The 57671-nt window shown below is 41.2% G+C and carries 49 protein-coding genes (1 of these 49 running past the window's edge); 23 read left to right on the top strand and 26 right to left on the bottom strand.

Annotated elements, in window-relative coordinates; all coding sequences use genetic code 11:
* Positions 1-598 precede the first annotated feature (598 nt).
* The 7 genes from AAEZ02_RS10115 to prmB form a co-directional block, all read right to left on the bottom strand.
* The gene (locus tag AAEZ02_RS10115; RefSeq protein WP_124013615.1) at positions 599-970 is read right to left on the bottom strand and encodes a rhodanese-like domain-containing protein; all 372 of its coding nucleotides are present in this window, start codon (positions 968-970) and stop codon (positions 599-601) included.
* 424 nt (positions 971-1394) lie between these two features.
* On the bottom strand, positions 1395-1934 hold the full coding sequence (locus tag AAEZ02_RS10120) for an RNA methyltransferase (RefSeq protein WP_124013616.1): 540 nt from the start codon (positions 1932-1934) through the stop codon (positions 1395-1397).
* Positions 1935-1956: 22 nt separating this feature from the next.
* The gene (locus tag AAEZ02_RS10125) at positions 1957-2235 is read right to left on the bottom strand and encodes a YfcL family protein (protein WP_101030253.1); all 279 of its coding nucleotides are present in this window, start codon (positions 2233-2235) and stop codon (positions 1957-1959) included.
* Positions 2236-2238: 3 nt separating this feature from the next.
* On the bottom strand, positions 2239-3375 hold the full coding sequence (locus AAEZ02_RS10130) for an ATP-NAD kinase family protein (RefSeq protein WP_124013617.1): 1137 nt from the start codon (positions 3373-3375) through the stop codon (positions 2239-2241).
* A gap of 36 nt (positions 3376-3411) precedes the next feature.
* Positions 3412-4593 carry an MFS transporter gene (locus AAEZ02_RS10135; protein WP_124013618.1) on the bottom strand — a complete coding sequence of 394 codons (1182 nt, stop codon included), beginning with the start codon at positions 4591-4593 and terminating at the stop codon, positions 3412-3414.
* On the bottom strand, positions 4593-5687 hold the full coding sequence (gene aroC / locus AAEZ02_RS10140) for a chorismate synthase (protein WP_124013619.1): 1095 nt from the start codon (positions 5685-5687) through the stop codon (positions 4593-4595). Before aroC ends, AAEZ02_RS10135 begins: the two co-directional genes overlap by 1 nt.
* 68 nt (positions 5688-5755) lie before the next feature.
* Positions 5756-6700 carry a 50S ribosomal protein L3 N(5)-glutamine methyltransferase gene (gene prmB, locus AAEZ02_RS10145; protein WP_124013620.1) on the bottom strand — a complete coding sequence of 315 codons (945 nt, stop codon included), beginning with the start codon at positions 6698-6700 and terminating at the stop codon, positions 5756-5758.
* Between the two features lie 79 nt (positions 6701-6779).
* On the opposite strand from prmB, the gene smrB reads away from it, so the two are divergent.
* Complete coding sequence (gene smrB, locus AAEZ02_RS10150) at positions 6780-7307, top strand: endonuclease SmrB (RefSeq protein ID WP_101030248.1); 528 nt, start codon at positions 6780-6782, stop codon at positions 7305-7307.
* 88 nt (positions 7308-7395) lie between these two features.
* Here smrB and sixA read toward each other — a convergent pair whose 3' ends face one another.
* The gene (gene sixA, locus AAEZ02_RS10155; protein ID WP_101030247.1) at positions 7396-7869 is read right to left on the bottom strand and encodes a phosphohistidine phosphatase SixA; all 474 of its coding nucleotides are present in this window, start codon (positions 7867-7869) and stop codon (positions 7396-7398) included.
* A gap of 188 nt (positions 7870-8057) precedes the next feature.
* Here sixA and AAEZ02_RS10160 point away from each other — a divergent pair, with 188 nt between their 5' ends.
* The 3 genes from AAEZ02_RS10160 to AAEZ02_RS10170 all read left to right on the top strand — a co-directional run bounded on the left by AAEZ02_RS10160 (position 8058) and on the right by AAEZ02_RS10170 (position 15994).
* A complete protein-coding gene (locus AAEZ02_RS10160; protein WP_351122945.1) occupies positions 8058-10847 on the top strand; it encodes an insulinase family protein in 2790 nt (929 codons plus the stop codon).
* A 280-nt stretch (positions 10848-11127) separates the two neighbouring features.
* Positions 11128-15441: an EAL domain-containing protein gene (locus AAEZ02_RS10165; RefSeq protein ID WP_351122948.1), complete on the top strand. Its 4314-nt coding sequence runs from the start codon at positions 11128-11130 to the stop codon at positions 15439-15441.
* A gap of 109 nt (positions 15442-15550) precedes the next feature.
* Complete coding sequence (locus tag AAEZ02_RS10170) at positions 15551-15994, top strand: hypothetical protein (protein WP_351122951.1); 444 nt, start codon at positions 15551-15553, stop codon at positions 15992-15994.
* Between the two features lie 725 nt (positions 15995-16719).
* Here the strand turns inward: AAEZ02_RS10170 and fadJ are convergent.
* Together fadJ and fadI are read right to left on the bottom strand one after the other, a co-directional pair.
* Positions 16720-18846 carry a fatty acid oxidation complex subunit alpha FadJ gene (fadJ, locus tag AAEZ02_RS10175; protein ID WP_351122954.1) on the bottom strand — a complete coding sequence of 709 codons (2127 nt, stop codon included), beginning with the start codon at positions 18844-18846 and terminating at the stop codon, positions 16720-16722.
* 5 nt (positions 18847-18851) lie between these two features.
* Entirely contained in the window at positions 18852-20162 is a 1311-nt protein-coding gene (fadI, locus tag AAEZ02_RS10180) for an acetyl-CoA C-acyltransferase FadI (RefSeq protein ID WP_124013625.1), read from the bottom strand.
* Positions 20163-20410: 248 nt separating this feature from the next.
* On the opposite strand from fadI, the gene AAEZ02_RS10185 reads away from it, so the two are divergent.
* The 15 genes from AAEZ02_RS10185 to AAEZ02_RS10255 all read left to right on the top strand — a co-directional run bounded on the left by AAEZ02_RS10185 (position 20411) and on the right by AAEZ02_RS10255 (position 40384).
* Entirely contained in the window at positions 20411-21367 is a 957-nt protein-coding gene (locus tag AAEZ02_RS10185) for an AAA family ATPase (protein WP_124013626.1), read from the top strand.
* Between the two features lie 41 nt (positions 21368-21408).
* Complete coding sequence (locus AAEZ02_RS10190) at positions 21409-22344, top strand: DUF58 domain-containing protein (protein WP_124013627.1); 936 nt, start codon at positions 21409-21411, stop codon at positions 22342-22344.
* A complete protein-coding gene (locus AAEZ02_RS10195) occupies positions 22345-22887 on the top strand; it encodes a DUF4381 domain-containing protein (RefSeq protein WP_351122957.1) in 543 nt (180 codons plus the stop codon). It abuts the gene before it with no gap.
* The gene (locus AAEZ02_RS10200) at positions 22887-23891 is read left to right on the top strand and encodes a vWA domain-containing protein (RefSeq protein WP_124013629.1); all 1005 of its coding nucleotides are present in this window, start codon (positions 22887-22889) and stop codon (positions 23889-23891) included. Before AAEZ02_RS10195 ends, AAEZ02_RS10200 begins: the two co-directional genes overlap by 1 nt.
* Complete coding sequence (locus AAEZ02_RS10205) at positions 23891-25945, top strand: VWA domain-containing protein (RefSeq protein WP_124013630.1); 2055 nt, start codon at positions 23891-23893, stop codon at positions 25943-25945. The genes AAEZ02_RS10200 and AAEZ02_RS10205 overlap by 1 nt, the downstream gene beginning before the upstream one ends.
* Positions 25939-27567: a BatD family protein gene (locus AAEZ02_RS10210; protein ID WP_124013631.1), complete on the top strand. Its 1629-nt coding sequence runs from the start codon at positions 25939-25941 to the stop codon at positions 27565-27567. The genes AAEZ02_RS10205 and AAEZ02_RS10210 overlap by 7 nt, the downstream gene beginning before the upstream one ends.
* 101 nt (positions 27568-27668) lie before the next feature.
* A complete protein-coding gene (locus tag AAEZ02_RS10215) occupies positions 27669-28232 on the top strand; it encodes a sigma-70 family RNA polymerase sigma factor (RefSeq protein WP_101030234.1) in 564 nt (187 codons plus the stop codon).
* The gene (locus AAEZ02_RS10220; RefSeq protein WP_124013632.1) at positions 28225-28932 is read left to right on the top strand and encodes a DUF3379 domain-containing protein; all 708 of its coding nucleotides are present in this window, start codon (positions 28225-28227) and stop codon (positions 28930-28932) included. Before AAEZ02_RS10215 ends, AAEZ02_RS10220 begins: the two co-directional genes overlap by 8 nt.
* Before the next feature lie 134 nt (positions 28933-29066).
* The gene (putP, locus tag AAEZ02_RS10225; RefSeq protein WP_124013633.1) at positions 29067-30524 is read left to right on the top strand and encodes a sodium/proline symporter PutP; all 1458 of its coding nucleotides are present in this window, start codon (positions 29067-29069) and stop codon (positions 30522-30524) included.
* A gap of 428 nt (positions 30525-30952) precedes the next feature.
* Positions 30953-32236 carry an OmpP1/FadL family transporter gene (locus tag AAEZ02_RS10230; protein WP_124013634.1) on the top strand — a complete coding sequence of 428 codons (1284 nt, stop codon included), beginning with the start codon at positions 30953-30955 and terminating at the stop codon, positions 32234-32236.
* A gap of 241 nt (positions 32237-32477) precedes the next feature.
* A complete protein-coding gene (locus tag AAEZ02_RS10235; RefSeq protein ID WP_124013635.1) occupies positions 32478-33527 on the top strand; it encodes an efflux RND transporter periplasmic adaptor subunit in 1050 nt (349 codons plus the stop codon).
* A 5-nt stretch (positions 33528-33532) separates the two neighbouring features.
* Positions 33533-36805, top strand: coding sequence for an efflux RND transporter permease subunit (locus AAEZ02_RS10240; protein ID WP_124013636.1), 3273 nt, complete (start codon positions 33533-33535; stop codon positions 36803-36805).
* 45 nt (positions 36806-36850) lie between these two features.
* Positions 36851-37063 (top strand): YgaP family membrane protein, encoded by a 213-nt coding sequence (locus AAEZ02_RS10245; RefSeq protein ID WP_124013637.1) that lies wholly within the window; start codon positions 36851-36853, stop codon positions 37061-37063.
* A 13-nt stretch (positions 37064-37076) separates the two neighbouring features.
* Positions 37077-37454 (top strand): rhodanese-like domain-containing protein, encoded by a 378-nt coding sequence (locus AAEZ02_RS10250; RefSeq protein WP_124013638.1) that lies wholly within the window; start codon positions 37077-37079, stop codon positions 37452-37454.
* Between the two features lie 482 nt (positions 37455-37936).
* Positions 37937-40384, top strand: a complete 2448-nt coding sequence (locus AAEZ02_RS10255) for a S8 family serine peptidase (RefSeq protein WP_124013639.1) — start codon at positions 37937-37939, stop codon at positions 40382-40384.
* A 58-nt stretch (positions 40385-40442) separates the two neighbouring features.
* Here the strand turns inward: AAEZ02_RS10255 and AAEZ02_RS10260 are convergent, their stop codons facing one another.
* From AAEZ02_RS10260 to AAEZ02_RS10280, 5 genes are all read right to left on the bottom strand, one after another.
* A complete protein-coding gene (locus AAEZ02_RS10260) occupies positions 40443-41045 on the bottom strand; it encodes a CBS domain-containing protein (protein ID WP_101030225.1) in 603 nt (200 codons plus the stop codon).
* 218 nt (positions 41046-41263) lie between these two features.
* Positions 41264-41800: a YaeQ family protein gene (locus AAEZ02_RS10265; RefSeq protein WP_101030224.1), complete on the bottom strand. Its 537-nt coding sequence runs from the start codon at positions 41798-41800 to the stop codon at positions 41264-41266.
* A 78-nt stretch (positions 41801-41878) separates the two neighbouring features.
* Positions 41879-42790: a precorrin-2 dehydrogenase/sirohydrochlorin ferrochelatase family protein gene (locus tag AAEZ02_RS10270; RefSeq protein WP_124013640.1), complete on the bottom strand. Its 912-nt coding sequence runs from the start codon at positions 42788-42790 to the stop codon at positions 41879-41881.
* A gap of 8 nt (positions 42791-42798) precedes the next feature.
* Positions 42799-43158: a rhodanese-like domain-containing protein gene (locus AAEZ02_RS10275; protein WP_351122965.1), complete on the bottom strand. Its 360-nt coding sequence runs from the start codon at positions 43156-43158 to the stop codon at positions 42799-42801.
* A gap of 117 nt (positions 43159-43275) precedes the next feature.
* Positions 43276-43596 carry a putative signal transducing protein gene (locus AAEZ02_RS10280; RefSeq protein WP_101030221.1) on the bottom strand — a complete coding sequence of 107 codons (321 nt, stop codon included), beginning with the start codon at positions 43594-43596 and terminating at the stop codon, positions 43276-43278.
* A gap of 165 nt (positions 43597-43761) precedes the next feature.
* On the opposite strand from AAEZ02_RS10280, the gene AAEZ02_RS10285 reads away from it, so the two are divergent.
* On the top strand, positions 43762-44163 hold the full coding sequence (locus AAEZ02_RS10285) for a DUF3224 domain-containing protein (protein WP_124013641.1): 402 nt from the start codon (positions 43762-43764) through the stop codon (positions 44161-44163).
* A 268-nt stretch (positions 44164-44431) separates the two neighbouring features.
* Here AAEZ02_RS10285 and secF read toward each other — a convergent pair whose 3' ends face one another.
* The 6 genes from secF to AAEZ02_RS10315 form a co-directional block, all read right to left on the bottom strand.
* Positions 44432-45379 (bottom strand): protein translocase subunit SecF, encoded by a 948-nt coding sequence (gene secF, locus AAEZ02_RS10290; protein WP_124013642.1) that lies wholly within the window; start codon positions 45377-45379, stop codon positions 44432-44434.
* 14 nt (positions 45380-45393) lie between these two features.
* Complete coding sequence (gene secD / locus AAEZ02_RS10295) at positions 45394-47244, bottom strand: protein translocase subunit SecD (RefSeq protein ID WP_124013643.1); 1851 nt, start codon at positions 47242-47244, stop codon at positions 45394-45396.
* Positions 47245-47261: 17 nt separating this feature from the next.
* Positions 47262-47594, bottom strand: a complete 333-nt coding sequence (gene yajC / locus AAEZ02_RS10300; RefSeq protein WP_101030216.1) for a preprotein translocase subunit YajC — start codon at positions 47592-47594, stop codon at positions 47262-47264.
* 25 nt (positions 47595-47619) lie between these two features.
* Positions 47620-48744 (bottom strand): tRNA guanosine(34) transglycosylase Tgt, encoded by a 1125-nt coding sequence (tgt, locus tag AAEZ02_RS10305; protein ID WP_124013644.1) that lies wholly within the window; start codon positions 48742-48744, stop codon positions 47620-47622.
* Between the two features lie 142 nt (positions 48745-48886).
* The gene (gene queA / locus AAEZ02_RS10310) at positions 48887-49927 is read right to left on the bottom strand and encodes a tRNA preQ1(34) S-adenosylmethionine ribosyltransferase-isomerase QueA (protein ID WP_101030214.1); all 1041 of its coding nucleotides are present in this window, start codon (positions 49925-49927) and stop codon (positions 48887-48889) included.
* Positions 49928-49995: 68 nt separating this feature from the next.
* Positions 49996-50184, bottom strand: a complete 189-nt coding sequence (locus tag AAEZ02_RS10315; protein WP_124013645.1) for a hypothetical protein — start codon at positions 50182-50184, stop codon at positions 49996-49998.
* 193 nt (positions 50185-50377) lie between these two features.
* On the opposite strand from AAEZ02_RS10315, the gene AAEZ02_RS10320 reads away from it, so the two are divergent.
* The 3 genes from AAEZ02_RS10320 to AAEZ02_RS10330 all read left to right on the top strand — a co-directional run bounded on the left by AAEZ02_RS10320 (position 50378) and on the right by AAEZ02_RS10330 (position 52399).
* Entirely contained in the window at positions 50378-50974 is a 597-nt protein-coding gene (locus AAEZ02_RS10320) for an acyl carrier protein phosphodiesterase (protein ID WP_101030212.1), read from the top strand.
* A 28-nt stretch (positions 50975-51002) separates the two neighbouring features.
* Positions 51003-51608 carry a protein disulfide oxidoreductase gene (locus tag AAEZ02_RS10325; RefSeq protein WP_124013646.1) on the top strand — a complete coding sequence of 202 codons (606 nt, stop codon included), beginning with the start codon at positions 51003-51005 and terminating at the stop codon, positions 51606-51608.
* A 137-nt stretch (positions 51609-51745) separates the two neighbouring features.
* The gene (locus AAEZ02_RS10330; RefSeq protein WP_124013647.1) at positions 51746-52399 is read left to right on the top strand and encodes an RluA family pseudouridine synthase; all 654 of its coding nucleotides are present in this window, start codon (positions 51746-51748) and stop codon (positions 52397-52399) included.
* A gap of 75 nt (positions 52400-52474) precedes the next feature.
* On the opposite strand, the gene sstT is transcribed toward AAEZ02_RS10330, so the two are convergent.
* From sstT to AAEZ02_RS10355, 5 genes are all read right to left on the bottom strand, one after another.
* Positions 52475-53707 (bottom strand): serine/threonine transporter SstT, encoded by a 1233-nt coding sequence (gene sstT, locus AAEZ02_RS10335; protein WP_124013648.1) that lies wholly within the window; start codon positions 53705-53707, stop codon positions 52475-52477.
* A 501-nt stretch (positions 53708-54208) separates the two neighbouring features.
* The gene (locus AAEZ02_RS10340; RefSeq protein WP_351088963.1) at positions 54209-55111 is read right to left on the bottom strand and encodes a chemotaxis protein; all 903 of its coding nucleotides are present in this window, start codon (positions 55109-55111) and stop codon (positions 54209-54211) included.
* A 509-nt stretch (positions 55112-55620) separates the two neighbouring features.
* Positions 55621-56100 carry a dual specificity protein phosphatase family protein gene (locus tag AAEZ02_RS10345; protein WP_351122970.1) on the bottom strand — a complete coding sequence of 160 codons (480 nt, stop codon included), beginning with the start codon at positions 56098-56100 and terminating at the stop codon, positions 55621-55623.
* Positions 56101-56111: 11 nt separating this feature from the next.
* Positions 56112-57398, bottom strand: a complete 1287-nt coding sequence (locus AAEZ02_RS10350) for a DEAD/DEAH box helicase (RefSeq protein ID WP_124013650.1) — start codon at positions 57396-57398, stop codon at positions 56112-56114.
* Positions 57399-57469: 71 nt separating this feature from the next.
* Positions 57470-57671 carry the 3' end of a methylated-DNA--[protein]-cysteine S-methyltransferase gene (locus tag AAEZ02_RS10355; protein ID WP_124013651.1) on the bottom strand. It continues 350 nt past the right edge of the window, so 202 of the gene's 552 nt are visible here — the last part of the coding sequence; its start codon lies off the right edge, out of view — the gene reads right to left on this strand; its stop codon occupies positions 57470-57472.

Genomic DNA, 57671 nt, shown 5'->3' on the forward strand with positions numbered 1-57671 from the left:
TGGAGCAGTTGGTAGCTCGTCGGGCTCATAACCCGAAGGTCGTAGGTTCAAGTCCTACTCCCGCAACCATTTCTTTAGTCAATAGAATTAAAATAATTTATAGCGTTGTCAGATGCATAATGGAACAATTGCTAGATCGTCGGGCTCAGCTTTTATAAATAAAGAGTCGAAGGTTGTAGTTTTTTATCAAGTCCTACTCCCGCAACCATTTTTATTGTTATTCCTCTCTTTAAAACTTCCTAGTGTTACCCCATCAAACTTAAATTAATGCATTTACCCATGTCCATTGCTAAATAAAGCAGTCACTCGCTGGGCTCAGCTATTCATAACCTCTGGCAAGGACAATTATCCGAACAATAGTTTCACTTTCCGCCTCCTATAGCACAACTGAAAGTGCTTCAAGCATATCAATCGATCTGGGTGACACTATGAAGGACGGTTGAGTGCAATTAAACGAACCTGATTATTAGTTTGTTACAAAATCATCAGCTGAATTTTTCGATCGCATTCATACGCCTTAAAGACTCGTTAGAACCAGACAACACGAGTACAGCCTGAACAATGCAAAAATATTAACGTCATACTTAGTCTCTCTGCCCTAATGTGTCATAGTTGATGTTGGCAACTTTGACTGCCACCAGCTAAGCATTCCTCCCTCAAGTTGATAAACATCCTCAAACCCGAACTGGTTAAGTTTTCTAACGCCTGGGATGCTACGATGGGCTGATAGACATATCACGACGGTGGTTATCTCTTGTGATAGATCAAGCTGTTTTATAGTGTCAATTGAAAGCTTTGTTATGGGCAGATTTAACGAGCCTTCGATATGTGACTTATTCCATTCCATTTTCGTTCGAACATCTACAATCTGAATATCATTTGTCTTAAGACGCTTATACACCTCTTCGGCGTTCATTTCTGGCATATTTCCAAACGGTAACCACTGAGATAAACTCGTTAATATCGACATCTATATATTCCTAAAAAGGCTTCATTCTGAACCATTAAGTCTTACGAAGTCATCAATCTAATGACGGTTACTTGACCTTTAACACAAACCTCACTATTCGCATTTAAGGGCACTTCGACGCTTGTCTTCCTACACAACTTCTACCACTTAAGTTCATAATTCAAGCTTTTATCAATGAATGTTCCACATTTAAACCACGTCTAAAAAACTAACATTAGCAAATAACCTCATTCTCAAGCTTCTATTTGGCATGTTTATGCTATTGCGCTTAATATCATGACAATTAATTAACAAGGCCAATTAACACCGCCGCTTTGTCTATGTGACTTGGTAGCCCTCAGTGTCAGTGAATTTTTACCTTAAAACGCTTAAATAAAAATGCCGGATGATTTCTCATCCGGCATTTATTGTATTCTCAGGAAAATTACTTTAACCAATGCTTCACTTTGGTACGATTGTTATTATCCCGGCTTTGTCTAATCAGCTCATCACCAGCATCCATTTGGGTCATTTTTGCAAGGCGATCATAAAGCAGTACATTCACTGATGCAGCTAAATTCATGCAGCCAACGGTTGGTACGTAAACTACCGCTGTTGCTGCATCAATCAATTGCTGAGGAATAGTGCCATCTTCTGGACCAAAAATATAAAATGCATTTTCGGGATGAGTAAATAAAGGCAATGGCGTTGCCCCAACGACGAGATCAACACACACAATCGTTGCTCCGTCAGGCACGCTATCGAGTAATGACTCGACGCCGACCAAAGGAATGCGCTTTGCAGCATCTTTAGTGTCCACATCGTATTGAGCATCACCCGACTTAGCGGCCAATTCGTAACGTTTACCGGTATAGCAAACATTATCGACCCGATAACAGCCTGCAGCACGCATGATGCCACCGACATTGACTGGGGTTTTAGGATTAACTAATCCAATTGTCACTCTCGTTTGAATATTTTCCATAAAGCAGATTAATCTTTTCCGGTTATGCCGCTTGAACCACAATACGTTGACGTAATTGCAGCCATGCAGCTTCTACTAATGAAAAATCGTGTTCTTCTAACTCTTCATTTGCCAAGGCTAAGCATTTAACCAACTTGAGATCCAGAGCTGGTAGATCTTGTTCTGTTTCCACTTCTAATTCGGCTAATACTACCGCTATGTGACCTTGTAAATAACCACACGCAAATAATGCATCATCGTCGCTATTGCTAACACTGTCTTCCATCCAAGACTCTAATGCGGCATCGTACAGTTCTAACATGGTTTAGTTCTCCACTAAATCTGGGTTGGCAACCTGGTACATCACGTAATCATTGTAGCCAGTGACTATTTTGTAATAGCCTGTGAGTGCTTTGTCTAATTCAGGGTCGCCACTATCCACAATTAATGGCCTGCCTTCAAGTGCTTTAAGCTTAGTTTTTGTGGCTAAGATTAAAATATTGTCTTTTCCTATGCGTTTTATTAATTCTGGCGATAATTGTTGGTTACCGCGGCCCAATATGTGACCTTGACCACCAATTAAGGTTATCACCAATTTAGCAGGACAAGATTCTGTATCATTTGTGAGTTCAAGTAATTGCTTAGCAGTAACATCGCTGGCAATTAGCGCTTTATGTTGAATGACATCGACACCCAACAAGGTATTATCAATGCCTAAGTCTTCCATAACCGCCGCAACGGTACTACCTGAACCCATGATATAAAGCTCATCTTCCATAGACTCGATAATGTCAGCGGCAATATCAGCTAACACGAGTTCATCGACTTCTTTGCCACCCATTTTTACCGCTTGAATATATCTAGGCTCAGCAGGAACCATCATTTCGCCAAAGCGTTTGGCTCTGACAGTGCCTTGCCTAAACGCAACTTCATCAATATCCATTACATCGGCTGACATTAAACTGACTAACTCACCTTTTAACAACATGCTCACCACGAGCCCTGAAGCATGAGGCGTAATGCCATAAACACCTGAATGAATTTTGACTCCGGCAGGAACGCCTAATACAGGTAGCTTGTCTTCAACCACGGCAGAAATATCGCGAGCAGTGCCATCCCCCCCCGCAAAAAGCAGTAAATCCAACTGTTGTTCAAGTAAATAAGTTACCGCTTGCTGAGTATCTAGCGAAGATGTCGTTGCACTACAGGTATACACCGCATTTGTTTGAAACCCCATTTGACGACACAAATCTGCACCCATGTCGCCCGATGCAGTGATAATATCAATCGTGTCAGCAAAAGGTAACACTACCGCTAAGGCTTGTTGCATCCGCTGCTGCGCTTTAGGTATGGCTCCTTTGGCAATGGCATCATTAGCAACACCATCAGAGCCTTTTAAACCGACACTCCCACCTAATCCTGCCAGTGGATTAATAATTACCCCTAAACGAAAACGTTTCACGTCGACTCCTTGCTGTTGCGACAACACTATTTTAGATTAACTTTGTGGTGCGTTTGCGGATGCTTCGCCATTGATATTTGGGATCATCATAACCGCAAGCATTGATAAAAAAGCACAACTTGCTGCAAATATCCAAACCCACATAATTTGACTACCATCCCCCCAAATCATGCCACTTATCCATGTGCCTAATGCACCGCCCACACCAAAACTGACACTGGCATATAATGCTTGCCCTGTGCTCCGGTGACTGACATTAAAGTGTCGATGAATAAAATGGATTGAGGCCGCATGCACTAAACCAAAGGTAAATGCATGCAATAATTGGCTGATTATCAATAATGAAGCGTATTCAACGCCAAAGGCTAACAGTAACCAACGAATAACCGTCAGTAAAATACTCACCACGAGTAATACTCGGATACCGTATTGGCGAATAAGGCGAGATGAATAAAAAAAGATAACGATTTCGGCTAGAACGCCTAAGGCAACCAGCAAACCAGCGATGGTCTCAGAGTAGCCAACCTGTTTTAGATACAATACAAAAAAGCCATAAAATGGTCCGACACTCATCTGGAGTAACATTGCAGACAACATAAACCACACTAATGAGGCATCAAGCTTAAGCTTAGGTCGTTCGGACTTATTGACGACAACGCTGCGGTTAGCAGGCAAAGGTAACGAACACGCAAACAAACCTAAAAACAATATCATGCCCATATAAGGCAACACTTCAGGGCCCCAATAATCAATGGCAAGACCACCACTGATCACCAACACGATATAACCCACACTGCCCCAACTGCGAATAGCGCCATAACGCTCAGCTTTGTCACCTAGCGTTTCTAAGGTAATCACTTCTAGCTGAGCTAAAATCGCATTCCAAAAAAACGTGTATATCGCCAGACTAATCGCTAAATAGACAAAGCTGCCATCAAAGAAAAAACTGATATAGGTGATCGCCGCGGCACAAGAACCTAATTTAATCAGTTCTGAACGCATGCCAGTTCGATCAGCAACCGCCGCCCACACATTAGGTGCGACAATGCGAGTAGCCATTAATATCGCCAACAAAAAACCTATCTCTTGGGCATTGAAGCCTCGACTGTCAAAGAAAACCCCCAAATAGGGGACCATGATGCCAAGAATAGAAAAGAAAAAGAAATAACAAGCCCTGAGCCAGCGTAAATCCGGCTCAGGGCATTTAACTGAGGACATTAGCGCATTCCGATAACGGGCGTTTGTCTGGTCACATCGTGGTTTTGAGCACGATGTCTTAATAAGTGATCCATTAACACGATAGCAAGCATCGCTTCAGCAATGGGTACGGCACGAATTCCGACACAAGGATCATGACGACCTTTGGTGATCATCTCAATCGTTTCACCTTGTACTGTCATGCTTTGACCAGGCACACTAATGCTTGAGGTCGGCTTTAGCGCAATATGAGCCACAACAGGTTGACCGGATGAAATCCCCCCCAGAACTCCGCCAGCATGGTTCGACGCAAATCCTTGTGGTGACATTAAGTCGCGACCTTCAGAGCCTTTTTGAGTGACAACCCCAAAGCCATCACCCACTTCAACGCCCTTCACTGCATTAATGCCCATTAGTGCATGGGCAATGTCAGCATCGAGGCGATCAAATACTGGTTCACCTAACCCCACAGGTACGCCAGTTGCCACCACAGTTATCTTGGCACCAATCGAATCACCAGATTTACGTAAACCACGCATATACTCGTCCAATGCTTCTAATTTACTGGCATCAGGAAAGAAAAATGCATTTTGTTCAATTTGAGTTAAATCGATGGTCTCGGCGCAAATTGGCCCTAATTGAGCAAGATAGCCGTGGATTTCAATGCCATGAACTTGTTTAAGGTATTTTTTAGCAACCGCACCGGCAGCAACGCGCATTGCGGTTTCACGCGCAGACGAGCGACCACCGCCACGGTAATCACGCATGCCATACTTTTGCTGATAGGTATAATCAGCATGACCAGGACGAAAAGTGTCTTTTATGTCGGAATAGTCTTGGCTGCGTTGATCGGTATTCTCAATCAACAAACCAATAGAGGTGCCAGTCGTTTTACCTTCAAAGACGCCTGACAGAATTCTCACTTCATCAGCTTCACGCCGGGCAGTAGTGTAGCGTGACGTGCCAGGACGACGACGGTCTAAATCATGTTGCATATCTTCAACAGTTAACTCAAGCCCTGGAGGACAACCATCAATGATACAACCTAGAGCAACACCATGGCTTTCACCAAATGTTGTCACAACAAAGTTTTGGCCAATACTATTTCCTGACATGCGCGTTAACTACCTCTATTAATTATTCACTTTATTGAGTGCTATTCTTGTCGCTAATGTTATCGCGATTATTCACCATCTTTGTAGATGGCGAAAAGTGTTTCATTTTCAACTAGCTGATCACGAGTTAATACAAACACACCATCACCGCCAAATTCAAAATCAACCCAAGTAAACGGCATATCAGGATATTGCTCAATCAAATGCACCATTGAATTACCCACCTCAACCACAAGTAAACCGGTTTCGGTCAAATAATCTGCCGCATTCGCCAAAATGCGTTTGGTTAAATCTAAGCCATCATTACCAGACGCTAACCCTATCGCGGGTTCGTGATGATACTCTTGAGGCATATCGCCAATATCTTCAGCATCAACATATGGAGGGTTAGATACAATTAAATCGTAATGAGGACCTTTAGGGATCGCCGAAAATAAATCGGATTGAATCGGGAAAACACGTTCTAACACACCCAAAGACTCAACATTAATCTGGGCCACTTCAAGTGCATCTTCACTAATATCTAAGGCGTCAACTTCAGCATCTTCAAACGCATAGGCACAAGCAATGGCAATACAAGCACTGCCGGTACATAAATCCATAATGCGATTAACAGGTTTATTATATAACCAAGGGCTAAATTTATAATTGATCATTTCTGCTATCGGTGAGCGTGGTACAAGTACGCGCTCATCAACATAAAATTCGAGTCCGGCAAAATTGGCTTTATTGGTCAAATACGGAACCGGTAAACGTTCACGTACACGGCGAATAATCAATTCAACGATTTTGTGTTTTTCGCTACTGGTTAAATTACTTAAAATAACCTGCTGGCCGATTTCTTCGGGTAAATGTAAAGCATCAAAAACCAATGCAATCGCTTCGTCCCAGGCATTATCCGTTCCGTGGCCATAATAAATGTTAGCATCATTAAAACGACTGACAGCCCAACGCAACATATCAGCTATGGTACGTAACTCAGTGACAGCTTCATCTACAAAGATCTTATCCAAAACACACTCCTTAAAAATTCTTCTCAGCTATTGTAACTGATGTCTATTAAGATGACCTAAAATTCAATACAATACGCCGATGAAAGACAATAATTATGTAGACTTATCGCTGTTTAGTACATTAATCGATGGTATCAAACCACTAAAACAAGATACCCACTACTTTAAACAGCCTGTCAAACCCAAACAACAGTTCGAAATAAAAGAACGTCAGATCCATGTTGACAGTTATTTTTCGGATACATATCAGCCGCTTCTGCCGATTAATGGTCCTATGCGTTGGATTAATGCCAACACAGATAAGCTTGAATTAAAACGTTTAAGACGTGGTGACTATTCACCTGACCTACTGCTTGATTTACACGGGATGCGTCAAGCTGAAGCCAAACTTGAATTAGCAGCACTTATCCAGGCATGCGTTAAGCAAAGCACAATATGTTGTTGTGTCATGCACGGCTATGGTATGGGGATTTTAAAGCAGCAAACACCAATGTGGTTAGCGCAACATCCAAACGTAAAAGCATTCCATCAAGCACCAAAAGAATGGGGTGGCGATGCAGCGTTATTGGTATTAATTGATATTGGTGAGCAACCTCACCGACGTTAATTCGAGGTAATAAGCGCAAAAAGTGTTAGTAAAGGTAAGTGCTGACTTACCTTTTTATGAGTACACATGATTACAACCAATATTGCCATTACACAATAACTTGATGTGGTGCAGTCATAGCCACAAAACTAGAGTGCTGGCCATGCATGTCAATGTGAGCCACCGCAGACGTAGCAAACAACGGTGGCTCAATACCTGCCACAAGTTCACTAACCATAAAGCCTAAAATAGGCATATGTGCAATAACCAATACATTATCCGCTTTATATTGCTCTGCATAAGCAAGCACAATATCAACAGTCATTTTGGCATCTCCAGAGGGGGTGACATCATCAAGCACTAACCACTTACGGGGATCGGATAGGTGTTTACTGACTTCTTGCCACGTTTGTTGTGCACGTAAATAAGGACTCACAATAACCAAATCAAAATGGCTAACCTGTTTTGCTAACCAATTAGCCATAAAACCTGTGTGAATACGGCCAATATCAGTTAACTTTCGTTCCCTGTCTGACGGTGCATCAAAACCCGCTTCACCATGGCGCATCAAAAATAGCTGCATACTTCTCTCGTGATGTTTTTATTATCATTCTTAGCCAATTGTAGCGTTAATCAGCGCAACAACAAACCTAGAATTGAGCTTATTTTGATAAACTTTAGTCGATAATCGAATAAAACAAGCCAAGGTAATTTGCTAAAAAGTAATAACAAGATCAATATATAACAAGTTATCTTTTCTGGAGTCTCCTTTTGCCTGAATTTCCAGCAGTTTATAAAAGCCAAAATGATCATCGTCAGTACCAATATCGAGTGTTAGACAATCAACTTCGAGTATTATTGGTTGAAGATATGCAATCGAATCAAGCTGCAGCGTCAATGGCTGTCAGTGTTGGTCATTTTGACGATCCCGTTGAACGGCCTGGTATGGCGCATTTTCTTGAGCATATGTTGTTTTTAGGCACAGAAAAATATCCAGACTCAGGTGAATACCATGCTTATATTAATCAACATGGTGGAAACAATAATGCGTGGACAGGCACAGAACAAACTAACTTTTTTTATAGCATTAATGCAGAAGCTTTAGAAGGTTCGTTAGACCGATTTAGTCAATTTTTCATTGCTCCCAAGTTTGATTTAGAGTTAGTTGATAGAGAAAGGCAGGCAATAGAATCGGAGTTTAGTTTAAAATTAAAAGATGACATTCGTCGAGTCTACCAAGTTCAAAAAGAAACCGTTAACCCAAAACATCCGTTTTCAAAATTCTCTGTGGGTAACCAAGCGACATTAGCAGGTAAACAAGCAGACATTCGGGATGAACTGCTGGCTTTTTATCAGCAACATTACAGTGCTAATATTATGACGTTGTGCGTTGTAGCGCCTCGTCCTATCGCAGAACTCGACACCATCGTTAGACAATATTTTTCAAAAATACTCAATAGAAATGTAAGTAAACACTATCCTTCTGAAGCACTGATAACCGAGGCTCAGCAACAAACACATATACAAATTGTACCGTTGAAAGATCAAAAACGACTCAGTATTTGCTTTTCACTCCCAGAGATAGACCAATTTTATAAACGTAAACCCCTCACCTTTATTAGCCACTTACTCGGTAATGAAAGTCCGGGGAGTTTATTGTCTTATTTAAAAGGACACGGATTAGCCAACCATTTATCTGCTGGCGGTGGCATAAATGGCTACAATTTCAAAGATTATTCGATCAGCATACAGCTAACCGACAAGGGATTTACTGAACTAAATGAAGTGGTCTCTTGTGTCTTTGAATATATCGAACTGATAAAGCAACAAGGTGTTCAAGCATGGCGTTACCAAGAACGAGCCAATCTGCTTGATACTGCCTTTCGTTTCCAAGAACAGATCAAAACCTTGGATTTAGCGAGTCATCTCAGCATCAACATGCACCATTACGATATTGAAAACATTATTTATGGCGACTATCGCATGGATGAGATGCTTGAGGATGAAACAAAATACCTCCTTTCATTGATGTCGGCGACCAATATGCGTCTCCTCACGGTAGCAAAAGAGTCTCAGGTCGATAATCAAGCCCAATGGTACGACACCCCTTACCAAGTTAGGCCATTACAAGCTCAACAAATAAAAAAATGGTCTGCGGTTTCAATAAGAGAAGATCTTAAACTACCTGAAAAAAATCCGTTTATTGTCTCGGATCCACAAGCTCGAGCAAACAAAAGTAATACCCCAGTACCCACTATTGTTGCTGAAGGTGAAGGTTACCGTATTTGGCATAAAAAAGATGATGAGTTCAATGTCCCTAAAGGGCATTTATACTTATCATTAGATTCCGATCAAGCTAGCTCAACGCCAAGACAGGCAGCATTAACAAGACTGTACGTCGAAATGCTTATCGATTACCTGACAGAACCAACATATCAAGCAGAGGTTGCTGGCCTTAACTACAATATCTACCCCCACCAAGGCGGTATTACCCTCCATTTAACCGGCTTTACTGGTAACCAAGAAAAGCTATTAACCTTAATAATCAAAAAAGCACGCGAGCGAAATTTTACCGAGCAGCGCTTTAACATGATTAAAAAACAGATATTACGCAGTTGGAATAATGTTGCTCAAGCCAAGCCAATATCACAATTATTTACCAGCTTAACGGTCACGCTACAAAAAAGCAGTTTTGAACCGACAACAATGGCTGAACAACTCACGCTACTGACCCTTGATGATTTGCATAATCATGTTAGCGCATTTTACAAAAAGATTTATCTTGAAGGATTAGTTTACGGGGATTGGCTGGTTGAAGAAGCTCAGCTACTCGCCAAGCGTTTGCAGCATTTATTATCTTTGGTAACAAAGCCAAGCGCTGAAGCATCTCGCGAACTTATCAATCTCGATAAAAGAGGCTCATTGCTTCGCGAAAAAACCATGGATCACCAAGATAGCGCGATTATTGTTTACTATCAGTCTCGTATGGCAACACCTGATCGTATGGCATTATTTAGCCTACTAAACCATACAATGTCATCAACCTTTTTCCATGAGTTACGCACTAAACAACAATTAGGCTACATGGTAGGAACAGGCTACTTGCCATTAAACCGACATCCAGGGATGATTTTCTATGTTCAATCCCCCACTACAGGTCCAAGACAACTACTCGAAGCCATAGATGAGTTCATCGCCGACTTTAATTATGCCGTGATGCAAATAACCAATCAACAATGGGAAAGCACTAAACGAGGCATGATAGGTCAAATAATGGAACACGATACTAACCTAAAAACACGCAGCCAACGCTATTGGGTGAACTTAGGAAACCGCGATTATGAATTTAATCAACGTGAGATGGTCGTGGCTGAAGTAGAAAAGCTCACAAGAGCAGATTTGATTAAGTTTATGGTGGCTCACATGCGCAGTAAAGATTGTGACCGCTTAGTCCTGTTTAACAGCGGTAAACAACATCACAGTCAAGCGAGCCTGCGTTCAAATAATATGATTGTAGACTTAAAAACGTTTAAACAACAGACGGATAAATTTCAGTTTTAGTAAATGTCTACGGCAGAAAAGTTCAGAAAAGAGACTGCGATTACGGTTACAAAATAGTCGCTACCAATATTAACGGTGCAAAATACTAAATAAAACGTTAATACCCCATAAGCTATTGATTAAAAAACGACTTTTAGACAATGCTATCGTAATTGTTAGGTAATATCCTATCAATCACACCTTTTTTGTTAACATGCTTTTGACAAAGGCTCAGGTTTCTGAAAAAGTAGACAATTCATCAACTTCTTTGCGGCATCGAAAGAGAATAAGTATAAAAATTATGCCTAAAATTTTATTGTTAATCTGTGTTTATTTTATTTGTAGCTTTGGCGTAACAGCCATTGAAGCTGACAACACCGAATCAAATTTTGATATTCTACTCAATCATACCAATTATGGTGTTGCCGATGGTTTATCACAAGATACCGTTACCGCCATTGTAGAAGACAAAGAGGGCTACGTTTGGGTTGGTACCATCAATGGCTTAAACCGTTTTGATGGTAACGAGTTTAAACAGTTCTATGCTGGTGACGATGCAAAGTCTCTCCCCAGTTCTTTTATCCGCAATTTGCTTATAGATGATAATGGCGTGCTGTTAGTTGGGACGGATAAAGGTCTCGTTCAATTTGATAAAGAAACAGAGTCATTCAGTAGAAACAGTATTTCTACTCAAATTGGTGATCAAGCCATTTGGTCAATATCAAAACAAGATGATAAAATTTTCATTGGTTTAAATGGTAAATTTGTGACCTATGAAGAAAGCAATAATCAGTATTTAATTTTTGAAGATGACAATCTAAAAGAAATAAAAAACATCTTAAAGTTTAATGGTATTTTTTACATTAGAAACTATGAAGGTAGTGTTTTTACAAATAATACGAATACTACAAAAAAAATAATAAGCAAATCTAACGATATTATAATATTTAAGAACAATGTAATTGCCGCAACAGATCAAGGCATATATATTATTAATGAAAAAATTAAAAAAATATCTAAATTAAAGCTTATAGATTTATCCATCGATTATACTAATATGAACAATGTCATAGGATTGTACGAAAACAAAATATTTAGTCTTAAAAAAAACAATAATAAAATAACATGGACATCATTAGGAGAACTTCAAGTTGAGGGTGAAAAGTTCATTAAATCTTTCATATCAGCCAATGGGGGAAACCTTTACATATCCAATTATAATGATGGATTCATAAAGATATCACCAGAAAACAACTTAGTAAAAAAAATCAAAGACATTCCAAATAACATATGGTCGATTTCAGAATATAAAGATGATATTTTCCTAGTTAATGACGGAAATAAAATATATGTATATGACAAAAGTATAGTTTTAAAGAAGACGATTAAAACATCATTGCCATATGGGCCAAAATCAATATTAGTGATAAACAAAAAAGCTTTTGTTGGCACTAAGTCTGGACTATATTTAATAAATATTGAAAATGGAAAAGAAAGAAAACTAAACAATGAGTTAATTGTCAGCATTAAATATAACAAAGATCTAGACCAATTCTATAGTTCAAACTTCAAAGGTGAAGTGCAAGTTTTATCGATAACGGGTGAGGTTATTGAAGAAATAAATACTAAATTCAGTTACCCAATCTATGATATGGTTAAGATTGACTCTAAATTATGGATTGCATCACAAGCAGGGCTACTTATATGGGAAAATAATAAAATAACCGAAGTTTTTAATGAAGACATTGTGTTTAATATCGCGGTTAAAAACAATAAAGTATATTTTGGCACTCGAAGTTCTATTTATTCTATAGATAAAAATATCTTTAGCAAACCGAAAATAATATTCAATAGAAAAAAAGTAATATACTCAATAGCTTTTGTAGATAATATAATGGTCGCATCTTCAAATAGAGAAGTTTATATAATTGATACTAATACAAATATCACTCACACACTTAGCGTTGAAAATGGTGTATTAAAAGATTACAACACCCAATCATTACTAACACTGAATAAGTCAGTATTATTTGGGGGGGGTGAAGGTCTTAGTTTAGTAGAGCCTAAAAAAATATTATCTGCAATATCAGAAAATTCTATATCCACTATAAAACTGTCTGATTTCCTTTTATTTAACACCCCAGTCCGCGTTGGTTCAAAAATCCTCAAAAAACCAATAAATAATTTAGATCAAATCATACTAAAACACTCAGACTATCCATTTACAATTAAATTTAATGTTCTAGGGAAAAATAATAATGATTTCGAATTTTTTTATTACTTAGAAGGCCTAGAAAGAAATTGGTTATCTACAAAGGGAAATAACAATGTAACTTATACAAATTTATCAGCTGATAAATATACCTTTAAGTTATATGCTCAAAATAGACTATCTGGTAGAAAAACAGATATTAAGAGTATAAAAATATTAGTAACCCCACCTTGGTGGTTATCTCTGGAAGCCAAATTAGTATACGGACTATTTATATTAGCTTTAATTATCATCTCTTTTAAGATTATAATTCGTCGCCGTGAAATTCAGAAACAAATAGCCCAGAGTGAAGAGCGGTTAAAGCTGTCTTTATGGGGTAGTGGCGATGAAATGTGGGACTGGGATATTGAAAGTGGCAAAATCTACCGTTCTAACATTTGGGGTTCTTTAGACTTCCCTCAAGATGGTCGTCGCTCGGGTAATGCTGACGAAGAAAGTAATATCCACCCTCTCGATAGAGATAGAGTCACCAAAGCGTTAAATGATCATTTTAATGCGATAACCGACCATTTTGAAATTGCTTATCGTGTTAAAGCGCGTAACCAGCAATGGATATGGATATTAGACAGAGCCAAAATAGTTGAACGCGATCAAAAAGATCAGCCGCTACGGATGACGGGCACCATTAAAGATATCAATAATATTAAACAAGCAGAAGAGCAATTACGCTTGTTCGCTAGAGCAATTGAGAATATCTCTGAAGGGATGTTTATTCTCGATGAGAAGTATCAATTTGTTGAAGTCAATAATGCCTGTTGTGAACTAACAGCCTCTACAAAAGAGAAGTTTGTCCATGAAATACTCAATTTCACTCGCTATCCAGCAAGTTATTCTGAACAAATAAGAAATTTACTAAAGCAACAAGGTCGTTGGAGCGGTGAAATTGAAGCAAGTAAAGGTAAAGACGGTTTCTTCTTAATCGAGCTGACAATCGACGCCATATACAATGAGCAAGGCGAAACAAGTCATTACGTTGGCGTGTTTTCTGATATTACCCGCCGTAAACAGCAAGAAGAAGAGCTCAGAAAACTGACTAATAATGACTTACTTACCGGGCTGCCTAATCGTTCTAGTTTACAAGTGACCTTAAGCAACTTAGTCAAAAAAGACATTCATCACACCTTAATGGTACTCGATTTAGATAACTTTAAGCGTATCAATGATTCTTTAGGCCATCAAATTGGTGATGATTTATTGATCGGTGTTGCTGAGCGAATTCAGTCAACCATTCCAAAACATGCCAGCTTATACCGTCTCGGAGGTGATGAATTTGCTTTACTCGTCGATCAACTCCCAGATATAGGTTCTTGTGCCGCCATCGCTACCCAAGTCATTAACTGTCTAAAACCCGCCTTCACTGTTAATAATGACTCACTAGTATTAGGTATTAGTATCGGCATTGTGCTTTATCCTGAAGATGAGCAAAATGAGCAAGCCTTATTGCGTAAAGCGGATATCGCCATGTATCACGCTAAGTCAGGGGGTGGTAACCGCTATCAGTTCTATTCAGAATCATTAAACCAAAATGCTTTACGCCAACTGGAAATCGAAAGTTTAATTCGGGAAGCACTAAAAGATGATTTATTTGAAGTCTATTACCAACCTAAAGTCGATGTAAAAAAAGATCGCCTCACTGGAATGGAAGCGTTAGTGAGATTAAATCACCCTAAATTAGGCCTGATAGGACCGAACGAATTTATTCCCCTTGCTGAAGAAAACGGCCTAATAGTTGAAATTGGTGATGTTGTAATGCGAAAAGCCTGTTTTGCTGCGCAGAAATGGTTGGAACTAGGACTATTTAGTGGTCGCGTTGCAGTCAATTTGTCATCAAAACAATTTGCACTTCCTGATTTACTATTACGCATAGAGTCTATTTTACGCCTCACAAAACTACCGGCTGAACACTTAGAACTGGAAATCACTGAAAGCACTGTTATCAAAAACCCAGAGCAAGCCATTAAAGTGATGCAACAATTGGCAAAAATGGGCATTAGCCTCGCTCTTGACGATTTTGGTACCGGTTACTCTTCTTTGTCATATTTAAAACGATTCCCTATCAACTGTTTAAAAATTGATAAAACCTTTGTTGATGATATTGATAAATCAGACCGAGACCTCAAGATGGTCGATTCTATTATTACCATTGCCCATAATATGGGGTTGACGGTCGTTGGTGAAGGTGTAGAACAAACCTCACAACTCAACATTTTAAAAGCACTTAACTGTGAAGAAATTCAGGGATATATATACAGTAAGCCTATCAAAGAAGCAGACTTTGAGTTAATGCTCACTGCAGACAAACTCAAATTTGACACTCTAAACGGTAGGTTAATGAAAAAATAAATCATCTCCTCATATATTTGGCATGACAAATGCAATTCTAAGTTCAGTTGTAAAAATAATATTGTTATTTAACCCTGAGCTTGAATTACTAAATATAAGAGAGATTAAAATGATTAAAGGAATAATTACAGTAGCAGTTTTATCGGCATTATCTATCAGTAGTGTTGCTATGGTAAATGGAATTGAAACGCAAACCGTCGGTATTCCAGCCATCAAGGTTATAGACACTCAAACCGCCGGTATTCCTGCCATCAAAGTGCTAGACACGCAAACCGCCGGTATTCCTGCCATCAAGGTGCTAGACACGCAAACCGCCGGTATTCCTGCCATCAAGGTGCTAGACACGCAAACCGCCGGTATTCCAGCCATCAAGGTGCTAGACACCCAAACCGCCGGTATTCCAGCCATCAAGGTGCTAGACACGCAAACCGCCGGTATTCCAGCCATCAAGGTTCTAGACACGCAAACCGCCGGTATTCCAGCCATCAAGGTTCTAGACACGCAAACCGCCGGTATTCCAGCCATCAAAGTGCTTGACACTCAAACAGCTTAAGGAGAATCCTATGTTTACTTCTCTAAAAATTGCACTTGGTTTAGCAAAACCAGCTCGTAAGAAAGTAAAATTACCTGAAGGTTTAAACCACCTCGAAGTGATCCAAGCTAAAGCATGGTGGAAGTAGTCGGTATAGTACTGACGGATGGTTAACCATCAGCCACAAAAAAGGAGCATTAGCTCCTTTTTTGTTGAGTGTCTGACGCAGACTACACAGGCTTAGCCGTCTATTCTATACGCCATGTCGACATACTTTCACATCAGCCAAGCGTTAGTGCCTGCTAAACATAGGTGAGTGGCCCTAGAATACAGCCTATGCATCACCAATACTTTATTTATATTCCATATTGATAAGCAGCAAACTAAATAAAAAAACCACGACGAATACTCGATAAAACTAATATGAATAACTAAACTACATTATCACTGAACCTAAATAACTCAGTTAATATAATCCCTGCCCATACACCATTACGGCGCTTATTTAACTTGTAAGTGATGATATTAACATCACATTACCCGTGCGATGACAGCTTAATGGCGGCGTCTGATCCCATAATCAAATAACGTTATCATACTTAAGAATGTGTACTATACCGAAAAGAAGTAACGTATCGATTAAAAAACAGGCAAAAGTATGCCTTTAACAAATAAAAAAGCGGCAATAACTTGCCGCTTTTTTATTACAATGCGATAACTAACAAGCTATCTATACAACAAAGAGTTTACTTTGTGTAGAACAGACTTCCATCCCTAGCCATTTTGACTAACGTATCACACGGTGAGAAACGCTCACCGTAGAGTGATTGATAACCTTGTAATGTCGCCACTAAGTTACTTGCACCTAATGTGTCAATGTAACGGAACGGGCCACCTAAGAATGGCGGAAAACCAATACCAAATATCGCACCGATATCACCGTCTCGAGCAGAAGCAATGATCCCTTCTTCAAGACAACGAACGGCCTCATTGAGCATTTGGATCGTACAACGCTCAGCCACATTTTTTGCTTCTTTATCTGAAGCAATTGAAATGTCGAGCACTTTGTAAACTGACTCATCAACTGATTTAGCTTTTTTCGCTTTAGGACCATATTGGTAGAAACCTTTGCCATTCTTGCGACCTTTACGATCGTCGGCGAGTAACTTCTCAAATGCAGCAGGTGCTTTAAAACGTGCGCCTAACTCTTTTTCTAAAATAGGCGAAATTTTGCCGCCAACGTCAATACCCACTTCATCCAGTAACGTCATTGGACCGACAGGAAAGCCAAACTTCACTAACGAGCTGTCTAAATGCTCTATTCGTTGCCCTTCGAGTAATAACTGCGCCGCTTCGTTCATATACAGGGCAAGAATACGGTTAACATAAAAACCAGCACCATCTTGTACCACAATAGGCGTTTTACCTTGCTTACGAGCAAAAGCCACGGTCGTTGCAATGGTTTCAGGTGACGTTGTTTTATGCGCAATAACTTCAACCAACGGCATTTTTTCTACTGGAGAGAAGTAATGTAGACCAATGACATTTTCAGGACGGCTTGCTGCTTCGGCAATTTGTCCAATCGGCAGAGATGAAGTGTTAGATGCGAAAATGGTGTTTTCACCGCACTCACGTTCAACATCTTTCACCATCTGATGTTTCAATGCGAGGTCTTCAAATACTGCTTCAACAACGATATCAGCATCTTTAATGCCTTTATACTCAGTCGTTGTGGTCATTAACGCCATTAACTTGTCGCGGGCCGCAGGCGTCATATGGCGACGCTTAACCCCTTTATCTAATAGCTTGTAAGCATAAGCTAAGGCATTACTCAAACCTTGTTCAGAGATATCTTTCACTCGAGCGGGGATTTTAGCCTTCGTGGTGGTCACAGACGCAATACCGCCGCCCATTAAGCCACCACCTAATACCATCACTTTTTTGACTTTACGAGGTACAGCACCTTCAGCGCCAGTCTCTTTTTTCATCTCAGTAGTAGCAAAAAAGAGTCCTCTCAGTGCGGCTGATTCTTTAGACATCACCAAATTAGCAAAATGAGTCGCTTCAACCTCAAGACCTTTCACCATGCCTTTACTCATACCTTGGCGAACACTGTCTATGATCTTAGTCGGAGCAGGATAATTACCTTGAGTCTTCTTTAACACTTGCTTACGCGCTTGATCAAAAATGAGGTCGCGCGTAAATGATGTTGATTCTAAAAACTGATTAATTTTAGATTGCACCACTGGCTTAATGGCTTTTTTGCCTTTTTTAGCCAGCTCGATTGCGGTTTCTAATAAAATTGAATTAGGTACGACATCATTCACTAAGCCCATTTTTAACGCTTGTTTAGGGCGAATTTGCTTACCGGTTAACATCATATCAAGTGCTGTAGTAATACCGACTAAACGAGGCAAACGCTGGGTACCACCAGTGCCAGGCAGCAAACCCAGTTGTACTTCGGGCAAACCTAGCATGGTTTTTTTATCATCACTGCATACACGTAAATGACATGCTAGCGCTAACTCTAAGCCACCGCCTAAACAAGCACCATTTATCGCAGCAACAACCGGAATAGATAATCCTTCAAGTTCAGAAAATAGCACATGACCTTGTTGTGATAATGCCTTAGCATCTTGCTCACTCTTACATGCCGCGAGCATGCTAATGTCAGCACCAGCAACAAATGAATCCGCTTTACCAGAGATAATGACTAAACCTGTAATGCTTGGATCAGCTTTAACTTCAGCTAAAATTTCTGTAATTTCAGGCCCAAATTCCGCCCTTAAGGTGTTCATGGTTTCGCCAGGAACATCCATGGTTAAAATCGCAATACCATCATCACGACGAGCTAAATTAAATGTCTTTTCCATGCTCATTACTCCACCTCTAAAATCATTGCTACACCTAAACCACCCGCTGCACAAGCCGTTGTCAAACCTGTACCACCACCACGACGCTTAAGCTCACGACAGACTTGGGTGATTAATCGAGTACCGGTTGCCGCAAAAGGATGGCCATAAGCCAATGAACCACCTAATACGTTAAATTTACTCATGTCGATTTCACCAATGGCACGATCTCGACCTAATTTTTCTTGGGCAAACTTTTTAGAAGCAAACATTTGCATGTTCGCTAATGTCTGCGCTGCAAACGCTTCATGCATTTCAATCAGGGTTAAATCCTCTAATTCCATACCAGCACGTTTTAATGCTAATGGTGTGGCATACGATGGACCCATCAACATATCTTGCCAAACATCAATAGCAGTAAACGCGTAACTCTTAATGTAACCCATTGGCTGATAGCCTAAGGCTTTGGCACGACCTTCGCTCATTAAAATGATTGCAGAGGCACCATCAGTTAATGGCGTACTGTTCGCCGCTGTTACCGTACCGTGTTGACGGTCAAAGGCTGGGCGCAATTTGGCATAAGACTCTAATACTGAGTCTTCACGAATATTATTATCGCGATCAATAAATTGTTTGTACGGAGGAATATGAGCGGTCATGACTTCATCGCGCAGATAACCTGAATTCCACGCTTCTGTCGCCAATGTATGCGAGCGGTGCGCTAATGCATCTTGATCAGCGCGGCTAATATGATAAGTTTTAGCCATTTGCTCTGCAGTTTGTCCCATCGATAAACCAGTTGAATACTCAGCAACAGCTGGCGGTACAGGTAAAAGATCTTTCAAACCTAAACGACGTGCAATCGCAAATTTTTCTTTAAACGAACGAGCTTTATTTAGATCGACTAAAGCATGTGCTAATTTTCTTGATACTCCGATCGGTAATACCGAAGACGAATCAGAACCACCGGCTAAACCGATTTCGATATTGCCCGTCATGATTGACTCAGCCACATTAACGGTAGATTGAAAACTAGTCGCACAAGCTCGGGTCACCGAATAGGCATCAGTTGACACATTCATTCCCGTACCGAGTACAATTTCACGAGCAATATTTGGCGCAGCTGTCATTTGCACCACTTTACCAAATACAAGTTGTTCAATTAATTGAGGGTCGATTTCAGAGCGAGACAGCAACTCATTTACCACCATTTTGCCCATATCCAGCGCAGATACGCCATGAAAAGCGGTTGCTTGTTTCGCAAATGGTGTTCTTAAACCGGCAACAATCGCAATGCGTTCACCCCGGGAATTCGTTACCTGTTGTCTATCACTCATGTGCCACCCTCTATTATTGTTAGCTCATCTCGGCTCGGCCGTTAAGTTTCTATTTTGTTAGATAGTCTGGTCAGACCATCAAAGCGTGATCTAAGTCTAACTTTTTATTGCATGGTTTTAAACAGGCGTTTATAACTATCTACTTCATTAATAGTTAAAATGTGTTAATCCTACTAGCCAAAAACCAATAGAATTCATAACATAGGTTGTAATAACCCCAATGCCAACTAAATAAATTGAGTACCGCTATGTCGTTAAGTCGTTTCCACTCACTACGAACCTATTTAGATACTGTAGTGTTAGGCCAACCCGTATTAACTGAAAACTTGCTGATCGCACTTATCGCCAACGGACATTTATTAGTTGAAGGACCGCCAGGTTTAGCTAAAACCCGTGCAGTAAAAGCATTATGCGATGGCGTAGAAGGCGAGTTTCACCGTATTCAGTTCACGCCAGATTTACTGCCAGCTGATTTAACCGGTACCGATATTTATCGTCAGCAAACGGGTACATTTGAATTTGAAGCGGGGCCAATCTTCCATAATCTTATTTTAGCGGATGAAATTAACCGTGCCCCAGCTAAAGTACAATCTGCTTTATTAGAAGCCATGGCCGAAGGTCAAGTTACCGTCGGTAAACACAGCTATCCTTTACCGCCGCTATTTTTAGTCATGGCGACACAAAACCCACTTGAAAACGAAGGCACTTACCCGCTACCAGAGGCACAATTAGATCGTTTTTTAATGCATCTTAATCTTGATTATCCTAGTGCTGAAACAGAATGCGAAATCTTACGCCAATCGCGTAAAGAGGCCAAAACACATCAATTGCCGACCATTGAGCCTGTCGCTCAAGCCGACGTATTTGCCGCCCGGGATCAGGCATTAGAGATTTATTTAGCGGAACCGTTAGAGAAATACATTGTTGAAATTATTATGGCCACTCGCCAACCTGCAAGGTACAGCACTGATTTAGCCAAATGGCTTGAATATGGTGTCAGCCCTCGAGCCACTATTTCATTAGAACGTTGTGCAAGAGCACGTGCTTGGTTGCATGAACGCGACTTTGTCTCGCCAGAAGATATTCAAGCGGTTGCACCCAATGTTTTACGTCATCGTTTATTGCTCAGTTATCAAGCACAAGCGGAAGGTGTCACTGCAGATCATGTGATTGATCACATTCTTAGCCAAGTTGCCGTACCGTAAATATTACAATACGGACACCAACGATTAAACATGATTAGATTATGATGAACCAAACTAATTCATTACCACTTTACAGTGATGGTATGAGCTTAAACGAGCAGGAACTTATTGCTTGTCAAAGCTTATCGCGCGCGATACCCGATCGCTCATCGCGGGCTAAAGCAACATTATCGGGTCACAGAAACAGCCAGATAAAAGGCCGCGGGATGGAGTTTGCCGAAGTACGTCATTACCAAAATGGTGATGATGTTCGTACTATCGACTGGCGAGTAACGGCTCGTACAGGCGTCGCGCACACCAAGCTTTTTGTTGAAGAACGTGAACGCCCTATTCTGTTGTTAATTGATTTGAGCCACAGTGCATATTTTGGCTCCCAGCTACTATTACAATCAGTTCAAGTGGCCCATTTAGCCACAACCTTAGGTTGGAATGCCATTAACCATGGCGATAGACTCGGGGCATTAATTGCTAGTGAAAGTACTCATTTAGAACTCAAACCGCGAAGCCGTCGCCAAGGGATTTTACAGTTAACCTCAGGACTTATTAATGTTCATCAACAGCAATTAAGCCAAATTAATCAATTGTCATCGGATCCAGGTCACATGTTTAAAGCCTGCCAACGGTTGCAACGTATTGCCAAACCGGGATCACTTATTTGGATCATCACCGACGGCCAAAATATTAACCAACAATGTTTAGCGCCCTTAACTGAATTATCGCGTCACTGTGATATCGGCGCGTTTGTGGTCACCGACCCATTAAGACAAGGGACCTTAGCGTTACCCAAACAATTTGCCTTACCTGTTCGTGATGGCCAACAACAACTGACCTTAACACGGCAAAGTTATGAGGCTTGGTTAGCGGATCAACAAGCACAGCAGCAACAATTTCTTGCCTTAATGAATTTGATCAAAGTACAAGCCAAATTTATTGATGCTGCCAAACCTCTCAGTGCACAATTGGATATTTTACGTTAAATGACCACTCAGAATTTACCAACACAACCAATGCCAATCGATACTAAAGCATCCGCTTTAGCGCAATTGCAAGATATTGCGTTACCCGATCCTATTAGCGCTATGCCTATTGCACTAGGATATTGGATAATCGCGGTAGTATTTGTCGCCTTAGCGAGTTGGCTGAGTTACCGTTTTTACAAGCAACATCAATATCATGCACCGCGAAAAATAGCGCTGGCGCTGCTAGAAAATTATCATATTGACGATGATACCTTTGCTGCACAAGTCAATAGCTTACTCAAACGCACTGCACTAACCTATTTACCACGCGAGCACCTCGCCAAACTCAATGGTCAACCTTGGTTTGATTGGTTAGATACTCGTCTCGCGCCTGGGCAACAACATAAAATCGGTCCATTATTAGTTAAGCGTCATCAAGCGAGTGGCTTAGATCAAACCGAAAATGCACAATTACACCATTTAGCAAAAGCCTGGCTAAGCAATAAACGTCCTTTTAGTGATGCGACCTTAACATCCAACCATACCCATCAGGAGGCCTAATGTTAGTATTTTACTGGCCATGGTTATTAATCTTACTGCCGTTGCCGTTGTTAATTAAGCGCATCAATTTAACCAATGTCGGCGGACATTTACAATTACCCGGCATCACCACTACGGTTACAAAAACAAACTCAATAAGCCATAAAGGCGGCCGTAAACGTTATTGGTTAATGTGGATATGTCTATTGTTAGCGGTAGCTAGGCCACAATGGCTAGGCGATCCAATTGAATTACCTTCAAAAGGTCGTGATTTAATGATAGCGGTCGATTTATCAGGCAGCATGCAAATTGAAGACATGGTAATAAACAATCAAACAGTGGACCGATTTACCCTGATACAACATGTCCTAAGTGACTTTATCGAACGCCGCAAAGGTGACCGACTCGGACTTATTTTATTTGCTGACCATGCTTATTTACAAGCACCACTGACCCTAGACCGTCGCTCTGTGGCCACATTTCTAGACGATGCACAAATAGGTTTAGTCGGTAAGCAAACCGCTATCGGTGAAGCTATCGCGCTGGCGGTTAAACGCTTTGATAAAGTAGATGAAAGTAACCGTGTACTGATTTTACTCACGGACGGTTCTAATAATGCCGGCAATATTGAACCCGATATTGCCGCCCAAATTGCCGCTAAACGTAATATCACCATTTACACTATTGGTGTTGGCGCAGAAATACTAGAACGGCGAACTATTTTTGGCAAAGAGCGCATTAACCCGTCAATGGACTTAGACGAAGTCCAACTCAAAAAATTAGCCAACATGACCAAAGGTCGTTACTTTAGAGCCCGAAACAGTGAAGAACTAGAAAGCATTTATCAAGAAATAGACAAGTTAGAACCTGTGAGTCGAGATCAATTGAGCTACCGCCCCAAAAGTGAATTATTTTATTGGCCGTTATTAATGTCATTATTAATCAGTTTTTTAATCAGCTTGCAACAGCAATGGCCTGCTCAGTTAGTGCCTAAAAAAAACGCTAACAAAGAGGCGAAAGAGTAATGGTTCATTTTATTCGCCCAGAGTGGCTAATCGGGTTTATCCCGGTGGTGATATTAAGTGCATTATTTTGGCGTAAACATAGCCAGCAATCTGCATGGAAGCAGTATATTGCTCCGCATTTAAGTCAGTTGCTGATCACCCAAACAGTCGATAAAACTCATCAACCTAAATGGTTATTAATTGCCTGTTGGATGATTACAGTGATCGCGCTTGCAGGACCGGCATTGAATAAACAAAGCCTGCCAGTATTTGCTACCGAGCAAGGACGAGTGCTCATTATGGATATGTCCCAGTCCATGTATGCCACTGACTTAAGCCCGAACCGCTTGTCCTATGCTAAATTTAGAGCGACCGATTTACTCAACGAATTAAAAGAAGGCGAAACCGGGCTGATTGCCTATGCAGGTGATGCTTACACTATTAGTCCATTAACCCGCGACAGTGGCACCATTTTAAATTTACTGCCTACATTATCACCCGATATTATGCCGACCAAAGGCTCTAACTTAGCGGCAGCATTATCACTAGCAGAAAAACTGCTGGCTCAAGGGGGCCATGTCAGTGGTGATATTATTGTTATGACCGATGGCATTTCTGCACAACAATATAATCAAGCCAAAAATGCACTCAACGGCCGTTATCGCTTATCAATCATGGCTTTTGGCAGTAAGCAAGGCGCACCCATTCGTTTAGCTGACGGCCAATTACTGCGTGATAATAGTAACGAAGTGGTAGTGACTAAAACCGATTATGTTTTGTTGCAACAACTTGTGCAACAACATCAAGGGATCCTTGTGCCAGCCCAAACCGATGGCAGCGATGTCACAACGTTAACCCACTGGCTAACGTCAGAAGGCGATGCAACCGAAACTGAACTTGTTGGTGAAACCTGGCAAGATCTGGGGCCATATCTTGCCATGTTATTAATTATTCCGATGTTAATGAGTTTTAGACAAGGATTGCTCACTCTAATATTGAATCCATTACTATTACTTGGCACCTTAATGAGCTTAAGTGCCGTCAATAGCCAACCTGCACAAGCCTCAATCTGGCAAGACTTATGGAAAACCCAAGATCAACAAGCACAATCAGCGTTTGAGCAAGGTGAATTTACCCAAGCCGCTGAAACATTCGAGAACCCACAATGGCAAGCCTCTGCGCAATACAAAGCCGGTAATTATCAACAAGCACTAGCAGGATTTGAGCAAGATAACAGTGCAAACGGATTGTATAATCAAGGTAATGCACTGATGCAGCTTAACAATTATCAAGAAGCGATTAACCGTTATCAGCAAGCCCTAGAGGTACGTTCTCCATTTGCTGAAGCACAGCAAAACCTTGAGCTGGCTAAAAAAAGACGAGAGCAACAAAAACAATCTGATCAGTCAAATCAAGACCCATCAGGCGATGGCCAACAGTCAGATGACTCAAATTCAGACAAATCTAAGCAAAACTCTAATTCGTCATCCTCTGAACAGTCACAATCAAATCAACAAAACGATGAGCAAAATAATCAACAAAGCGATGAGCAGAAACAGAACCCGTCACAAAACGAGACTGGAAGCGATCAAGCAGAACCATCGCAAGGCAAGTCAGAGGAAAGTACAGATCAACCGTCTGATCCTCAGCAGCAACAAAGTGATAAACAAGAAAACAGCGACAATAGCCAAGCAGCTGGTGAGCAAGCTAATTCAGAACCTTCACAGAGTAATAGCCAATCTCAGCAAAGTGATAAAAAACCGAGCGATGACAAATCACTGAGTAACGAAGCCAGCATGCAAGCAGAGTCAGGCCAGGCACAAAATCAGCCTACCGAAAAACAACCATTGAGTGCATCATCTACAGAGGAAAGTACAACAGATAAGCCAGCAAGTGATTCTGCTGAAGTGGTATCGGCTTCGCAAATGAACCAAGATGATTTACCTGCTGACATGCAGCGTGCATTACGTGCCATTAATGAAGACCCACAAGTGTTGATCCGCAACAAAATGCAACTTGAATACCAAAAACGTCGTCAAAATAGCCAACCTACCAAGGATAATGAACAGTGGTAATTAGAACCTTTTTTAGCCTATTGCTATTCATCATTGCAGCCCCCGTCTTTGCACTTAGCCAAGTGCAAGCAACCGTAGACCGTAACCCGGTTGTTGCTGGTGAATACCTAGTACTCGATGTTATTGCCGATGATGATCTCAATGCCGGCGCATTAGATACCTCGGTATTGCTCAATGACTTTATTGTCGGCAGAACCAGTGTTGGCCGTAGCACCAAAATGATTAATTTTGACACCAGCAAAGAAACCCGCTGGCAGATATTATTGTCACCTAAATCATTAGGTAATGTCACCATACCTGCTTTCAATATCACTGGCGTTAGCTCTCAACCCATCACTCTAAAAGTGATACCACAAGGTGCTCAGCCAAGTGAAGTACAAAATGTGTTTATTGATGTTGACACCCCTGCATCCGACGCCTATGTCGGGCAATTAATCACTTATAAAGTAAAATTATATCTTGCAGTAGAATTACAGCGCGGAGTGTTAAGTGCCCCCGTGATTGAAGGGGCGCAAGTCAAGCAAATCGGTGATGACAAAGACGGCAGCGAAATTGTCGAGGGTCGTCGCTTTAGAGTGATTGAGCGCACCTACGGTATTATTGCCGATCTTCCTGGCGAGTTGGTGATTAATGGCGCGAGTTTTTCAGGCGATGTGTTAGTGGAAGCAGCAAGACGTGATGGTATGTTTGGTTTTAACGAAAGTCGTCCAATACAAACTGAAGCACAAAGGCAAGTCATTCAAATCAACCCAACGCCACCAAGCTATCAAGGAAAATGGTTGGTCAGTGATATTGCGGTGTTAAAAGAAACCTGGCCAGATGATATCAGCGAATTTGAAGTGGGTAGCCCGATCACTCGCACTATCAGTTTAATCGCTTCCAATACCGATAACACCAGCTTACCTGATATCGACATTCCGCTTGCTGAGGGATTAAAGGCGTACCCAGAAAAGCCGTTACGACAAACTTTTGTACGTGATAATCAAGTGGTATCTCAATACAGTTTAACCACTGCCATTGTGCCAACAAAACCAGGCACCTATACCTTACCCGAGATACGTGTTCCTTGGTGGAATCCGCATCTTAAAAAACAACAATTTGCCACGCTTCCTGCTCGTACCATTAATGTGATTGGCAGCACTGTTACCCCGACAAATATTCCATCAACAGCTCGTTTTACCGAGAATGAATCCGCAGGTTATTGGCCTTATATAAGCGCAATATTGGCAGTACTTTGGATAATCACCCTCATATTATGGCGTAAAGCCGTGATAGCAAACGTTGCCATTAGTGATGAAACACCCAAACGTAAAAAAATACCTACAACAAATGCGACAACGGGATTAAATGCCATTATTCATGCCTGTGATCGTAATGACAGCAGTGGTGCAATAAAGGCCGTACAACAATATTTTAGTCAGTGCTTAGGTCAGCCTATGAGTTTGACCCAAATAAGCAGACTATCAACACAGCTTGCGTTTGCCATTCATAAATTACAAGCTGATAGATACAGTAGCCAACCACAAGCAATGGACAAAAAAACGCTAATGGATGCGATTTTAACGTATCAGCAACCATCCATTACCTATAAAAAATCGTTAATTGCAGAGCTTAACCCCTAGTATCAAAAGGCTAGGTAGCAGGTGAATTCTGCTATTTAGCTTGCTATTAAGCCATCCCCTTTTTAAGCTGTTACATATTATTAACTCAATAAAGTTAAAAAATGTTTGATTACCTGCGAAAGAAAAAGTCCGAACCCGCGGTCTTATCTGAGATGCTAACAAAACAACGACGATACGATAGCCTTGTCAGGGCCCTTCATACCGACATTTTTCGCTACGCCTTTTGGCTATGTGGTGATAAACATGTCGCCGAAGATATTACTCAAGAAACGTTCTTAAGAGCGTGGCGAGCGTTGGACTCTTTAAATGACGATAAAGCCGCTAAAGCATGGTTAATTACCATTTTAAGACGGGAAAATGCCAGACGTTTTGAGCGTAAACAATTTAACTACAGCGACGTGGAACAAGAATTACTTGAAGATGTTCGCTCAACAAGTCATGAAGAAGATACTGAACAGTATTGGTTACGTCGTCAAATAGGTAAACTCGATATCGAATACCGAGAACCTCTGTTATTGCAGCTGATCGGCGGGTTTAGCGGTGATGAAATTGCCACCATGCTCGAGCTCAATCGAAATACGGTAATGACACGTTTATTTAGAGCCAGAAACCAGTTAAAAGACGCTCTCGAAGCACCTGAGGTAAGAGGTCAATCAAATGGATGATCTACAGTTTCGTCGCCAAGCATATGGTGACCCCAATAATCAGTCCGATGAATTTTTAGCTCATTTAGCTGAAAATAAAGACGATGCTAAATTTGTCAAAGACCTAAAAGCTTTTGACCATAAACTCATCCAAGCACTCAATATTAGCGTGCCTGATGATTTGGCTGATAAATTGATTTTACGACAGCAATTGAGTCAACATCAAAAGAGTAAAAAACACGCTCGTTATATGATGGCAATGGCTGCATCGGTGGCATTTATTGTGGGTGTCAGCTTTAGTTTATTGCGCTTTACGCCCGTAAACTTAGGCGAAAACTCGTTGGCTCATGTTCACCATGAAACCAAAGCATTAATCATGGAACAAGATATTGGTTTTAATGACGTAAACTTTAAACTAGCCAGTTTAGATGGATTACGTGATTCGAAGTTTATCCAACAACCTGGGCGCGTTTTTTACACCTCATATTGTGACTTCCAAGGTGTCAAATCATTGCACTTGGTGATGGCCGACGAGCACGGAAACAAGGTCACCTTGTTCATTGTTCCCATAGAAAGCCGTATTGTGTTAGAAGAAGCTTTTGCTGATAACCAATATAAAGGTAAAAGTTTTCAAACAGCTGATGCCTATATGGTCTTGGTTGGAGAACCCGCTTCGGATCTTGATTTTATCAAAAAAGAAGTTGAAAACACCTTTATTTAAATCATATTGATGACAATCTAAAATCCGCTACTTCATTGAATAGCGGATTTTTTTACACTTGAATAATTCAAGGTGTGAACTATATTTAACTTCTACAAGCATGTTGGCCATAAAAATAATTCATTGGAAGCCATATGGAAATTCAAACACCGATCCTCATTACCTTTATCGGATACTTGGCTTTAATGATGGGCATTGGTTACTGGGCCTACCGTAAAACCGATACAGTCGATGATTACATTCTCGGTGGGCGAAAAATGGGCCCCGCGGTAACCGCTCTGAGTGTGGGTGCATCAGATATGTCAGGTTGGTTATTACTTGGTTTACCCGGTGCCGTATATTTAAGCGGATTAGGCGAAGCATGGATTGGTTTTGGATTAGTGTTTGGCGCTTGGCTTAATTGGCTATTTGTCGCCAAACGTTTGCGTATTTATACCCAAGTTGCCAATAATTCTTTAACGTTACCCGATTTTTTTGAAAACCGTTTTAATGACTCTAATGGGCTATTAAAATCGATCTCAGCGTTAACTATCATCATATTTTTCACCTTCTACGCATCTTCAGGCATGGTGGGCGGCGCGATATTATTTGAACAAGTATTTGGTCTCGATTATACCGTCGCCTTAATAATCGGCTCATTTATTATTGTTTCATATACCTTTGTGGGGGGATTCTTTGCCGTTAGTTGGACAGACTTCTTTCAAGGTTGCTTAATGTTAATAGCATTAATCATCGTGCCAATATCTATCTTTAGTCAACCAGATACACAAGCAGGTCTTGAAAAAATTGATCCAGCCATGTTGTCATTTATTAATGAAAACACCACGGTTATTGGACTTGTCTCTTTACTGGCCTGGGGATTAGGATATTCCGGTCAACCGCATATTTTGTCTCGTTTTATGGCTATCGGCAACCCGAATGATTTAGTGCTTTCCCGACGTATTGCGATGACTTGGATGATATTGTCGCTATTGGGTGCCTTAGCCACAGGTATTGCTGGCAGTCTTTACTTTGCTGCCGATCCACTTGAGAACTCAGAAACGGTATTTATTTATTTAGCACATGTGGCCTTTAATCCTTGGATTGGCGGTTTACTGATTGCGGCTATTTTATCAGCCATCATGAGCACGATTGATTCACAACTATTAGTCTGTTCCAGTGTGATCACAGAAGATTTTTATCTTAAATGGTTGCGTCCCCAGGCCAGCAGCAAAGAATTAATGCTCGTAGGGAGAATTGGCGTTATCGCTATCGCATTAGTGGCTGGAGTGGTTGCATTCAATCCTGAAAGCAGTGTTTTAGGGCTCGTCAGTTATGCATGGGCGGGGTTTGGAGCTGCATTTGGTCCCGTGGTGTTATTATCGCTTTTTTGGCAGAACTATAGTCGTAATGGTGCGATTTCAACCATTTTGGTGGGTGCGATAACGGTAGTGATATGGAAACAAATGACTGGCGGGATTTTTGATTTATATGAAATCGTACCTGGATTTATTTTTGCAATGTTAATTGGCGTCATCGTCAGTAAAGTATCACCACCAACACAAAAAACTATCGCCGACTTTACTGCTTTTCGTGAATCATTAAAATCATAGTACTTTTATGTAGTTCACTGATCTTGATAACTCAGCGTCTCTCCCTCAGAGGTTGAGTTATTCACTACCGTAATGGCGTTAAGTCACCAAACATCCAAAAAAAGATGACGTTACGTCATATTAAGCCGATTATGGTTAATCGTTATTTGTTTGATTCAACATCATTCAGTATAAATAAACGTTAATTGACATCTCCCCGCCTATTAATTGTCGTATTAAAACTGACGATAATTTACCTATACTGTCATGCTATCAAACACCTACTTCACCATTAAAAATAACAATTAACATAACATTAACAACAACTAACATCTGGTCGGAGTTGTCACATTGTTCACATTTACCTAAAATGCCCTAATTTTTAACCGTCAAATATCTGAAATGAATAAACTTTGTACCAAAACGGTAATAATAAATGGGAAATAATAATGAATAAGTTCCACAAAACCCTTATTGCTCTGGCTGTAGGCTTAATTAGTACCCAAGCATCCGCAGCCGGTTTCCAGTTAAATAGCCAATCAGCTACCGGTATCGGTCGTGCTATGGCTGGAGATGCAGTTATTGCTGACAATGCATCAGTCTTATCTCGTAACCCTGCAGCAATGGCTCTTTTTGATGAAACAGCGTTATCTTTGGGCATTATTTATGCTGATATCGATGTCTCGGTATCGGATGCTGAAGGAAATTTTAACGGAAAAGATGTTGATTTTGGTAGTGAACATCATGCTGCAGAAGCAAAAGTCATCCCCAATTTTTACTATATCAACCCAATTAACGATAAAATGGCTTTCGGTGTTGCCGTATTCAGTAACTATGGCACCGGCACCGATTTAGGCGACTTGGCAAACAGAACCCCTACTATTAACGGCAATGCTGTACCGCTGCCCCCGCCGGTAGATTTATTGGGTAACACCGAAGTGGTTACCATTAACTTCAACACCAGTATGTCTTATCGTGTGAATGATGAATTTAGTTTTGGTTTTGGTATTGATGCGGTTTATGGCAGCGGAACCCTGACACGTACAAGCGAAAACCCACAGGTTGGTAACTTAGTTGATGTTGATGCTGATGGCTGGGCTTTGGGTGGGATTGTGGGCGTGGTTTATGAAGTTAACCCGGATAACCGCTTTGGTCTAAGCTATCGTATTAGCCCAAAACTGACCGCCAAAGGTGATGTAAACTACGTTTACTCTCAATACAATGAAATAGATATTCCTATCGCTGATATTGCTCAGTTTGCCGGTTTCCACCAGCTAACGGATAAATTTGCCGTGCATTATACTGCTCAATGGACTAATTGGAGTGCATTCGACAAAATCGTGGTTAAAGACGGTTCAAATGGTGTCGACCAAGCAGACTTAAAAGAATATCACTGGAAAGACTCGTGGTTCCTAAGTTTAGGTGCAACCTATAACCTCACTCAAGATTGGACTCTACGGGCTGGTATCGCAACAGATCAAGGCGTAGTTAATCAGCATTCATCTTTATCTATCCCTGATTCTGATCGTACTTGGTATACCGCGGGTGTCAGTTACGATTTAAATCAAAAATCGAGCGTTGATTTAGGCATTGCTTTTGTCCGAGGAGAAGATGTTACTGTATTAGAAAATAGCAATCTTCTTGCGCAAGTGCCTGGCTACAACAGTGAGATTTCAGCACAAACCCGATCTAATGCTGTTTATTACTCAGTACAATATAACTACAGTTTCTAATTAGCAGTACTCAATTATTACTATTTAATCATTTGTCTTTACTGTTTTTTTTCGTCCACTCACCACGGACTAAAGAACAGCAGCACCCTTTTCAACTAAGCCGCCTTCATCTTAAACTGGCGGTTTTTTTATAGCTGTTATATCACTGAGTTCTAATTTATAAAGTTTTATAATATATCGGTTGCGTAACAGGCGAAAGTCCATTAGAATTTTCTTATAGACTTCCGAATAGGCTATCAATATGTCTCGCTTATCCAATTATTTATTCCTTGGTGCCATACTCACCACAATAGTTTTACCCAGCGCAGCCCAAGCCTCTGATGTTGATACATTAAAGCTGGTGTATTCCGAACAATATCAACCGCGATTATACGATGCGAAAATTGAAGCCATTAAAGCTGCAACTGTGTCTGCGCAAACCTCGGGACGGATCATGAATATCCATTTTGATGTTAATGACCTGGTTCCACAAGGCGCGGCTTTATTGGAAATTACCAATAAAGAACAAGGGGCTGGATTAGCAGGGGCTGAAGCTGAACTCGCCAAAGCAGAAGCGTTAAACACTGAAGCTCAAGCACAGTATATTCGTTATAAAGCATTATTCCCCAAAGGGGCGATATCAAAAGGTGCCATGGATGAAGCCACTGCCAAAGCCAAATCCAGCAAACAAGCTATCAGCGCCGCTCAAGCACAATTAGTAAAAGCTAAAGAAGGTTTGAATTACACCGTAGTGAGCGCACCTTTCAGTGGTCGAATGACCCAACGCTTCGTTGAACAAGGTGAAACGATATCCTACGGCCAAGCCTTATTCTCCGGTTATGATAATCAACATCTTAGAGCGGTATTTCAAATTCCCCAACAAGATATTGCTCAGGTGCAACAACAAGATCAAGTTACTATTCAATTATTAAACGGCGATGAAATCACTTCGAATGATATCCAAGTGTATCAATTTGCCGATCCTTTGACACACCAACATCAAGTGAGAGTCAATCTTGATGTCAGTAATATGCAAGATGTCATTGTGGGTCAATGGACCAAAGTAATAGTAAACTTTCCAAGCAGAACGAGTTTGATGATCCCATTGTCGGCCATACACCAAGTCAGTGACTTAACCTCTGTGTATCGCAAAAATGCGGGGGAAATAGTGCTTAACCAAGTACGTATAGGCCGAATAGATCGTCAACATAATACTGCTGAAGTATTATCAGGGCTACTGGAAGGCGATGAAATTGTTATCGATGCTGGACGATATTTAATTATGTCCTCAGCAGCGAAAGGTCAGGAGTAAACCTGATGACAACACCAAATGAATCAATGAAACTCGGCATTTCAGGCTCCATAGCAAAGGCATTTCAACACAGTGCTATTACTCCATTATTGGCTATTTTAGGTTTATTACTAGGCCTTTTTGCAGTGATTATTACCCCCAAAGAAGAAGAGCCGCAAATTGATGTCACTTTTGCAGATGTGTTTATCCCCTACCCAGGAGCTACACCAACGGAAGTTGAAAACCAGGTCACCTTGCCTGCAGAACGGATCATTTCTCAAATAAAAGGCATTGATACCCTTTACTCATTTTCTCAGCCCGATGGCGCGCTCATTATCGCTATTTTTGACGTCGGCGTTCCACGAGATGAAGCCGTGGTTAATTTATACAATCAACTGTATTCAAACAGCGATAAGTTTAACCATGCAGCAGGCATTGGTGAGCCGTTAATCAAACCTAGAGGTATTGATGACGTACCTATAGTAGGGTTGACGCTCTGGTCTCAAGATCCAAACATCACTGCAGAGCAGCTTACCTTGGTCGCATCGGGCCTAGAAACCGAACTAAAACGGATACCGGGTACTCGAGAGATTTATAGCCAAGGTGGCCACGAGATGGTGTTAAATGTGCGTATTGATCCTGTCAAGATGAACAGTTTCGGCGTAACGTTCAACGATATTAGTGCCACATTACAAGATAATAACCAACTGTCTACAGTCGGCTCGATGACGCAGTTTAATCAAGTAATAAAACTGCAAGCGGGGCAGTTTTTACAGACGCCTGATGATGTGAATAATCTGCTGATTAAAGTTAATCAGAGTGATACAACAACGGAGAAAAGTCCATTTCCTCGTGCAGTTTATTTATCTGATGTCGCCGATGTGAGCCTTAAAAGTGATATTCCTAAACAGCATGTTTGGCACGTAACAGATAAGGGTACTTACCCGGCTATAACAATCGCTATTGGTAAACAGGCAGGGCAAAATGCCGTCGACATTGCTGATGCCGTATTAGCCAAAATCGATGCTGTCGATAACGTATTAATTCCCGATAATGTCAATGTCGCTATCTCTCGCAACTACGGTAAAACCGCTGGAGATAAATCTAATACACTTATTTTCAAATTGATCTTTGCCACATCTGCGGTAGTACTACTGGTATTTTTCACCATGGGACTTCGTGAGTCTGCCGTCGTTGGTGTAGCCATTATCATTACTCTCGCCATAACCTTATTTGCATCTTGGGCATGGGGATTCACCCTAAACCGAATTTCATTGTTCGCACTTATATTCTCCATTGGTATCTTGGTCGATGACGCCATCGTGGTGGTAGAGAATATTCATCGGCATATGGCAATGAGTGATAAACCCATAAGCGAGCTCATACCTCATGCCGTTGATGAAGTCGGTGGGCCAACTATATTAGCCACCTTCACCGTTATCGCCGCCCTATTGCCAATGGCATTCGTATCCGGACTAATGGGTCCATACATGAGCCCAATTCCGATTAATGCCAGTATGGGAATGATTATTTCGCTATTAATCGCGTTTATTATGACCCCATGGTTAAGCCGCATATTGTTAAAACCTCATAAAAAGTCACATAGCTCAAACAATAAAGCGACTGACACAGGCGTACCAGTAGAAGAAGACAATCGATTAACACGTCTATTTACGCGAATAATGAGTCCTTTTTTACTCGGCGAACATGCGCCAAAAGCGCGAAAAGGCTTGGCTTTAGGGATCGTATTATTGATTGCCTTCGCTATCGCCTTGCCTGTAATGCAAGCTGTAGTACTAAAAATGCTGCCTTTTGATAATAAGTCTGAGTTTCAGGTGATGGTCGACATGCCTGAAGGCACCCCTGTGGAACAAACTCAAAGAGTATTGCAAGATCTCAGTCAATATCTCAGCAGTGTAGAAGAAGTTGAGCATTTACAGTTGTATGCGGGCACCCATGCACCTATGAATTTTAATGGCTTAGTTCGTCATTATTTTTTACGCAGCAGCCAAGAGCTCGGTGAAATTCAGGTCAATCTAGTGGATAAAAAACATCGAGACCGCGACAGTCATACCATTGCATCATCTGTACGCGAGCCGTTGCAAAAAATTGGCCTACGTTATCAAGCCAATATCAAAATTGTTGAGGTACCACCAGGCCCACCGGTTTGGTCACCTATAGTTGCTGAGGTTTATGCGCCTAACACCGAGTTACGTGAACAAGCAGCTAATGACTTATTGCAACGTTTCAGAGATACCGAATACGTTGTTGATATGGATATTTATTTGCCTGCGCAACAACAAAAGTGGCAAGTGGTCATTGATCGAAATAAAGCCAGCTTAATGGGTGTTTCTTACGCCAGTATTGTGGATACGATCAGCACTGCCGTGGATGGTAAGGACGTCAGTTACTTGCATCAAGCACAGTTAGCTCATCCCACACCGATTAGATTACAGCTTGATGAAGCCGCTAAAGTAGATCTAAAGCAAGTCTTGTTATTACGCCTACCGACTCAATCAGGTGAAACAGTACCACTGACAGAATTAGTTAAGGTGCAACAACAAGTGATTAATGCACCTATTGTTCATAAAAATATGGTGCCTATGATAATGGTTATTGCCGATATGGCAGGGCCAACAGGTAGCCCACTTTATGGCATGTTTGATATGGTCAGTCAAATTAATCAACAAAATGAACAAGGTAACTCAAGTTATCCTATTAAACAAAATCTGGTGAATCAGCCAGATGGATTAACCGACGTTTCCATTTTGTGGGACGGTGAATGGAAAATCACCTATGAAACTTTCCGTGATATGGGCATTGCATACGCCGTCGGTATGATTGCGATTTACTTACTCGTTGTGGGTCAATTTAAATCTTATATCGTGCCGTTAATCATCATGGCGCCAATTCCATTAACCATTATCGGCGTTATGCCTGGACACGCTTTGTTAGGCGCTCAATTTACTGCACCGTCAATGATAGGCATGATTGCATTAGCAGGCATTATTGTTCGAAACTCTATTTTATTGGTTGATTTCATTAATCAACAAACGGCTGCGGGAGTGCCCTTAGAGCGAGCCGTGATCCACTCAGGTGCGGTAAGGGCAAAGCCGATTATGTTGACTGCATTAGCAGCAATAATTGGCGCATTATTCATTATTGATGACCCTATTTTTAACGGTTTAGCCATCAGTTTAATTTTTGGAATTTTTATCTCAACCATTTTAACGTTAGTGGTGATCCCCGTATTGTATTTTTCGGTGATGAAAAATAAACTCGTTATCACAGCTAAGTAACAAGATTATGTTGTTAACTGGGCAACGCCCAATAAGGAGCTCGATATGTCAGTAGAGAGAAGTATTATGGCCTTTGCAGGCTTCATGGTTTTATTATCCATTGTGTTAACCGCAACCGTCAGTCCACATTTTGTCTGGCTAACCGTGTTTGTAGGCGCTAATCTATTCCAGAGTGCCTTCACAGGCTTTTGTCCTGCGGCAATGGTCATGAAAAAATTTGGGATCAAAACCGCGGCAGAAATAGCCTTAAATAAATAACAAGGAAATTATTGTGTTTAAAAAATCTATGCTCTTGTCTGTTAAAATCATATTGGCGCTATTAGTCATGTTATCGGCAGCAATAATGCCAACTTGGGCAACAGAGCAAGAGCCTAGCGTTGCATGGGAAAAAATAGATCGCGGTGTCACGTTAATTGATGTTCGCACTGTTGAAGAGTTTGCTGCGGGGCATATTGACGGTGCGATTAACATTCCATTTGATCAAATAGTGCCAGAACTTGCAAAACTTAACTTGGCCAAAGATACTGACCTTGTATTATATTGTCATAGCGGTCGCCGTAGTGGTATTGCACAGGAATCATTAGTAAAACAAGGTTACAGCAACACCTATAACGCTGGCGGTTTCGACACTTTGATGTCATCACGATAATCTTAGCAATCAGCTATATCAACCAAGTCTAAAACCACAGGTCTATTACTGTGGTTTTAAGTTCAATAACCTAATGGCTTGCCTTGCCTAACCCCCTAGTATCAATACACTCTTTTTATCAGTATCGTTCCATATTCATCATTCCGCAAAGTATTGTTTACACTTAGTATTAGTTAATTATTTATTAGCATATACAGCTTTATCTATTCACTTTTAAGTTAAGCGGATTATAACATTAACTCGATTATAATTAGATAGATAACGTTCTATTTTAGGGCGGCAATATGATTTTTAATTCAATTATAACAAATAAATATTCATATAGTAGAGTTTAAGCCACTCGTTTACCAACGACACTAGTTAACATCTTGTTTACATGCACCGAAAAAGTGATTACCTTTTATACAGATAGGCAGAATAAGCTTATCAATAAAACATAATTATAAAAGACATTACGTCACCCTCGTAACATGGAAGATAATATGAAAAAGCATAAAAACCCAGCTGTCGTGCTTAGCATGACAGCACTCGCGTTAGCCATTTCAACTCAAGTCAATGCTGCTCCGACCCCCTTGCAACTCTCTGCAACTAACCAACAAATTGAACAACAATCTCCGTTACCAAAACGTTATATTGTTAAGTTTAGAAATGACAACGCAGCACAAACATTCAGCGACAGTTCTGCAGTACAAAATGTGGACGTGCAATCAGAAACAAATAGCATGTCTTATGAGCCTCGCTCAAATGAAGTCTTCAGTCAATTTCGCGCCTTGAACAGCGTAAAAGCGCGAGAAATGAAACGCGTTGGTCGTAGCAATAGTTATTCGGTCAAACTCGACTCGCCTTCGATTAAAGCATTGCGTTTACGCCAAGATGTTGAATATGTTGAAGAGGATTCACCACGTAGACTACTTGCAGAAACAACACCTTGGGGACAAACCTTTGTTGGCGCGACAGTACTCAGTGACAGCCAAGCAGGTAATCGCACTATTTGTATTATCGACTCTGGCTACGATCGTAGCCACAACGATTTAAATGCAAACAACGTTACGGGAACCAATAACTCAGGTACAGGGAACTGGTATCAACCAGGTAACAATAATGCCCATGGAACCCATGTGGCAGGTACTATTGCGGCAATTGCAAATAACGAAGGTGTGGTCGGGGTTATGCCTAACCAAAATGCCAATATTCATGTGGTAAAAGTGTTTAACGAAGCTGGCTGGGGTTACTCATCATCACTCGTGGCCGCTATCGATACGTGTGTTAATTCAGGTGGCGCCAATGTAGTCACAATGAGTTTAGGTGGCAGCGGTTCAACTACTACTGAGCGTAATGCATTGAATAATCATTATAATAATGGGGTATTATTAATTGCAGCAGCAGGCAACGCAGGAGACAGTAGTTACAGCTATCCAGCATCTTACGACGGTGTGATGTCGGTGGCAGCGGTTGATAGCAATCTGGATCATGCCGCGTTTTCACAATATACAGATCAAGTTGAAATATCCGGCCCCGGTGAAGCGATTCTTTCAACCGTAACGGTTGGTGAAGGACGTTTGGCCGATATCACCATTGGTGCTCAGTCGTATTTTAGTAATGGCGTAGTGCCGCATAACCGTCTGACACCATCTGGAAGCAGTTACACTGCTGCACCTATTAACGCAAGTGCAACGGCCACACTGGCAGAATGTACCGTGAGTGGTACTAGTGTTAACTGCGGTAATATGAGTAACAAAATCTGTTTAGTCGAGCGAGTCGGCAATCAAGGCTCAAGCTATCCAGAAATAAACTCAACCAAAGCCTGTAAAGATGCTGGGGCAGCTGGGATCATTGTTTACAGTAATAGTGCGTTACCTGGCTTACAAAATCCATTTTTGGTTGATGCAAATAGTGACATTACAGTGCCTTCAGTTTCTATCGATCGGACAACAGGGCTTGCTCTTAAAGCCAAGTTGGGGCAATCAACCACGGTGAGCAACCAAGGGAACCGAGATTATGCATATTATAATGGTACTTCAATGGCAACGCCGCATGTTTCAGGTGTCGCCACATTAGTGTGGAGTTATCATCCAGAATGTAGCGCTAGCCAAGTGCGTGCTGCACTCAATGCAACCGCAGATGACTTAAACGTTGCGGGTCGTGATAACCAAACAGGTTACGGGATGATTAATGCCGTTGCAGCAAAAGCTTATCTAGACGAATCATGTAATGGTCCAACCGATCCGGGAACCGGATCTGGAGACAGTGTACTTGAAAAAGGCGCTGTTAAAACCGGTTTAGCTGGTGCAAAAAGTGATGAACTATATTTCTCGTTAGATGTGCCAACAGGTGCAAAAGACTTAAGCTTTACCATGAGTGGTGGTACAGGCGATGCTGACTTGTATGTGCAGTATGGCGCATCACCTACCAGCAGCAGTTATGACTGTCGTCCTTGGAAAAGTGGTAATGCAGAGTCTTGCCCAATTGCGACGCCTCAATCTGGTACTTATTATGTGATGGTACAAGGTTACAGTGCATTTAGCGGTGTCAGTTTAGTCGCTAATTACACTGCTGGTAATACGAGTGGTGGTAACACTGGAGGTCCAGCAAGCTACACTAATACGGGTAATTATACTATTCCAGATAATAATACTACTGGCATAGTCAGCCCTATAAATGTTAACCGCACTGGCGATTCAGGAACGGTATCGGTGTCTATCGGGATTATTCATACTTATATCGGCGATTTAAAAATCCAGTTAGTTAGCCCTACAGGTCAAACGGTTGTTATTCATAACAACACAGGTGGCGGAACCGATAACCTAACCCAGACTTACACAGCTAATATGGCAGGTGTTGAATCAAGTGGTATATGGACATTAAAAGCCGTTGATAATGCAAACCAAGACAGCGGATATATCGACACTTGGAGCTTAAGCTTTCAATAATATATTCAATTGAACGCAAAAATAGCCACGTGATGTGGCTATTTTTATTATTTATAGATTAAACATGAGGCTGCGGTGATTGCAACACTGATGGCTGCTGACTATTCGAAATAACTTCAAATATTGAAGCAAATGAATTGGGCGTACTCACATCGACAGCAAGTTTTAATCGCCGAGCAATATCATTAGCAGACAACACACCACAGATAGCATGGTTTACACGGTCTAATACTAAACAATGTTGCTGTCCTGCAGATTTTAATGTTTCTATCACATCGCCAATTCTTGCATAACTTAAATCTTCATAATCAATCGCTTTAAGGTCTTCTTTAGGGATCATAAAATCCGCTACACTTAATTGCTCACGTTGATGCCCGGCTGCAACACGTTTTAATATCTCTTGATTATGTAAAGACTCAAAACTGATTAAACCTATAAATCGATCTGCATTATCGATCACTAATTTAAGACGAACATGAGATTTCTGCATTAAATGTTCAACGTTAACAGCGGATGTATTTGATTCAATAACCAGCGGAGTCACTTTCTTAAAGTCAGTGAACACATTTAGCGCTGAAGATAGTACTGATATATCTTCATGAACATCAGGAGAGGTTAATTCATCAATTTTTTCTACTGGGTATAGGGCTAACTTCTTCACAATAACATCCTTAATCAACAACCATCAAGAAACAAAAAACCATATATATTAATTGGTTATATATTTTCATGATGTCCACTACATGAATTAATTATCTGCCTGTGTTTTTATTAGTACAAGACCCTTTTGATTAAATTTAATTAACTTTTGCTAAATTAAGGTTAAATTCACTTTTTTGTGGTCGTAAATATGATAATGACCACTAGGTGCAATCTCGATCATTTTAAGGTTTCAGGCTCGATTAATACGCTATTGTTTGCATCCGACAACCATATTTGTCCCTCACTAATGCTCACTTGCAATGTCATATTTCGATTAACAAATACATCCATTTGTTTCACTGCATCTTCAGGAAGATTAATCACAGCTAAATTATCGTAACGGGTAAACGCTTGTTGGTTCTGTTGCCACCAAATCGGTACACTTCTGCCACCGTAAGTATAAAGAATGACTTGTTTTGAGCGACCACAGGCTTTTCTGAGCCACTTCTCATCAGCTTGGCCAAACTCAACCCAAAGATCGATTTCACCCGTTAGATTTTTATCCCAAAGTTCTGCTTCATCATCAACACTTAACCCTTTGCTGAACACTAATGACTCAGAGGCATTTAAGGCGAACGCCAATAAACGAACCATCATACGGGTATCCGTTTCAGAGGGATGTTGCGCTAAGGTAAATTGATGATCGGCATAATAATGACGATCCATATCTGCTATCTGCAGTAATACTTTAAAAACGGTAGCTTTAGCGGCCATAAAGGGTTCCAACTAACATAAAAAAACCGAGTCTACTACAAAGTAGACTCGGCATAATAGGACATCGTACTTATCGGGTTAAATAGCGCCAGGGCGTAGATGTTTGGCCATGGGGAAATGCGCACTTAACTGGGCAACTTTTGCAACAGAAGACACTATTAACATACGACTTCCATGTTCATATTGATGGGTAATATCACTTAATAATGGTAGCGTTTCTCTGCTTGCATCACGCCTTAATAACTCATTAAACTCGCTGTCAAGCGGGTTATCACTGAAGACAACGTCTAACGTCTGTAGCAAGGGCATTGCTGCGATAGGCAATAAATGTGCTGGCGTATCCTCAGTTAATAGAATAATGTCACCTTTAACGCTAAAATCTTGAAAAGCGTTATGGAAACGCTGCTCGGTTAACGTATCAAATTTATCTTGGTTAGTGGTAAAAAATCGTTCCCAAAACAAACGTCTATCTTTACCTGCAAGTAATTTATCTTGAACTTCCTCTCGCTTGCTGGCAACAAAATCAAATAAAGGCGTTAACGATGACGGTAACATCGTTTCGAGTCGTGAACGGATAGTTCGAGCAAAAACTGGCGCGGCGCCAGCGGTACTGATGGCAACGACTAACCTGCCTCTATCCACTATTGAAGGCGTAATAAATCTGCAAAACTTAGGATTATCGACTACATTGACCCAAATTCCACGCTCAGTCGCTAATTCTGCGTACTCCATATTCAACTGCTCATCGGCAGTGGCGAGGTAAATGATATCGACGTTGGCAATATCATCACGGCACACTTCACGACGAGACAACTGGATCCGAGCTTGGGTATGATAGTTTTCAATGTCATTAGCGATCACAGGCGCTATTACATGAATATGAGCATCAGTACGAGACAGTAAATCCAATTTACGCGTGGCGACCTCACCAGCGCCAACGACTAAAACCTGTAGACCTTGAGTATCCACAAACAATGGGAAATATTGCATTAATCTACTCAGTCTTCAACAATAGAAAATTGATGTTGGATCCAAGCGCGGTACCCACCAATCATTGAAGCGACTTGTGTATAGCCCATAAGTTGTAGATTATAGGCCGATAACGCTGCACGTTGACCCGCGCCGCAATAAAGCAATAACGGGGTGTTTTTGTCCGGAAAACGATGCTCTATATCGCGTTCAATAATGCCGCGGCTCAAGTGTTTGGCATTGGGTAAATGACCTTGCAGCCACTCGTTATCTTCTCGTACATCAATTAATAGCCATTGATCTTGTTGTTGATATTGTTCAATGGTTAACAAGGTGACATGAGGCATAACAGAATCAACCAAACTGGCGAATGCTGGGGTTGCTTGCATAGGGTTTCCTTAAGTAAAGTAAAGTCACTCATTAGCGACAAATTAGCACTACATACGTCATAAACCTAAAAGTGGTTTACTCACTAGTTTAAGAAAAAAATAATCTTATACAAGCGCTTATTCGTTATGCATTTCACTTTGTTGCGAACTACATTGCCAGCACAATTCAAAACTTCCTTCGTTTATTTCATGGCATTGAACACATTGCCATTGAGGCTGTTCGATATCATGTGCATCCAGTAGCGTTTGTGCCGCGACAAGTTGACTGTCTGCTACCCATAACTCAACCGTCTGCATTTCAATCGGCAAACCTCCTACACCACCAATGAGAGCTTCACCTTTAAGATCAACGTCTATTCCGCTGGTTTCCAGTAGCCCTTTCCATGTGTGAGCCTGTAATAAATTACCACCGGCCAATAATACTTTTCGTTGTTCCATGCGTTATCCACCGTGATTGCTCTTGCTGGCAAATTAATTTCATCCTACTGCCTCAATCAAAATCTGTCGAGTACTGTTTATAAATTGGACATTTATCATAAACAATGATTATCTTAACGCTGTATGAGTCATTCGCACTCAATAACATCATTAATGGGATGCTAGATGACAAAAATAGTCTTAAAAGGTATCTTTCAAATCACTGCTTGGAATGAAACTGCTTATGCAGAACATGATGATAGCAGCAAACAAACCATTGCAGAAATTGCCCAAACTTACTCTGGTGATATCAGTGGTGCTGCACAGAACCGCTGTGTGATGTCGTATCAAAAAGATGGCTCTGCGGTATTTGTAGGGATAGAGCACTTAACCATAAATACCCCCGAAATAGCGGGTACATTAGTATTACAACATGATGGATTATTTTCACAAGGCGTTGCACAAAGCCAATTTAGCGTAATAGCGGACTCGGGGACCCATAACCTGCAACACTATCTTGGCCACGGAGAGTTTACCTCAACCGAAAATGGTCAAGCTGATTACACCATCACCCTATATCATGACTAAGGTAACCATTTCTCGTTTAGATACTGATATCGGCACGTTTAGAACCACGGTCAAGCTCACGCCGTCTGGATTGCTTTTTAGCACCGTTGACATACTAGGCTGTGATGGGTGGGAAGCATTGATAATCGATCCACACACTCAGTGGTACAAAACGTTAGTCGCTGCCTGTGAAGTTCATTTAAGCCAACAAAGAAATAACCTAGTCATAAAAAAATAAACCCCAGCAGAGCCAGGGTTTATTTTTAGTGATTGATATTAATCATGCCTATTAAGGCATCATTGCAGGTTGATCTGCACCTTCTTTTTCAATCTCTACAGGTAACATATGCTCACGATTGATACCCAATTTAACGGCTAAATAACTGGCCACGAAAATCGATGAGTATGTACCAACAAAAATACCTAATAACAATGCCGTCGCAAAGCCATGGATCATTGTGCCGCCTTTTAAGAACAGCGCAATAACGGTAACTAATGTAGTACCTGTGGTTATCACAGTACGACTCATGGTCTGAGTGATTGAGGTATTCACAACCTCTATAGGGCTACCTTTACGCATTTTAAGGAAGTTTTCACGGATACGGTCATACACCACGATAGTATCGTTAAGTGAGTAACCTACAACCGTCAATAAACCTGCCAATACAGTCAAGTCAAACTCAAGCTGTAATACCGAAAACACCCCTAAAGTCACAATAACGTCATGGGCTAACGCCGCAACAGAACCTGCTGCTAAACGCCATTCAAAACGAAATGATACGTAGATAAGAATACAAATAAGCGCAACAATAACCGCTAAGCCACCCTGCTCTGCTAATTGCTTACCCACTTGTGGTCCAACAAACTCAACTCGCTTTTGAATTACAGCAGAATCAATAGTTTGAGCAGCAGCTAATACTGCAGCTACTTGCACATCACTTTTTAAGGTCTCTCTTACCGGTAAACGAACCAATATATCGCGGCTGGAACCAAAGTTCTGTACTACCGCCCCTTCAGCTTCCGCTGAAGTCATCTTCGCGCGTAAAGCACTCAAGTCAACAGGAGCTGAAAACTCCATTTCAACAACAGTACCACCGGTAAAGTCTAATCCCCAGTTAATGCCTTGGACACCCAGCGACACAAATGAGGCTATCACTAAGATCATCGACATCACACTGATAGGCATTGCATGACGAAGGAAGTCGACGGTGTTCTTTACTGAAAATATCTGAAACATATTCAACTTCTCCTTTAGATAGACAATGACTTAACGCGTTTACCACCCCAAACCGCATTCACGATTGAGCGTGTGCCAATAATGGCTGTAAACATCGAAGTCGCGATACCTATCATTAAGGTAACAGCAAAGCCTTTAACCGCACCGGTACCAACAGCAAATAAAATTAACGCTGTCATAAAGGTAGTAATGTTGGCATCTGCAATGGTTGAAAACGCATTACCATAACCTTCATGGATGGCTTGTTGTACACTGCGGCCGTTTAGGAGTTCTTCACGGATACGTTCAAAAATAAGCACGTTGCCGTCTACTGCCATCCCCACCGTTAATACCATGCCAGCAATACCAGGTAAGGTTAACACCGCACCAGGGATCATCGACATCACACCAACAACCATGATTAAGTTAGCCATCAATGCCAAGTTGGCAATAAAGCCAAACGCACGGTAGTAAATCATCATGAATATAAGCACAACAACCATGCCCCAAACCATTGCTTGAACACCGTTTTGGATATTTTCAGCGCCTAAGCTTGGACCAATCGTTCTTTCTTCTACGATAGTGATAGGAGCAATAAGCGCTCCGGCACGTAACAGTAACGCTAAGCTCTGTGATTCAGAGTGCTCAAGACCCGTAATCACAAAATTACGACCTAAACGAGCCTGGATAGTGGCAACCGAAATGACCTCTTCAATCCTAGTCATTTTCACTGTGCCATCAGGATTACGTGTACCACTATCTTTATATTCGATAAACAATGTAGCCATTGGCTTACCGATATTGTCTTTGGTAACGTTCGAGAAAATCGAGCCGCCTTCGGCGTCAAGATTAATCGCAACCTGTGGACGGCTGTATTGGTCAAAAGTCGGTTGCGCGCCGGTGATATGATCGCCAGTGAGCATGACTTCTTTCTTCAATACGGCAATCCCGCCTTCACGACGTTTGTACACTTCTGCACCGGCAGGTACACGACCATTTGCCGCGGCACTTACATCCGCCTTGTCATCAACCATACGAAATTCAATTGATGCTGTAGCACCTAAAATTTCTTTTGCACGAGCAGTGTCTTGTACACCTGGCAGTTCAACAATAATGCGCTCTGCGCCTTGACGTTGTACGACAGGCTCAGCGACACCAAGCTCGTTGACACGGTTACGAAGGATGGTCATGTTTTGCTTCAGTGCTTCTTCCTTAATTTGCGTAAGGTAGGTATCACTCATGGTAGCAAGAAGCATAAACTCATCGCCGCTACTCGCATCGGTATAGGTCATGTCATTGCTGCGGATTTTTAAAAAATCCTCAGCTTCGACAACCGTTTCAGCATCACGAAACTTAATCGCAATCCCTTTCGGGGTTTTACGAATACCGGCGTAGCGAATTTTCTCTTCACGAAGCTGACTGCGAAAATCAGCTATTTTAGCCGCTTCCATTTTGCGGACCGCCTCGCCCATGTCCACTTCCATTAAGAAATGAACACCACCGCGCAAGTCTAAACCTAGCTTCATTGGCGACCCACCAACAGCTTCAAGCCATGCTGGGGTTGCCGGTGCTAAGTTTAACGCAACGGTATATTTCTGACCAAGTAGTTCAGCGATAGCCTCTTTCGCCACCAACTGCTGCTCAGGATTTTGTACGCGAACTAATAACTGACCATTTTCAAGCTCGGCGCGCTTTACGGCAATATCCTGACTCTCTAATAGATCAACGACAGTCGTTTGTGTCGATACAGTGACTTCAGCGCCGCGAGTCGCGACGATCTGTACTGCATGATCTTCACCAAACAAATTTGGAATTGCATAAAAACTACCAACGGCGATGATAAGCATCACCATGATGTTTTTCCACATTGGGTATTTATTTAACACACCATAGCCCTCTTGGCTTATAACGACTGAATAGAACCTTTAGGCAATACCGCTGCGATGTAATCCTTTTTAATCGTGATTTGGTTATTATCATTAATAGCTAATAACACATAATCACTTTCATCAGCGATTTTGGTCACTTTACCGAGAATGCCACCACTGGTTAACACTTCATCACCTTTTGAAATCGACGCCATTAGGTTTTTGTGTTCTTTAACACGCTTTGACTGTGGACGGAAAATCATAAAGTAAAAAATTAATCCAAACATGACGAGCATGAAAATTAATTGCATGGTTTCGCCACCGGCTATTCCACTTATTGGACTTGCATATGCATTTGAAATAAACATAGTTCTCTCTTCTTATTAGCTAAAATTAATCGATTAACTCAGGTACTTCACGACCTAGACTGGTGTAGAACTCCTTAACAAAGGCGTCTAATGTACCTGTCTCAATTGCGCCGCGCAAACCTTCCATCAAAATTTGATAATAACGTAAATTGTGAATGGTGTTTAAACGCGCACCTAAAATTTCATTACAACGATCTAAATGGTACAAATAAGCACGTGAATAGTTTTTACAAGTGTAACAATCGCACTTAGTGTCTAATGTTGCTGTATCATCACGATGGCGTGCATTGCGAATTTTAATCACACCTTCACTGGTAAATAAATGGCCATTACGGGCATTACGCGTTGGCATCACACAGTCAAACATATCGACGCCACGACGAACACCTTCCACTAAGTCTTCAGGTTTACCTACACCCATTAGATAACGTGGTTTGTCAGCTGGAATTTGCGGGCAAACATGCTCTAAAATACGGTGCATATCAGCTTTAGGCTCGCCCACAGCCAAGCCACCAACGGCATAGCCATCAAAACCTATGTCTAAAAGACCCTTTACACTCTCATCACGTAAATCTTCGAATACCCCACCTTGAATAATGCCAAACAAAGAGTTTGGATTTTCTAAGCGGTCAAATTCATCACGCGAGCGTTTTGCCCAACGCAGTGACATTTGCATCGACTTACGCGCTTCGTCATGTGTTGCAGGATATGGGGTACATTCATCAAAAATCATTACCACGTCAGAACCTAAAGAATTCTGAATTTGCATTGATTTTTCTGGATCTAAAAAAATCTTTTCACCATTAATTGGTGAGCGGAAATGGACACCTTCTTCAGTGATTTTACGGATGTCGCCCAAACTAAACACTTGGAATCCACCTGAGTCCGTTAGAATAGGACGCTGCCAATTCATAAAGTCGTGCAAGTCACCGTGCTTACGCATGATCTCTTCACCAGGACGTAACCATAAATGGAAGGTGTTACCCAATAAAATATCGGCACCGGTAGCACGCACTTCTTCAGGCGTCATACCTTTTACCGTACCGTAAGTTCCCACTGGCATAAATGCAGGCGTTTCAACAGTGCCACGATCAAAAATAAGACGTCCGCGACGAGCACGACCATCTGTTGTATCTAATTCAAATTTCATAAATCACCTTGCCAGATAAACAGTCTGACTCGTTTAGTTTCTATAGTAATGAGGGCGAATTTTACTGCTTCAAGGTTACTGACACATTAAATCAAAAAAACGCCCACTACTGTGGGCGAGTATTTTAAATCAAATTCGTTGCTTAGGGGGCTTTTTTCGTCACAAACATTGCATCACCGTAGCTAAAAAAGCGATATTTTTGCGTAATCGCATGCTGATAGGCGTTCATCACTTCATCAAAACCGGCAAAAGCGCTTAATAGCATGATTAATGTCGACTCAGGCAAATGAAAATTGGTCACCATGGCATCGACTATTTTAAATTGAAAGCCAGGGTAAATAAAAATATCGGTATCACCACTGAAGGCTTTTAGTGGACCATCGCCACTGGCACGAGCTGCACTTTCAAGTGAACGAACAGACGTCGTGCCAACGGCAACGACGCGATAGCCGTTGGCTTTAGTTTGCGCAATGAGGTCAACGACATCTTGAGGAACGTTTGCCCATTCTGAATGCATCTTGTGCTCCAGAATATTATCGACCCGTACTGGTTGAAAGGTACCCGCGCCAACATGTAATGTCACAAAAGCAATATTGACGCCTTTAGCTTTTAGTTCAGCCAGCATAGCGTCGTCAAAGTGTAAACCTGCGGTCGGTGCTGCAACAGCGCCTGGTGTTTGGTTATATACCGTTTGATAACGCTCTTTATCAGCATCTTCATCTGGACGATCAATATAAGGCGGCAGAGGCATATGACCGACGTCTTCAAGCACTTCTAATACGGTTTTATCAGAAAGTAACTCAAGTTCAAATAAGGCATCGTGACGCGCCAACATTTTCATCTGGTATCCGCCGTCTAAATCGATAAGGGTATCAACTTTAGGGGATTTAGAGCTGCGAACATGGGCTAAAATACGTTTATCGTCCAGCATACGTTCAACGAGGATCTCAAGCTTACCGCCAGTGGACTTTTGGCCAAATAAACGCGCTGGTATGACTCGAGTGTTATTAAACACCATCAAGTCACCAGGATTGATCATATTGAGTAAATCAGTAAATTTTTTGTCAACAAGCTCACCGTTTTCGCCACTTAGCGTGAGTAAACGCGAGGCATTGCGTTGTGCTGTCGGATAGCGAGCAATCAGCTCATCTGGTAGGTCGAATGAAAAATCTGCAACACGCATAGTATTATCTCAACAGTAAAAACGGCCGCTAGTCTATGGCGAGCAAAGGTTAAGATCAAGTTTACTGATTATGTTGTCGGCTTTTGCTCTATGATCTCAGTGTCGAGATCATCGCTAGTAATCGGATTAGGCTTAGCAGCGTAAAAGATTTCATTCGATTTATATGAATGCACTTCATAACGCATGTCGATGTATACTTTATTTCTTTTGGTCGCTGTAGACCTGCCCAATAATTTTTTAAACCAATCTTTCATCATCCTTGATCCCTATAATTAATCCTATACCCTTTAAAAGCACTGACCTCTAGCCGTCACAACGAGAGATGCTCAATACTCAATGACATTTTTCGATAAAGCGTTATCATTAGGTCTACACACTCGCCACTTCGTAACGCTTTGTTACAATCGGTTAGTATCATACTGTAAAATAATAAAATTAGAAGTACAATTTATGAACTTTTTAGCTCACTTACATTTAGCCGACATCAGCAACACTCACCTAGTCGCTAATTTGTCGGGCGATTTCGCAAAAGGTAATATACAGCAACATCCAAAACATCTGCAACAAGGGATATGGCTTCACCGTCAGATAGACCAAGTTACTGACAGCCATGAAATTATTATCGACTTACTCAAGTTATTCCCTAAAACCTCACGCCGCGTTGCACCGATACTGGTTGATTTAGTCTTTGATCATTACTTAGCGTTTTATTGGGAAGAGTATCATCACCAGCCATTGGATGAATTTTGCCAAAAAGCATACCATCAACTTAGCACGACACCTGAATTACCCCCGACATTACAGGCAATTGCGCCACAAATTATTGAGCAAGATTGGTTAAGTAGTTACCAAACAAGGCAAGGATTAGATCAAGCGATTAAAGGTGTGAGTCGTCGCTTATCAAAACCGGAACTGTTTGATCATGCCATTAACGATATTGATAAGATTTATATTGATATTGAAATTGCATTTAGAACCTTTTATCCGCAATTAATGGCCTATAGCAAAGTTTATAGTCGTAAAACTCCAGCTGAATATTTACCTTAACACCGAGCAATAATGGAGTTAATTAAGTATGACATCATGGTTAACTAACCTAAAATCCACACTCACATCCGGGCGGTTTTGGCTAACTAGCCTTCGCGATATAATACTCATCGCAGTGGTATTGTTCACGCTTGCCAGTTATTTACAACGAGATATGCGAACAGGTATCGCCACGCCAATTCAAGCCCACACGATAGCCAATAAACCCATATCATTGTTTACCTCAACCTCTACTAACACGCAAATAAATATCAGACCGATGAATACCAACAATAAACCCACCTTGATCTATTTTTGGGGTACTTGGTGTCCGGTATGCAAAGTGACCTCTCCTATGGTCAACTCGGTTAATCTTAATCAAGATTATCAGGTTATTTCCATTGCGGTAGCTTCAGGATCTGATGTTGAAATTAGTCGCTTTATGCAACAACATCATTATGATTTTGAAGTGATCAATCAACAATACCAACCTCAGGCTGCGTTATTAAGCCAACAATGGGGTGCAATGGCTTTACCCGCTATTTATATCATTGATACCAACAATAATATCCGTTTTGTTACCTCAGGCGTGACCAGCGGTTGGGGAATGTCATTGCGCTTGTGGTTAGCGACTTGGTCACCCGCCTTTAGTTAAACGCCTCTGTTCAACTGGACAATTGATTTTTTGTTATGAGTAAAACTTTGTTAGTATTCGCGGCGGTAGTATTGGCGACGTTAATTTTTCGTAATACGAATACCTGAATCTGACTCAATTAAAGAGAATAACTCATAATGCACATCTTTACTTATCAACCTCCTTCGATCCCATGGTTGGACATACGCTATAAAGACCGTGACATTATCGTCATCAATAAACCTTCAGGCCTATTATCAAATCCAGGACGTTCACCTGACACACACGATACGGCAATCACTCGCTTGCAACAAAGCTATCCTGAAGCCATTCTGATCCATCGCTTAGATTGTGACACTTCTGGGATCATGATTTTTGCTCGAACTAAAAAAGCAGAATCGCATTTAAAAATTCAATTTCAAAATCGCCAAGCTAAAAAAGTGTATATTGCCGAAGTCATGGGCTACGTCAATGAACAACAAGGCAAAGTAAACGTCTCCATTGGGCCTAATCCTGATTCGCCACCATTCCAAATGCTCACCGACTCTGGCAAAGCTGCGTTGACCTACTTCCAAGTGCTTGAACATAGGCCACAGTCAACCTTGATGGAACTGAAACCGCACACTGGTCGCACTCACCAACTTAGGGTTCATATGCTGTCGCTTGGTCATGCCATTTTAGGGGATGAGTTTTATGGCGATACGGAGACAATTAATGCCAGTAAGCGCTTAAATTTACATGCGCAATTGCTAACGATTACCCACCCTTACAGCCAAGTCGAGATGACTTTCTTTAGTCAGCATCCATTTTAATTCGCAGCTAATTAAATGAAAAAAATGCCGACTCAATCGCGTCGGCATTTCTTCAATCAATATATCTTTACAATATTAGCCGGCTTGAGAGGCCTCTTTTGCTTCAGCAGCTTCACACGCTGCAGCAGTAAAGATCACATCAGTAGAACTATTTAATGCGGTTTCTGCAGAATCTTGGATCACACCAATGATAAATCCGACAGCCACAACTTGCATCGCAACATCATTAGAAATACCAAACAAGCTACACGCCAGTGGGATTAATAATAGCGAACCACCCGCAACACCTGAAGCACCGCAAGCTGAAACAGAAGCCATCAAACTCAATAACAATGCCGTCATAAAATCAACTTCGATACCTAAAGTATGAGCTGCAGCTAAGGTTAATACCGTAATGGTGATAGCAGCGCCGCCCATATTGATGGTGGCACCTAATGGAATCGATACCGAATAAGTGTCTTTATGCAGTTTTAGCTCTTCACACAAGGCCATATTGACCGGGATATTGGCAGCACTTGAACGAGTAAAAAATGCCGTAACACCACTACCGCGTAAACACTTAAACACTAAGGGATAAGGGTTACGTTTGATTTTGGCATAAACGATAATTGGGTTAACAACCAAGGCAATAAATAACATAGAGCCCACGAGTACCATGAGTAACTGGCCGTAACCTGCTAGTGCTTCAAAACCTGTTTCGGCAAACGTAGCAGCCACTAAGCCAAAAATACCTATCGGCGCTAGACGGATCACAAAGCGGACAATATTTGATACAGCGTCACTGACATCTGAAAGCATTTGCTTGGTGCTGTCACTGGCATGATGCATGGTTATCCCTAAGCCTGCTCCCCATACTAAAATACCAATATAATTACCCGTTACTAATGCGTTAACCGGATTATCGACAATTTTAAATAATAAGGTATTAATAACTTCGCCAATCCCTTGAGGAGGATTAGAGCCTTCAATGCCTGCGGTTAGCAGTAAGGTGGTTGGAAACGCAAAACTGAATAATACCGCCGTTAATGCCGCAGCAAAGGTACCCAGAAGATATAACATAATAATCGGGCGCATATTGGTTTGACTATTTTTCTTTTGATTGGCAATCGATGATGCAACCAGAACAAAAACCAGAATCGGCGCAATGGCTTTCAGTGCACCCACAAAGAGTGAGCCCAGAAAAGCCACACTATTGGCACCCGTTGTTGAAATACTTGCCAGAATCACGCCCAAAATGATCCCGCTGATAATTTGTAGCACGAGGCTACCGCTAGCGATACGAGCTAACAGAGATTTTTTTTGATTCATTGTTTAACCTATGATTATTATATTTATGGCTTTTTATGATCAAGATTTTGCTTATCTTTAAAAAGGAAACATCACAATACTGGTAACATCCACGTTAACCACCTTACAACATATAGTGATATAACACGTATGCTACGATACTCATGACATTATCGATAATAACAATGCTATTACTGAAAACACCCTGCTCATTTTACTTATTGATGTGCAATTAACTCACACTCAATAAATACACTTCAATCAATTCGTTTTCAGGGATAGCACTCCCTCATTAACGTTAAGCATTACCTTGTGAACATCGTGTATACTGACACTGTAAAAGCCTTATAGCTGTATATCAGGATGGTGTGTAATAAGTCTAGTCTTGATGCCAAATGAGTAAAAAAATTCAACCATCGTTCGCAAAGTAAACGTTAATTTAATGGTTACACTTTTTTTGATGCAAAATTGTTATCAATGTTAAAAGCCATGAAATACTAACAGAGAAACAACTATTAAATATTAAGCAGACTGTAATGCATGAGCGCCTCTAAGCATCGCTTCAATTAACTCTTGAGCATCAAACTTAGTTAATGCTTCATTGGCTCCGACCTGTTTAGCTTGGCTGACACTAATTTCGCTGGATAATGATGTATGTAAAATAATGTACGCGTGTTCAATTTCGGGATTATTTTTAACCTCAAAGGCTAATTCATAACCATCAAGACCAGGCATTTCAATATCACTCACCAGTAAATCAATTGGTTTTCGGTCTGTAGCGGCTTGTTGCATAATATCTAGTGCGTCCCGACCATCTGCCGTCACTTGATAGGCAATGTTAATCGAGTCTAGTGCATCAGACAGCTGTTTACGGGCCACTTTTGAGTCATCCACCAGTAAAATTTGTAATGGTGTTAATTTTTCACGTTGAACATCGGTTAATATGGCTCGATTACGAAGAGGATCATCAGGAAAGATTTTTGATAGTAACAATTCGACATCCAGTAATTGAACTAACTGATCATCAAAACGAGTTACACCGGTTAGAAAGGCATTTTTACCTAAGTTGCTGGAAGGCGCCTCGATATTACGCCAGTTACACTCAATAATTTTATCGATTGAACGCACAAGAAAACCTATCACCATTCGCTGACAATCAGTAATAATGATGTGGCAATCTTTACGCTCTTGTTCGGTCACAGGTTTATAACCAATGGCAGCAGCCATATCGATAACCGGAATAGTCATCCCCCGAATAGTGGCTGCACCCATTATGGAAGAGTGAGAGTGCAGAATTTTATTTAAAGGAGTAAACGGCACAAGTTCACGAATTTTTAAAGTACCTAAAGCAAACAGTTGTGTTTGATTTAACTTAAAAAGTAATAGACCCTGCGATTGATTCGCTTTGCTCGTTTTCGGACTCATCACTACCCCTTCATCTGAAGACTGAAATCAGCCTCACTATAACATTTATCGTCAGAATATAGACTAACTTTAGCCAGCTATTTTATCTGCAAATATCATTACAAATCACAAAATTAGCAATTCATCCGATGATCAGTTCCGCTATTACTAGATGATATTCGATTTACACTCAATCAAACCCCACTGTTGGTAAAAGAGATATCGCTTACTCGCAATGTAAAACAGGCTTGTAGTATTTAATGCTCTTTTCTCGGCAAACAGCCAGTGTAACGGGCATAGTCGATAATAGTTGAAATGTTCCGCCGCCTACAATGTAAATCATCACGGCCACTGTAATAAGCTTAACTGCCGATGAATATCGGATAGAGGGCTGAATATAACATTCGGGAATGTGGAGATGTTCGGTAAAAACAACAAAGGGAGTCAATTGATTTAATCAGTTACAGATCCAATCAATTGTCTCCCTAATAATATGAGATCTAAAACAATGAGGCTAAAACTCAAATAAATCAGTTCGAAGCGGCTTGCAGTTCGTAAAGCACGTCATAAACAAATTGATCCCAGCCTTCAGCATCAAACGCTAACCCGCAGGCATTTCTGACTTGGCTAACAGCATGCAAAGGGGCGGCACCGTTTTCCATCAAATAATAAGCCATCACCATTTGAGTACGATTAATTCCCGAACTGCAGTGCAATAATATTGCCTTTTGCTCACTTTCACATTCACGAATGAATGCTAATACCTGAGGTAATACCTCAGCACAAATGGCTAAATCTTGTGGTTTAGGTGGCATATTATCAGGTAAATTAAACACTTTATGACGCAAGCCTAATTCTGCCATAGCATCGACATCACAACCTTCACCATTATTTAATGATGCGATAGCAGCAAAACCAGCTTGCTTTAATTCAGCTAAGTCCCATACATCTTTGTTTGGACCACTACGGCCTGCGACTTGCTTATCAACTAACCAAAAAATATCTTTCATATTACCTACTACTAATCAGATTTCTTAGCCCAAATACCAATATTAACGGAGGCTACTTTTTTGCGCTTTTTTTTACCACTACCTTCTGGCTTAGCCATTGGTTTAGGTTGTTCGAGTACGGTTTCAGGCACAACATCATCAGCCTCAAATCCGTTAACTTGTTCACGTTCAAGGCGAATTTTGTTTTTCTTCTCGATTACACAGAAGTGATGATACTCGTCATGAGACAATAAGGTCAACGCTAAACCAATTTCTCCCGCACGTCCACTGCGACCAATTCGATGCATATAATCTGCTGGGCTGCGCGGTAAGTCAAAATTAATTACCACAGGTAATTTTTCAATATCGAGACCACGGGCAGCAATGTCTGTCGCAATGAGTACTTGAATCTCACCCGCTTTAAAACCGTCTAATACCCGACTTCGCGCGCCTTGGGCTTTATCACCATGAAAGACTTCTGCAGTGATACCACGTTTAGCTAATTTTTCAGCTAAATGATTACAACTATTTTTGGCACTAACAAAGATCAATACTTGGCGCCATTGATGTTGTTGTAGCAAGTGTGCAAGTAATGCCGTCTTTTTTTCACGGTTAACCGTCATTACACGCTGCACTAAGGTACTCGTCTCAGCGCTTTGTAATTGTATCTCAAGTGGGTCCACTAACAACGCTTGCGTTAATTGACGAACTTCATCAGGAAAAGTCGCTGAAAACAATAACGTTTGTTTTTGCTTAGGGAGGAAGTTGAGTACTTGAGTCAATTCTTCAGTAAAACCAAGACTTAGCATACGGTCAGCTTCATCAAGCACCAACGTTGACACTTGAGACAACCTGAGTGCATTAGAAGAGACTAAATCGAGTAAACGGCCTGGGGTTGCCACTACCACATCCGCGCCGCCACGCAATGCTAACATTTGAGTGTTGACCGATACGCCACCAAATGCAGCAACCACTTTAATGTCACCATTTAAATGAACCGCATAGGATTTAAAGCTGTCAGCAACTTGCTTGGCTAATTCCCGTGTGGGTACCAAGACTAATGCACTCACAAAATTACCTTTAGCAGATGATGTTGCCCGACGATTCATTAATTGATGTAAAATCGGCAGAGCAAAAGCCGCTGTTTTACCTGAGCCTGTATTCGCACCCGCCAGTAAGTCTTTACCGGTTAGCGTACTGGGAATGGTTTCAGCTTGGATTGGTGTAGGCTGAATATAATTAAGCTCAGCTAATCTTGCCAACAATGGGGTATGCAGGCCAAATTCAGCAAAAGTCGTGACTAAAGAAGCTTGGGTCATGTATCAAATGCGCTCAAAAAAAGGTTATCAATCGGTCATTTTAACGTACTTTGGCGCAGCAGTCAGATAAATCAGTTAATTTCGTCAATCCCTTCTAGGTCGAGTAGCCATTGCTTCATGTCGAGCCCATAAGCATAACCTGTGAGCTTACCACCTTTGCCTATCACCCGATGACATGGGACGATAATGGCAATTGGATTAGCACCATTTGCAGCCCCCACAGCTCTAACGGCTTTAGGTCGCCCAATAGTATTAGCGATATCACTGTAACTG

The organism is Shewanella sp. T24-MNA-CIBAN-0130 (genome assembly GCF_040310185.1).
GTDB lineage: Bacteria > Pseudomonadota > Gammaproteobacteria > Enterobacterales > Shewanellaceae > Shewanella > Shewanella psychromarinicola.

Coding starts and splice junctions, on each gene's coding strand:
- fadI (WP_124013625.1), bottom strand. CDS start 20,162: ATGAGTGATAGACAACAGGTAACGAATTCCCGGGGTGAACGCATTGCG.
- AAEZ02_RS10330 (WP_124013647.1), top strand. CDS start 51,746: ATGCACATCTTTACTTATCAACCTCCTTCGATCCCATGGTTGGACATA.
- yajC (WP_101030216.1), bottom strand. CDS start 47,594: ATGTTTATTTCAAATGCATATGCAAGTCCAATAAGTGGAATAGCCGGT.
- AAEZ02_RS10205 (WP_124013630.1), top strand. CDS start 23,891: ATGGTTCATTTTATTCGCCCAGAGTGGCTAATCGGGTTTATCCCGGTG.
- AAEZ02_RS10220 (WP_124013632.1), top strand. CDS start 28,225: ATGGATGATCTACAGTTTCGTCGCCAAGCATATGGTGACCCCAATAAT.
- AAEZ02_RS10200 (WP_124013629.1), top strand. CDS start 22,887: ATGTTAGTATTTTACTGGCCATGGTTATTAATCTTACTGCCGTTGCCG.
- AAEZ02_RS10320 (WP_101030212.1), top strand. CDS start 50,378: ATGAACTTTTTAGCTCACTTACATTTAGCCGACATCAGCAACACTCAC.
- AAEZ02_RS10195 (WP_351122957.1), top strand. CDS start 22,345: ATGACCACTCAGAATTTACCAACACAACCAATGCCAATCGATACTAAA.
- fadJ (WP_351122954.1), bottom strand. CDS start 18,846: ATGGAAAAGACATTTAATTTAGCTCGTCGTGATGATGGTATTGCGATT.
- sstT (WP_124013648.1), bottom strand. CDS start 53,707: ATGAATCAAAAAAAATCTCTGTTAGCTCGTATCGCTAGCGGTAGCCTC.
- tgt (WP_124013644.1), bottom strand. CDS start 48,744: ATGAAATTTGAATTAGATACAACAGATGGTCGTGCTCGTCGCGGACGT.
- AAEZ02_RS10115 (WP_124013615.1), bottom strand. CDS start 970: ATGTCGATATTAACGAGTTTATCTCAGTGGTTACCGTTTGGAAATATG.
- sixA (WP_101030247.1), bottom strand. CDS start 7,869: ATGCAGCTATTTTTGATGCGCCATGGTGAAGCGGGTTTTGATGCACCG.
- secF (WP_124013642.1), bottom strand. CDS start 45,379: ATGTTTCAGATATTTTCAGTAAAGAACACCGTCGACTTCCTTCGTCAT.
- AAEZ02_RS10240 (WP_124013636.1), top strand. CDS start 33,533: ATGACAACACCAAATGAATCAATGAAACTCGGCATTTCAGGCTCCATA.
- AAEZ02_RS10135 (WP_124013618.1), bottom strand. CDS start 4,593: ATGTCCTCAGTTAAATGCCCTGAGCCGGATTTACGCTGGCTCAGGGCT.
- AAEZ02_RS10325 (WP_124013646.1), top strand. CDS start 51,003: ATGACATCATGGTTAACTAACCTAAAATCCACACTCACATCCGGGCGG.
- AAEZ02_RS10120 (WP_124013616.1), bottom strand. CDS start 1,934: ATGGAAAATATTCAAACGAGAGTGACAATTGGATTAGTTAATCCTAAA.
- AAEZ02_RS10340 (WP_351088963.1), bottom strand. CDS start 55,111: ATGAGTCCGAAAACGAGCAAAGCGAATCAATCGCAGGGTCTATTACTT.
- putP (WP_124013633.1), top strand. CDS start 29,067: ATGGAAATTCAAACACCGATCCTCATTACCTTTATCGGATACTTGGCT.
- AAEZ02_RS10265 (WP_101030224.1), bottom strand. CDS start 41,800: ATGGCCGCTAAAGCTACCGTTTTTAAAGTATTACTGCAGATAGCAGAT.
- aroC (WP_124013619.1), bottom strand. CDS start 5,687: ATGTCAGGAAATAGTATTGGCCAAAACTTTGTTGTGACAACATTTGGT.
- AAEZ02_RS10190 (WP_124013627.1), top strand. CDS start 21,409: ATGATGAACCAAACTAATTCATTACCACTTTACAGTGATGGTATGAGC.
- smrB (WP_101030248.1), top strand. CDS start 6,780: ATGAAAGACAATAATTATGTAGACTTATCGCTGTTTAGTACATTAATC.
- AAEZ02_RS10215 (WP_101030234.1), top strand. CDS start 27,669: ATGTTTGATTACCTGCGAAAGAAAAAGTCCGAACCCGCGGTCTTATCT.
- AAEZ02_RS10275 (WP_351122965.1), bottom strand. CDS start 43,158: ATGCAAGCAACCCCAGCATTCGCCAGTTTGGTTGATTCTGTTATGCCT.
- AAEZ02_RS10125 (WP_101030253.1), bottom strand. CDS start 2,235: ATGTTAGAACTGTACGATGCCGCATTAGAGTCTTGGATGGAAGACAGT.
- AAEZ02_RS10165 (WP_351122948.1), top strand. CDS start 11,128: ATGCCTAAAATTTTATTGTTAATCTGTGTTTATTTTATTTGTAGCTTT.
- AAEZ02_RS10285 (WP_124013641.1), top strand. CDS start 43,762: ATGACAAAAATAGTCTTAAAAGGTATCTTTCAAATCACTGCTTGGAAT.
- AAEZ02_RS10245 (WP_124013637.1), top strand. CDS start 36,851: ATGTCAGTAGAGAGAAGTATTATGGCCTTTGCAGGCTTCATGGTTTTA.
- AAEZ02_RS10185 (WP_124013626.1), top strand. CDS start 20,411: ATGTCGTTAAGTCGTTTCCACTCACTACGAACCTATTTAGATACTGTA.
- AAEZ02_RS10270 (WP_124013640.1), bottom strand. CDS start 42,790: ATGCAATATTTCCCATTGTTTGTGGATACTCAAGGTCTACAGGTTTTA.
- AAEZ02_RS10170 (WP_351122951.1), top strand. CDS start 15,551: ATGATTAAAGGAATAATTACAGTAGCAGTTTTATCGGCATTATCTATC.
- AAEZ02_RS10255 (WP_124013639.1), top strand. CDS start 37,937: ATGAAAAAGCATAAAAACCCAGCTGTCGTGCTTAGCATGACAGCACTC.
- AAEZ02_RS10230 (WP_124013634.1), top strand. CDS start 30,953: ATGAATAAGTTCCACAAAACCCTTATTGCTCTGGCTGTAGGCTTAATT.
- AAEZ02_RS10235 (WP_124013635.1), top strand. CDS start 32,478: ATGTCTCGCTTATCCAATTATTTATTCCTTGGTGCCATACTCACCACA.
- AAEZ02_RS10280 (WP_101030221.1), bottom strand. CDS start 43,596: ATGGAACAACGAAAAGTATTATTGGCCGGTGGTAATTTATTACAGGCT.
- queA (WP_101030214.1), bottom strand. CDS start 49,927: ATGCGTGTTGCAGATTTTTCATTCGACCTACCAGATGAGCTGATTGCT.
- AAEZ02_RS10350 (WP_124013650.1), bottom strand. CDS start 57,398: ATGACCCAAGCTTCTTTAGTCACGACTTTTGCTGAATTTGGCCTGCAT.
- AAEZ02_RS10315 (WP_124013645.1), bottom strand. CDS start 50,184: ATGATGAAAGATTGGTTTAAAAAATTATTGGGCAGGTCTACAGCGACC.
- AAEZ02_RS10345 (WP_351122970.1), bottom strand. CDS start 56,100: ATGAAAGATATTTTTTGGTTAGTTGATAAGCAAGTCGCAGGCCGTAGT.